Here is a 55,175-nt window from a genome sequence, read left to right on the forward strand (position 1 = left end):
TGGCCCGCGCGTCGACGGTCCCGGCGAGCACGCTCGCGCAGCCGTCCAGCAGGGCAAGGAGCAGCACCAGGCCGGCGGCGCGGGCCACCCACGCGGTTGCCGGGGCGCCCGCCAGCAGCAGGTCCAGGGCGTGGCCCAGCACCGCGGGCAGCAGCAGCCCCGCCGCCGTGGCCGCCGTACTCGCCAGGCACAGGGCGGCGCAGCGCGCCCCGGCGTGGCGCAGGGCGGTGCGCATCGGATCGCGGTGCGGGGGTCGGGTCATCGCGGCAGCCCTCGTATCGGCGAAGGCCCCGGACGGACCCCCTCCCGAAGGAGGGGGCCGCCCGGAGCCGGTGTCGTGGTGCCGGTCAGAGACAGAGCAGGACGCTCGCCGCCGAGACGCACGACAGCAGGCTCACCGTGCTGGCGCCGCCGCCGTCGTGACCTTCCTCGGACTCCATCGTCTGCAGGTCGAGCAGTGCCATAGCGTGTCCTTTCCGGGGACCGAGCGGCCCCCCGGGTGTTGTCGGGGACGGGGTTGTGTCACGACCGCGCCGAAGCGCGCGGCCGCGTTCTGGGGGCCGCCGGTGGCGGCGGGAGGAACGGCAGGTGGGCGGCGCGGTCGCCGTCGAGGGCGGCCGTGAGCGCCAGCAGGCACCCGGCGGTTCCGGTGGCGAGGTCCATGGAGAGCCGCATCATCTGGTGACCGGGGAAGGCGAGTTGGCCCTGGTAGGCCATCGCGAGCCAGCCGAGTCCTTCGACCTGCGCGGCGAGCCGGTCCGGGTCGGCGCCGGTGCGGGCGAGGTGCAGGATCATGCCCGCGCGGCCCTGGAAGAGGCCAGGCTGGGCGTAGAAGCGCGAGGTGGCGGCGGTGCGGATCGCGGCCCGGGCGCGCTCGAAGTCGCCGGTGCCGTCCGTCCCGTGGGCGAGCCAGTCGTCGAGCACCATGCCGATCCCCGCGCTGCCGTCGCCGAGATACGGCAGCGTGCGCCAGCCCTCGTCGACCTCCAGGCCGCCGCCCTGCTGCACCGCACAGCGGTCCAGGTCCCGGCGCAGCGCCCGCCCGGCCGCCGCCAGCAGGCCGGCGTCGCCGGTCCGTTCGTGGCGGCGCAAGAGGAACAGCGCGGGCCCGGTCGCACCCCGCAGCAGCCCGGCCCGCCGCCGGGGCGTGTCCGGGAGCGGTTCGGCGAGCCGTCCCAGGAGGATCTCCGCGGCCTCGGCGGCCCGCTCGCGCAGCTCGCTCTCGCCGGTCGCGTCGGCGAGGGAGTCCAGGACCAGGCCCAGACCGGCCAGCCCGCCGTGCAGGTCGGAGGAGAGGCTGCGCCAGTTCTCCCGGAGGACGCCGTCCACGAGGTCCAGGGCGCGTTGCCGGTGGCCGAGCAGGTCGAGGACGTGGGCGACGCCGGCGAGACCGTCGTACAGCCCGAGCGGGGTGCCGGGCGGCGGGGGCGCGGTGCGGTCGAGCAGCCAGCGCTCGCCCTCCTCGTACCGGCCGGCGCCCGCCCGGTCCAGGGCGTACAGCACCCCGGCCGCGCCGTGTGCGAGGCCGAGGCCGCCGCCGTCCCCGAACTGGGCGATGTCGCCGGGGAAGAGCCGGTCGTCGCGCCCGGGGGTCGCGGAGGCGAGGATCGCCTTGGCCATCGAGTCCCTGCTGTGCGGCCACTCCGCCGGTACGACCGGACGCGCGGCCGGGGCGCCCCGGGTGATCTCCGCGACCGCCTCGTCCAGGAACTCCCGCGGCACGTCCGGGAACTGACCGGCGATCACGTCCGCGAGATGGGCCGCCTTGCCGCGGTCCACGACGAACAGCGAGGTCACGGGCAGGAACAGCGCGAGCCGCAGACAGGCCAGGGCGTACCGGTCCACCTCGGCGCCCCTGCGGTCCGGCGGGGCGAAGAAGCCGGGATGGGCCACCACCTGACGGCCGTTCTCCCCGACGGGGGCGGCCGCCTCGAAGTCGATGAGGAACACGGACTCCTCGTCGGGGCCGACCATGATGTTGAAGACGTGCAGGTCGTTGAAGACGATCCCGCGCGCGTGCACCGCCGCCACGGCCTGCGTCACCTTCCGGTGGATGCGCAGCGCCCAGGCCGTGTAGTCACGCACCGCCCCGGGATCCGGGTCCGCGGTGAGCAGCGGATGCCGTTCGGCGAAGAAGGCGTTGAGCGGTCGGCCCTCCAGGAGGTCCATCACCAGGAACCGGTGCTCGCCCAGGGTGAACCAGTCCCGGACCTCGGGCACCACCCCGGTGCCGGCCACCGCCTCCAGGGCCGCCTTCTCCCGGCCCAGCCGGGTGACGGCGTCCGCGCCGTCGGCAGCGAGCCCCGCGTGCGGCCGCCCCTCCTTCAGCACCACCCGCCGCCCGTCCCGGGTGTCGGTCCCGGCGTACACCCCGCCGCCGTTGGAGAAGTGCAGCGCCTTCTCGATCCGGTACGGCAGCTCGCCCACCGTGGTGGCCTCCCGCGCCGCCAGCTGCGGCCGCAGGAACTCGGGCAGCGTCACCCACTCCGGCACGTGGAAGGCCGGCGTCCGCCGGTCCGGCACCGGCCTGCCGGCCCCGTCCCGCACCGCCGTCACCAGCGCACCGCGCTCGTCGACGACGTACGTGCGCGCGAACGCGCCGTAGCGGACGTACAGCGGCCCGTCGTTCCAGCGCAGGTCGGTCAGGATGTACGGCCCCTCGAGGCCCTCCAGGAGCGCGCCCAGTTCGCGCAGCACCTCCTGGAGCCGGTCCTCGTCGGGCGGGTACACCGTGACGAACTTCCCGCTGGTGTCGCGGGCCGCGTACTTGGCGTTGCGCAGGTGCAGCAGATGCGGCCCCGGGACGAACTTGAACGGGATGCGGCGCGGTACGCAGTAGTCCCACACGATCGCCGCGATCCGCTCCGCGTTCGCGCGGGTGGCCGAGGAGTGGATCTTCCAGCCCTGGGCCGGCGAGGGCTGCGGCGCGCCGTCCGCGCCGAGCGGGGTCATGGTCAGCCAGTCCCCGGAGCGCGCCGCGCGCCAGCCCTCGGGCACCGGGCGACGCGCTGTGTCGAACAGCCGTCCCGTCCGCGGTCCGGTGCTCCCGAGCCGGTCCGGCGTGTCATAGAAGTGCCGGTCGGCCAGCGCGTACACCTCGTACCGTCCGTCCATCCGTGTCCCCCTCCGTGGGCCGGCCCCGACACTTCCAGGCATCGCACGGTCGCGGACAGTCACGTCTGTCACGAGAACGCCGTGCGGAACGCACGGGTCAAGACATGTTCGGTGGGTTTCGAGCACGTGGGCCCCCCGTCCTCCACGGAACGGTCACAGGGGCTGCGCAGACGCCTCATAAGCGCTGTAATGGCGGCGTGGTCAGTGAGGGTGCTGCGATACGCGGAACGAGAACGGATCGCGCCGAAATCGCCCTCGAAACGCTCACTGGCGAACCCGGCGCACCCGATCGGCTCCGTCGCGTGCTCGAACAGGCGCTGGTGTTCGCGGGCGCGGCCTTCGCCGGGGTGTACACACCCGGCGACGCCGGGTCCGTGCTGCGCCTCACCGAGTCGGCGGGCCTGCCCCGCACCCTGTACGGGCTGCGCGACGCCTACCCGGCGATCGGGCGGTCCCCGGCGGCCGAGGCGTACGCCACCGGGCGGCCCGTCTGGCTCGGCCCCGACGAGCTGGCCGACTGCCCCGAGGCGCGGCGGACCCCGTCACCGGAGTTCTGGCTGGGCACCCTGCCGCTGCCCGGCGGCGCCGGGCTCCTCGTCGCCGTCAGCGAGCGCGACGACGGGTTCGGCCCCGAGGACCGCGCCTGCCTGGGCCTGGTGGCCCGGACGATCGCCCTGCCCGCCCCGCTCCCCACGGCCACCGACACCGGCGAACTGCCCGCCGGCGCCTTCAGCCTCGCCATGGACACCGGCCGGATCGCGGTCGGCGACGGCATCCTCGACCTCTTCCGGATGGGCCGCGACGAGTTCGACGGCAAGGTCGAGACGTTGCTGGGCCGCACCCTGCCCGAGGACCTGCCCGCCCTGATGTCCGTCGTCGAGGCCGACCACATGTCCATCGGCGACCGCGAGCTGGAGTTCCGCATCCTGCAGCCCTCGGGCCCGCCCAAGTGGCTGCGGCTGCGCGGGCGGCTGGTGCCCGGCGGCGAAGGGCACCCGGCCCGGCTGGCCGGCACCGTCGCCGACGCCTCCACGCTCCGCTCGGACGTCACCGACGTGACCCGCGTGCAGCAGCTCGCCGCCGCCCTGGCCACCGCCCGCACGGTCAAGGACGTCGGCCAGGCCGTCGTCCACGCGCTGCGCGGGCCGCTCAAGGCCGACCGGATCGCCCTGGCCGAACTGGAGAACGACCGCCTGGTCGTCACCGTTCTCGACCCGCCCGAGGCCGAGTCCTGGCCCGAGGTGTGGCGCAGTGAGTGGCGCAGCGAGTGGCCCGACGCCCCGGTGCGGTCCATGCCCACCCTCGCCACCGCCCTGCGCGAGGGTCGCGCGCAGATCTGGCCCGCCCGGGCCGCCCTGGAACCCGCACTCGCCGAGGTCGGTCCCGGCGGCCTCGCCGTCCTCCCGCTGCCCGCCGGCGGCCGGATGGCCGGGGCCTGCCTGATCGGCTGGGACGCCCCGCACGACTTCGGCCCCGACGAACGCGCCCTGCTCACCGCCTCCGCCGGCCTCGCGGGCGAGGCCCTGATGCGCGCCCACGCCTTCGACGCCGAGCACGAACTCGTCGGGATGCTCCAGCGCGCCCTGCTGCCGCGCCGGCTGCCCCGGCTGCCCGGCGCCGAGGCCGTCGCCCGCTACCTGCCCACCACCGAGGGCGGCCTGGAGGTCGGCGGCGACTGGTACGACGTGATCCCGCTGACCGACAACCACGTCGCCCTCGTCATCGGCGACGTCCAGGGCCACAACGCGAGCGCCGCCGCCCTCATGGGCCAGATGCGCACCGCGCTGCGTGCCTACGCCGCCGAGGGGCACACCCCCGACGTGGTCGTCTCGCACGCCAACCGGCTGCTCCTGGACATGGAGAGCGACCTCTTCGCCACCTGCTGCTACGTCGACGTCGACATGGAGGACGGCACCGCCTGGTGCGTGCGCGCCGGACACCTGCCGCCCGTGCTGCGCCAGCCGGACGGCACCACGCGGATCGCCGAGACCGAGGGCGGCCCGCCGCTCGGCGTGCTCGGCCGGGCCGAGTTCCCGATGACCCAGCTCAGCCTGCGCCCCGGCACCGTGCTCGCGCTCACCACCGACGGCCTGGTCGAGTCCCCCGACGCCGACATCGACGAGGGCATGGAGCGCTTCGCCCGCAACCTCGCCGGCGCCGACCCGGCCCACCTGGGTCTGGTCGCCGACGTGCTGCTCGGCAACGCCCACCGCGCCGACGACGTCGCCCTGCTGCTGATGCGCTACGACGGCATGGCCGTCCGCCCGCTGCGGGAGAGCTGGACGGTGTGGCGGGTCCCCGAGGCGGCCCGGCACGCCCGCCGCTTCAGCAGGCGCACCCTGCGCTCCTGGGGCGTGACCGACGAGGCCATGGACGCGGCCCTGCTGGTCGTCTCCGAACTGGTCACCAACGCCCTGATCCACACCGACGGACCCGTCCGGCTCGACCTGACCCTGGTCGACCACCGGCTGCGGATCGCCGTCGCCGACGCCTCGCCGCGCAGTCCGGTGAAACCCACCAACATCGGCTGGGAGGCCACCGGCGGGCGCGGCATCCTCCTGGTGGAGGCGGTGTCCACCGCCTGGGGGACCGTACCGGCCAGCGGCGGCAAGCAGGTGTGGGCGGATCTCGTCCTGGCGGACTGACCCCCGCGCTCTCGACAGGCGGCGCGGCCCGACTCTCCTTAGTGTCCATGACGTGGCACACACCTTCGAAGAACTCGTGGCGAAGCACCGCGCGGCCGACGCGGCCCACGAAAAGGTCCTGGAACTGCGGGACACCTACGGGCCACCGGCCAGTCAGCAGCCGGGCGGCGCCCAGTCGCAGACCTATGAGACCGCCCTGCGCGCCTGGCGCGACCTCGCCCGGGACGAACTGACCGCGGTGAACGAGTACGCCCGCGACGAGGGCCGGTCCCGGGCCGAGATCGAGGCCGAGGTGGAACGCGCGGCGGCCTGGCCGGAAGGCTCCTGACCAGCAGAAAAAACGGACGAGACGCAGTTCCGGGGCACCTCGTGGTCACATGACGTCCGCGCCAAGGCCATACTGTCGTAACCAGTCAGGAAAACAGAAGAACGTCTCAACCAGATGTTCACCTATAAGGTGTAGCGAATGAAGGCTTTGGTGCTCTCCGGCGGTGCCGGCACACGGCTGCGGCCGATCACCCACACATCGGCGAAACAGCTCGTACCGGTGGCGAACAAACCCGTGCTCTTCTACGGGCTCGAATCCCTGGCCGCCGCGGGCGTCACCGAGGTCGGGATGATCGTCGGCGACACCGCCGCCGAGATCGAGGAGGCGGTCGGTGACGGGTCGAAGTTCGGCCTGGACGTCACCTACATCCCCCAGGACCAGCCGCTGGGCCTGGCCCACGCGGTCCTGATCGCCCGTGACTTCCTCGCTGACGACGACTTCGTCATGTACCTCGGCGACAACTTCATCGTCGGCGGCATCAGCGGACTGGTCGACGAGTTCCGCGAGACCCGCCCCGACGCCCAGATCCTCCTCACCCACGTGCCCAACCCGCGCGCCTTCGGCGTCGCCGAGCTGGACGCCGACGGCCAGGTCATCGGCCTGGAGGAGAAGCCGCAGGAGCCCAAGAGCGACCTCGCCCTGGTCGGCGTCTACCTCTTCACGCCCGCCATCCACGACGCCGTGCGCGCCATCAAGCCGTCCTGGCGCGGCGAGCTGGAGATCACCCACGCCATCCAGCACCTCATCGACCAGCGCGCCGACGTGCGCTCCACGGTGATCAAGGGCTACTGGAAGGACACCGGCAACGTCGTCGACATGCTGGAGGTCAACCGGACCGTCCTGGAGTCCCAGGAGCCGCGCATCGACGGCGAGGTCGACGAGGCCAGCCAGATCGTCGGCCGCGTGGTCGTCGAGGCCGGCGCGCGCGTCACCAACTCCCGGATCGTCGGCCCCGTCGTGATCGGCGCCGGGACCGTCGTCGGCGACTCCTACGTGGGCCCCTTCACGTCGGTCGCCGAGAACTGCCGGATCACCCAGAGTGAGCTGGAGTTCTCCATAGTGCTGCGGGACTCCTCCATCGACGGGGTGGGCAGGATCGAGTCCTCGCTGATCGGCCGGCATGTCGAGGTCACCCCGGCACCCGGCACCCCCAGCGCCCACCGCCTCGTTCTCGGAGACCACAGCAAGGTGCAGATCCGTTCATGAATCTCCTCGTCACCGGCGCCGCCGGCTTCATCGGCTCCACGTACGTCCGCGGCCTGCTCGCCGACACCGCCCCTGACGCGCCGCACATCACCGTGCTGGACAAGCTCACCTACGCGGGCACCCTGACGAACCTGCCCGAGTCGCACCCCCGGCTGACCTTCGTCCAGGGCGACATCTGCGACGCCGAGCTGGTCGACAGGCTCATGGCCGACGCCGACCAGGTGGTGCACTTCGCCGCCGAGTCGCACGTCGACCGCTCGATCGACGGGGCCGGCGCGTTCGTCCGCACCAACGTCGTCGGCACCCAGACCCTGCTCGACGCGGCGCTGCGCCACGGCGTCGGCCCGTTCGTGCACGTCTCCACCGACGAGGTCTACGGCTCCATCGAGACCGGCTCCTGGCCCGAGACCCACCCGCTGCAGCCGAACTCGCCGTACTCCGCCTCCAAGGCCTCCTCGGACCTGCTTGCGCTGGCCTTCCACCGCACCCACGGCCTGGACGTCCGCGTCACCCGCTGCTCCAACAACTACGGGCCGCACCAGTTCCCCGAGAAGGTCATCCCGCTCTTCGTGAGCAACCTCCTCGACGGCAAGAACGTGCCCCTGTACGGCGACGGCAGCAACGTCCGCGACTGGCTGCACGTCGAGGACCACTGCCAGGGCATCGACCTGGTCCGCACCGGCGGCCGGGCCGGTGAGGTCTACAACATCGGCGGCGGCACCGAGCTCAGCAACAAGGAACTCACCGGACTGCTGCTCGAGGCCTGCGGCGCCGACTGGGACCGCGTGGACCGGGTCGCCGACCGCAAGGGTCACGACCAGCGCTACTCCGTCGACTGGAGCAAGATCCGCGACGAGCTGGGCTACACCCCCAAGCACGACTTCACCTCCGGCCTCGCCGACACCGTCGCCTGGTACCGCGACAACCGGGACTGGTGGGAGCCGCTCAAGGAGCGCGCCGCCCTGGAGTCCCGCAAGGAGCAGGAGAAGCACTGATGAAGTGGCTCGTCGCCGGAGCGGGCGGCATGCTCGGCCACGACGTGGCCGAGGAACTCGCCCGCCGGGGTGAGGAGGTCGTGGCCCTCGGCCGCGCCGACCTCGACATCACCAGCGCCGACTCGGTGGCCTCGGCGCTCGCCGCGCACCGGCCTGACCTGGTGGTGAACTGCGCCGCGTACACCGCCGTCGACGACGCCGAGACCGACGAGGAGCGGGCCCTGCTGATCAACGGTGAGGGCCCGCGCCTGCTGGCCCGCGCCGCTGCCCGGCACGCCGCCCGCCTCGTCCACGTCTCGACGGACTACGTCTTCGACGGCGAGGCCCGCACCAGCCCGTATCCCGAGGACCACCCGACCGCCCCGCGCACCGCCTACGGGCGCACCAAGCTCGCGGGCGAGCGGGCCGTCCTGGCGGAGCTCCCGGGCGCGAGCGCGGTCGTCCGCACCGCCTGGCTGTACGGCACGCACGGGAAGAATTTCGTGCGCACGATGATCGAGCTGGAGTCCCGTCGGGACACCCTCGACGTCGTCGACGACCAGCGCGGCCAGCCCACCTGGAGCGCCGACCTGGCCGCCCGGATCGCCGACCTCGGCCCCCGCCTCGGCAGGGACGAGGGCGCGCACGGCGTCTTCCACGGCACCAACTCCGGCGCGGCCACCTGGTGCGAGCTGGCCCGTGAGGTGTTCCGCCTGCTCGGCGCCGACCCCGAGCGGGTCCGCCCCACCACCAGCGAGGCGTTCGTCCGCCCGGCACCCCGCCCCGCCTACAGCGCCCTCGGGCACGACCGGTGGGCCGAGGCCGGGCTGGAACCGCTGCGGGACTGGCGGCAGGCCCTGGCGGAGGGGCTGCCGCTCATCCGCAAGGAGATGTCCGCCTAGGCGACGCTCAGGACACCTCCGCAACGCGCCGCAGGGCGGCCGACGGCTCATCGAGCACGTCGGCCGCCCTGCGGCGTATCGGGCGGCGTCGGCGGGGCAGTGGGAACCCGCCCCGGCGGCCGGCCGGGCTCAGCCGTGGGTCTTGGCGAGCAGTTCCAGGACCTCGGCCGTGCTGCCGGACTCGCCGAGCCGGGGGAAGATCCGCTCGACGCTGCCCGTGTGCGCCTCGCCGTCGGCGTCGGCCATGGCGTCCGTGGCGAGCGTCACGTGGTAGCCGTGCGCGTAGGCGTCGCGGGCGGTGGACTCCACGCCGATGCTGGTGGCGATGCCGGTCAGCACGATCTGGGTGACGCCCCGGCGGCGCAGCTGGACGTCGAGGTCGGTGCCGTGGAAGGCGCTCCAGTTGTGCTTGGTGACAAGGATGTCGCCGTCGTGGCCGGACAGTTCGTCGACGACGACGTCCCAGCCCGCCGGGAAGGCGAGGCCGCGGGCCTGGCGCTCGGTGCGGCCCGGGACGGCGTCGGCGAAGTCGGCGGCGAAGGAGACCCGGACCAGGACGACGGGCAGGCCCTGGGCGCGGAAGGCGTCGGCGAGCTCCGCCGTGCGGGCGACCACCTCGGCGCCGGTGTGCGGCTGCGTGGGCATGCCCACGATGCCCTGCTGGAGGTCGATCACGACGAGGGCGGTGCGCGGGTCGAGGGTGCTCAGAGACATGGGGTGGATCAGGCCTTTCGGGGGGCTTGACGGGGTTCGGGGGTGAGCCGGGCCAGGGAGCGGTCCGGCAGGGTGATCGCCAGCAGCAGTGCCGAGCCGGCGAGCATGAACAGGGCCAGGCCGTGCAGGCCGCCCGTGTCGGCGCGGTGCGGGTAGAACGCCGCGGTGGCGGCGGAGGCACCCAGCGCGCCGAGGTACATGAAGGTGCGCAGCAGTCCGGCCGCCGAACCGATCCGCTCCGGGTCGGCCTGCCGGTACAGGGCGGTCTGCGCGGCGAGTCCGAGCAGGCCCTGCGGGACGCCGAGCAGCGCGCCGACCGCGAGCAGCAGCCAGACCGGGCTGCCGGCGCCGACGAGCAGCAGGGCCGCGCAGCCCGCGATCTGCAGCAGGGAGCCGATGAGCAGCTTGGCGCGGACGGCCTCCCGGCGCCCGGTGACTGTGGCGGTGACGAGTGCGGCGGCCGAGAGCGGGAGCAGCGCGAGCCCGGCCGCGGAGGCGCTGAGCCCGCGGCCCTGCTCCAGCCACTGCGTGTAGCCGTACAGGAAGGCGTACGAGGTGGTGTACGCGAGCAGCTGGCGCACGTAGGTGACGATGAGCGGGACGTTGCCGCCGAGGACCCGCAGGTCGACGAACGGGTCGGGCACCCGCAGCTCCCGGGCCGCGAAGACGGCGGCCGCTGCCACGGTCAGCGCCGGCAGGTACCAGCGGCCGGGGCCGGGGCTCATCAGGAACAGCATCAGCGAGACCAGCAGGACGGCGAACAGTGCCATCCCGGGCAGGTCCATGCGCTGCCGCTGCCGCTGCCGCTGCCCGGCCGCCGGGGCCCTCGGCAGCCACTTCACGCCGAGCACCAGGCAGGCCGCGGAGAGCGGCACGTTGACGGTGAACACCAGATGCCAGCCACCGGCGCCGATCAGGATCCCGCCCAGCGTCGGACCGATCACGGCCACGGTCTGGGCGGACACGGCGAGCGCGGTCAGCACTCCGGCAGGGCTGTCCTGCCCGGTGCGCTCGGCCTCGCTCCGGGTCAGCCGCATGGCCGCCGGGTACGCCGCCGAGGTACCGAAGCCGAGCAGCACCCGCGCCGCGACCAGCACGCCCAGCGTGGGGGCGAGGGCGCCCATCAGCCCGGCGACGCCCACCAGGCCGGTGCCGGCCAGGTAGAGCCGCCGCGGCCCGTACATGTCCACGAGCCGGCCGATCACCGGCTGACCCACGGCGGTCGCGAGGTAGAGCGCGGTGACCAGCCAGGCCGTCTCGGCGGGCGGGGCCCCGAAGGCGATGCCGATCGGCACCAGGGCCACCGCGATCATCGAGGAGTTGATCGGGTTCAGAACCGACCCGAGGACCATCGGCGCGATCAGCCGCCGGTCGAATCCTGCGGGGGCCGGGCGGGTGTCCTTGCGGGTTCCTGCGGTGAGCCTCGGTATCACGGGCGGGACAGCCGTTCGAGCAGCTCGATCGCGGTGAGCAGGGTCCGGCGCTCGTCCTCGGTGTACCGGTCCTGGAAGGCGCGGGCCAGCCATTCGTCACGCGCCTGCCGGTTGCCCTCGACACGGGCCTGGCCGGCCTCGGTCAGGGTGACCAGCTGGCGGCGGCCGTCGGTCGGGTCGGGGCTGCGGCGGATCAGCCCCTGCTGGTCGAGCGCGGCCAGGGTGGCCGCCATCGACTGCGGCCGCACTCCTTCGGCGGAGGCCAGCGCGCTGGCCGTGGCCGCGCCGTGCTTCGACACCAGGGTGAGGGCCGATTCCTGCGAGGGGGTGAGGTCGGCGTCCTGGGCGACCTCGCGGATACGGCGGCGCATCCTGCTGAACATCACGCGCAGGTCGCGTGCCGCGCGGGTCGCGGAGCCGGAGATCTCTGCCATGCGCCCACCGTAGAACCGTCAGCCGGAACTGTCCAGCCAAAACTGCCCAGCTGGAACTGTTAAGTTTGAGCTGAAGATCTCTGCGAGGTCCCTTGGCCTACCCTGGCCGGGTGCGCCTGCTCATCACCTCCGACACCCACCTCCCGCTGCGCGCCAAGCGGCTCCCGGACCGGCTCCTCGCCGAACTCCCGCGCGCCGACGTCGTCCTGCACGCCGGTGACTGGGTCGACGAGGCCACCCTCGACCTGCTGGAGAGCCGCAGCCGCCGGCTCGTCGGGGTGTACGGCAACAACGACGGCCCGGGCCTGCGCGCCCGGCTCCCCGAGGTGGCCCGCGCCGACCTGGGCGGCCTGCGCTTCGGGGTGGTCCACGAGACCGGCCCCGCCCAGGGCCGCGAGGCCCGCTGTGCCGCCCGCTTCCCGGACCTGGACGTCCTGGTCTTCGGGCACAGCCACATCCCCTGGGACACCACGGCCCCCGGCGGCCTGCGCCTGCTCAACCCCGGCTCCCCGACCGACCGCCGCCGCCAGCCGCACCGCACCTACCTCACCGCGACCGTCGGCGACGGCGCCCTCACCGAGGTGACCCTGCACCGGCTGCCGCCGCGCTGAGCGGGGCCGCCAGGGCGCGGTCCGTCAGGGGGGCGGTTCGTCAGGGGGCGATCCCGACCCCGGCGATCCTGCTCCACCGCTTCTCCTGCGCGGACGTCATGGCGGGCCAGCTCAGCCCGCCCGGCCGCGGCCGGGCGCGGGAGGCGTAGGAGGCGGGACGGAGGTCCGGGTCGTAGAAGCAGCCCGTGGCGTAGATCCGGTCGAACGCGGCGCACGAGCCCGCGATCGTCCCCGGCGTCGGCTTGCGGCCCGTGCGCACCCAACGGTCCAGCGCGGCGATCGAGTCGGCGTACTCCGCGTCGCTCAGCGAACTGTGCTCGGACTCGTGGGTGAACGTCTGCACGAGGTTCGGCGGACGGAACACGTCACCGGTGCCGGGCGCGGTGCCCGGCGGGCCGCCGCCGGCGCCGGCACAGGCGGGCGGCCGCCGCCGCGAGCACGGCGAGCACGGCGGCCACCGCGGCGGCCCGCTTGGCCACCGGTACCCCGGCGGTGCGCAGCAGGTCGAGCGGCTCCGCCGGTTCGGCCTTTTCGACGTCCTCGCCCAGCGGTTCCGGTTCGCCGCCGGGGCCGGGCGGCCGTTCGGCCAGCCGGGTCGCGAGGCAGTCCGCGAACTGTCCCACCAGCCGGTCGCCGACCTCCGACAGCACCCCGCGGCCGAACTGCGCGGGGCGGCCGGTCACCGTGAGGTCGGTGCGCACCGACACCGCGGTACCGCCGTCGCGTTCGGTGAGCGTGCCGGTGACCGTGGCCCTGGCCGTGCCCTGCCCGCGGGTCTCCCGGCCGCTCGCCGTCAGCACCATCCGGTGGGTCGTCCCGTCCTGCTCCTCGAAGACCGCGGTGCCCCGGTAGGTCACGGTGACCGGGCCCACCTTGACCTTCACCGAGCCGGTCACCGTCCGGCCGTCGTAGTCCTCCACGACCGCGCCCGGCAGGCAGGGCGCGACCCGTTCGATGTCCAGGAGCGCGCGCCAGGCGTCGTCGACCGGGACGGGGACGCTGAACTCGTGGTGCAGTTCCATGACTCGCTCCTTCTGCTCCTCCTGGCGGCCGCCGCTCAGTGCACGGCGGACGCGTGGATGGCGCCGGTGGTCGTGGCCAGCGGCGCGCCGCTGCCGCCCCAGCGCAGGGCGACGATCTCGGCGGCGACGGACACCGCGACCTCCTCCGGGGTACGCGCGCCGAGGTCGAGGCCGAGCGGTGAGCGCAGCCGGGACAGTTCGGCCTCGGTGAGACCGGACTCGGCCAGCCGGGCGCACCGTTCGTCGTGGGTCCGGCGGCTGCCCATCGCCCCGATGTAGGCGGCCGGCCGGCGCAGCGCCTCCTCGAGGAGCGGCACGTCGAACTTCGGGTCGTGGGTGAGGACGCAGATCACCGTGCGGTCGTCGGTGGCGGTGCCGCTCAGGTAGCGGTGCGGCCAGTCGACGACGACCTCGACGGCGGCCGGGAAACGCTTCGGGGTGGCGAAGACCGGGCGGGCGTCGCAGACGGTGACCCGGTAGCCGAGGAAGTCGCCGATCCGGGCCACCGCGGCCGCGTAGTCGATCGCACCGAAGACCAGCATCCGGGGCGGCGGCGCGAACGACTGGAGGAACACGGTGACCGCGTCCTCGCGGCGTTCGCCGTGCGGGCCGTAGTGCCGCAGGACGGAGGCGCCGAGGGCGAGTTCGCCGCGTGCGTCGGCGGTGACGGCGACGTCGAGGCCGGTCGTGCCGAGGGCACCGGCCGTCCGGTCCGGCCAGACGGCGAGCGTGGCGCCCTGCGGTGCGGGCCCGTCCACCACCGTCGCCACGGTCACCGGCTCGCCCGCGGCCACCGACGCGGCCACCGCGCCGAACGCCGGGTCGGAGCCGGCGGTCACCGGCCGGACCAGCAGGGTGATCTCGCCGCCGCAGGTCAGCCCGACCGCGAACGCGTCCTCGTCGCTGTAGCCGAAGGTCCGCAGCGACGGCTCGCCGCTCGCGACGACCTCCTGGGCCAGTTCGAAGACGGCGCCTTCGACACAGCCGCCCGACACACTGCCCACCACCTCGTCGTCAGGACCCACGGCCATGGCCGCACCGGGCCCGCGCGGCGCGCTGCGGCTGACCGCGACCACCGTGGCGAGACCGAACGGGATCCCGGCCGCATGCCAGCCGGCCAGCGTCGGCAGAATCTCACGCACCATCCGCTCCCTTCGCCGGTCCACTCCCCGGTCCACTCCTCGGCGCGCCACCGGCCCGCGCCCCGCGCACCACGGCGGCGAGCCGCTCCAGCGCCGCCAGGCTGTGCCCGGCCACGAAGGCGTCCACGCTGGGCAGCGCCGCCGCCATCCCGGCCGCCAGCGGCGCGTAACCGGGCCGTGCCTTGCGCGGGTTCGCCCAGACCACCTGGTGGGCCAGGGCGTGCAGCCGGCGCATCTGCTGCCCGAGCAGCTCCGGGTCGCCGCGTTCCCAGCCGTCCGAGAGCAGGACGACGATCGCGCCCCGTGCCATGCCACGCTGCCCCCACCGGTTGAGGAACTCGCGCAGCAGCTCGCCGAGCCGGGTGCCCCCGCGCCAGTCGGGGACCGCGGCTGCGACCTCCGCCATCGCCAGGTCGGGGTCCCGGTGGGACAGTTCGCGGGTGACGCGGGTCAGCCGGGTGCCGACGGTGAACACCTCGGTGCGGCCCGCGCGCACCGCCGCGTGCGCGAACCGCAGCAGCGCGTCGGCGTACGGCCCCATCGAACCGCTCACGTCGACGAGCAGCACCACCCGGCGCGGCCGCGCCACCCGTGCGTGCCGCCGCAGCAGGGCCGGTTCCCCGCCGCGCCGCAGCAACTCCCGCACCGTACGGCGCGGATCGACCTCCCCGCGCCGGGCCGGCCGGCGCCGCGCCGAGCGCCGGGTCTGCCCCTCCAGGGTGAACGCGGCCAGCAGACGCCGTAGTTGGTCCCGTTCCGCGGGATCCAGCTCGGTGACGTCGCGGTGCCGGAGCACTTCCGCGGAGCTGGCGAGGACGGCGGTGGGCGGGCCCGACGGCTCGCTGTCACCGCGGGTCAGGGGTGCCGTGGCCGTCTCGCGGGCGACCAGCCGCAGCCGGGGCGGGGGAGCGGCGCGCACCGGCTGCCGGGCGGGGGCGGCGGACGGGCCGAAGTACGCGGCGAACACTCTGTCGTACCGCTCCAGGTCGTCATGGCCGCCGCAGAGCGTCGCCCGTCCCGCCCAGTACACGTCCGGGCGCATTCCCGGCCGCAGGGCGGCCACGGCGCGCAGGAACGCGTACCCGCGCTCCGCGCTCGCGTCCACCCCCGCCGCCCGCAACGTCCGTACGAAGCCGAGCAGTACGGCATCCGCCGGCACCACCCCGGCCGTCCTCGACAGCGCCGCGCCCATGCCCGGTCACCCGCCCCTGGCCGCGAGGACCGCCGAGAGATCGAGCCCGCGCGCCCGCTCCGTGTCCTCCCGGTACTTCAGCACCGAACCCAGTGTCGCCACGGCCAGTTCGGCGTCCACCTCGCTCGCCCCCAGAGCGTCCAGCGCCTCCGCCCAGTCCAGTGTCTCCGCCACTCCCGGCGGTTTGACCAGGTCCGCGCCGCGCAGCGCCTGCACCAGGGCCGTGACCTGCTCGGCCAGCCGGGCCGACACCTGGGGCAACCGGCTGCGCACGATGGCCAGTTCGCGGGCGAAGGAGGGATGGTCGAACCAGTGGTAGAGGCACCGCCGCTTCAGCGCGTCGTGCACCTCGCGGGTCCGGTTCGAGGTCAGGACCACCACCGGCGGCACCTCGGCCCGAAGCGTGCCCAGTTCGGGGATCGTGACCGAGTACTCGGACAGCAGCTCGAGGAGGAACGCCTCGAACTCGTCGTCGGCACGGTCGATCTCGTCGACCAGCAGCACCGAGGGATGCTGCTGGAGGGCGAGCAGCAGGGGCCGGGCGATCAGGAAGCGCCGGTCGTAGAGCTCGCTCTCCAGCCGGTCCGCGTCCTGGACGCCCGCCGCCTCGGCGGCCCGCAAATGCAGCAGCTGGCGCGGGAAGTCCCAGTCGTACAGGGCCTGGGAGGCGTCGATGCCCTCGTGGCACTGCAGCCGGATCAGCGGTGCGCCCAGCGCCTCCGCGAGGGCGGCGGCGAGCGCGGTCTTCCCCACGCCGGCGTCACCCTCGCAGAACAGCGGCCGGTGCAGTCTGAGGGCCAGGAAGCAGGTGACGGCCAGCCCCTCGTCGGCGAGGTACCCCGTCTCCGCCAGGCGGCCCCCCACCTGCTCCGGGTCGTCCATCGGGGGAATCGGCGCTCACCCCATTCCGGCGGCGGTCAGCACGGCCCGCCTGGTCAGCACCCGTGCGAGGTGCTGCCGGTACTCGGGCGAGGCCGACAGGTCCTGGGCGGGCCGGGTCCCCTCGGCGGCGGCCTCGGCGGCCTGGGCCACGGCCTGCGGGCCGTCGGCACCGGACAGCGCCCGCTCGGCCGCGCCGGCCCGCAGCGGGGTGGAGCCCATGTTGGTGAGCCCGATGCGCGCCTCGGCGATGTGCCCGTCGTCGCGCCGCACCAGCGCGGCGACCGCGACGATGGCCCAGGACTGGGCGACCGCGTGGAACTTCTCGTAGTGGAAGCCCCACCCGTCCGTCTTCGGGATCCGTACCTCCAGCAGGAGTTCGTCGGGCGCGAGCGCCGACTGGAGGTAGTCGACGAAGAACTCCCGGGCCGCGACGGTGCGTCGGCCGCCCGGCCCGGCGACGACCAGTTCGGCGTCCAGGGCGAGCGCCACGGCGGGCAGGTCCCCGGCCGGGTCGGCGTGCGCGAGGGAGCCGCCGAGGGTGCCGCGGTGCCGTACGGCGGGATCGGCGACGGTGGCCGTGGCCGCCGCCAGCAGCCCGGCGTGCCGCCGCACCAACGGGTCGTGGACGACGTCGTGGTGGGTGGTCAGCGCGCCGATGGCCAGCGTGTCGCCGTCCTCGCGGACCCCGCGCAGCTCCGGGATCCGGCCGACGTCCACCACCAGCTCCGGGAAGGCGAGCCGCAGGCGCAGCAGCGGCAGCAGGCTCTGCCCGCCGGCCAGCACCTTCGCCTCCTCGCCGGCGTCGGCGAGGGCGCCCACCGCCTCGTCGACGGTGGCCGGGCGGGTGTAGTCGAACGTGGGGGGAATCATGCGGAACCCTCCTCACCGTACTGGCCCAGGTCGCCCGAGCGGGCGGCCTGCCCGGACTGGCCCGACTGCGCCGGACCGGTCCCGCCTGCCTCCTCACCGGCACCGCCCCGGCCGGCGCGGGCGGCCCGCACGGCCTGCCACACCCGGTGCGGCGAGCACGGCATCCGTACGTCGGTGACGCCCAGCGGACGCAGCGCGTCCACCACGGCGTTGACCACCGCGGGCGTCGACGCGATCGCCCCTGCCTCGCCGACTCCCTTGACCCCCATGGCGTTCGAGGCCGCCGGGGTCTCCGTCCGGTCGGTGACGAAGTCCGGCAGGTCCGCCGCCGACGGCACCAGATAGTCGGCCATGGTCCCGGAGACGAGGTTGCCCTCGTCGTCGTAGACGGCCTCCTCGTACAGCGCCTGCGCGATGCCCTGCGCCAGACCGCCGTGCACCTGGCCCTCGACGATCATCGGGTTGACGACATGGCCGACGTCGTCCACGCAGACGTACGACCTGATCGTCGTCTTCCCGGTCTCCGTGTCGACCTCGACCGCGCACAGGTGGGTGCCGTGCGGGTAGGAGAAGTTCTCCGGGTCGACCACCGTCTCGGCGTTGATGGACGGTTCGACGCCGTCGGGCAGGTCGTGGCTGGTGAACGCCTCGAAGGCGATCTCCTGGATGGTCCTGCGCGCCTCCGGCGAACCCTTCACGGCGAACACGCCGTCCGTGAACTCCAGGTCCTGCTCGCTGGCCTCCAGCAGGTGCGCGGCCACCTTCCGCGCCTTCTCGACCACCTTCGTCGCCGCCCGGTGCACGGCCTCGCCGCCGACGGCGAGCGACCGTGAGCCGTAGGTGTCCATGCCCTGCGGGGAGGACTGGGTGTCGCCGTGCACCACCTCGACGTCCTCGAACGGCACGCCCAGCACGTCGGCCGCGATCTGGCTCCAGCAGGTCTCGTGCCCCTGCCCGTGCGGACTGGTGCCGGTCACCACCTCGACCTTGCCGGTGGGCAGCATGCGGATGCTCGCCGCCTCCCAGCCGCCGGCCGCGTACCGGAGATCGCGCAGCACCCGGCTCGGTGCCAGCCCGCACATCTCGGTGTACGTCGACACACCGATGCCGAGGCGTACCGGGTCGCCGCGTTCGTTGCGTTTGCGCTGCTCGGCACGGAGGTCGTCGTACCCGAACAGCGCGAGGGCCTTCTCGGTGGCGGCCTCGTAGTTGCCGCTGTCGTAGGTCAGCCCGGCGATCGAGGTGTACGGGAACTCCTCGTGCCGGATCCAGTTCCGGCGCCGCAACTCCACGGGATCCAGGCCGAGTTCGGCGGCCAGCTCGTCCATGATCCGCTCGATGGCGAAGGTCGCCTCCGGGCGTCCGGCGCCCCGGTAGGCGTCGGTGGGCGTGCGGGTGGTGAAGACGCCGGTGCAGGTGAACTCGTAGGCGTCCATCTTGTAGATCGCCGGGTACATGAAGGCGCCGAGGATCGGGATGCCCGGGGTGACCAGCATCAGGTAGGCGCCCATGTCGGCGGTCAGGTCCACCTTCAGGCCGAGCAGCCGGCCCTCGCGGGTGGCGGCGACCTCGATGTCCTGGATCATGCCGCGGCCGTGGTGGGTGGCGAGGTAGCCCTCGGAGCGGGACTCCGTCCACTTCACGGGCCGGCCCAGCCTGCGGGCGACGGCCAGCGCGACGGCCTCCTCGCCGTACACCTGGAGCTTGGAGCCGAAGCCGCCGCCGACGTCCGGGGCGATCACCCGGAGCTTGTGCTCGGGGACGCCGGTGACGGTGGCCAGCATGATCCGCAGGATGTGCGGGATCTGGGTCGCCGAGTACACCGTGTACTCGCCGGAGGCGGCGATCGGGGTGACCACGACCGCGCGCGGCTCCATCGCGTTCGGGATCAGCCGTTGCTGGTGGTAGCGGCGCTTGAGGGTGACCTCGGCGCGCTGCCGCACGGAGTCGAAGCTCTCGCCGGTGGCGAGCGGCCAGGTGTAGCAGCGGTTGGTGCCCTTGTCGGCGTGGACCAGCGGGGCGTCGTCGGCGAGGGCGGCCTCCAGGTCGAGGACCGGGGGCAGCGGGTCGTAGTCGACCTCGACGGCCTCCAGGGCGTCCGCCGCGGCGTACCGGTCGCGGGCCACCACGACGGCCACCGGGTCGCCGGCGTGCCGGACCTCGTCGACGGCGATCGGCGGGTGGTCGGGCAGCACGATGTCCTCGGTCACCGGCCAGGCGCAGGGCAGTGAACCCAGGCCCTCGGCGAGGTCGGCGCCGGTGAACGCGGCGACGACACCGGGGCGTTCGAGGGCGGGGGAGACGTCCACGCGGGTGATGCGGGCGTGCGCCATCGGGCTGCGCAGGACGGCCAGGTGGAGCAGTCCGGCGACCTGGATGTTGTCGGTCCAGTTGGTCTGGCCGGTGATCAGCCGGGCGTCCTCCTTGCGCAGCCGGGCACGGCCGATCTCGTGTGCTGCGGCTTTCACGGCCTGGTCGGTCATGCCGTGGCCTCCTCCGGTACCTGTTCCCCGGAGGCGGCGAGCACCGCGCGGACGATGTTCTGGTAGCCGGTGCACCGGCACAGGTTGCCCTCCAGGGCCTGCCTGACCTCGTCGGAGGTGGGATGCGGGTTCTCGTTCAGCAGATCGCGGGCCGCCATGATCATTCCGGGCGTGCAGTAGCCGCACTGCAGGCCGTGCCGCTCGTGGAACGCCCGCTGCAGCGCCGTCCACTCCCCGTCCGCGGCCAGCCCCTGGACGGTGGTCACCGTGCAGCCGTCCGCCTGGACGGCCAGCACCGAGCAGCTCTTGGCGGTCGCCCCGTCCAGGTCGACCGTGCACGCGCCGCAGTTCGAGGTGTCGCAGCCGATCGGGGTGCCGGTCAGGCCGAGACGGTCGCGCAGGTAGTGGACCAGCAGCAGACGGGGTTCCACCTCGTCCTCGTAGCGCGTGCCGTCCACCGTCACCTTGATGTGGGTCATGTGGCCTCCAGACCGTGCGCGGGACCGAGGGATTTCAGCCAGGCGGCGTGATGTAGGTCACTCTAGAGCCGTGTCAAGGGGGCGGCGAGTGCTGCGACGGGGCTTTTGTTGAGCGTTAATCCATTGCCGCCACCGGGGCCGCCCTGCTGCACTGCTCCTCACCCGACGTCACAGAGAGAGGGCCACCGATGCGCGCTGCGTGCATGTCCACCGAGGAAGGAATCCCACCCATGGCGAAGGACATCACGCTCAGTGCATCTGCTCAATCTCGGCATTCTCGCCCACGTCGACGCAGGTAAGACCAGTCTGACCGAACGGCTGCTGCACACCGCAGGCGTCACCGACGAGCTCGGCAGCGTCGACGACGGCAGCACCCGTACCGACACCCTCGCCCTGGAGCGCCGGCGCGGGATCACCATCAAGTCGGCGGTCGTGTCGTTCCCGCTCGACGGTGTCACCGTCAACCTCATCGACACCCCGGGCCACCCGGACTTCATCGCCGAGGTGGAGCGGGTCCTCGGTGTCCTCGACGGCGCGGTCCTGGTCGTCTCGGCCGTGGAGGGCGTGCAGGCGCAGACCCGCGTCCTGATGCGGACCCTGCGGCGGCTGCGCATCCCCACCCTGGTCTTCGTCAACAAGATCGACCGGCGGGGTGCCCGTGACGACGCCGTGCTCGCCCAGCTGGCCCGCAGGCTCGCCGTCCCGCTCGTCCCGATGGGCCGCGCCACCGCGCTCGGCACCCGCGCCGCCCGCTTCCTGCCCGGCCTCGGCCCGGCCGTACTGGACACGCTCGCCGACCACGACGACGCGCTGCTCGCCGCCTACCTCGACGGCGGGGTCCCCGAGCCGCGGCTGCGCGCCGCCCTCGCCGAGCAGACCCGGCGGGCCGTGGTCCATCCGGTGTACTTCGGCTCCGCCGCCACCGGCGCCGGGGTGCCCGACCTGATCGCCGGCATCGAGCGGCTGCTCCCGGCCGCCGACGGCGACCCGGCCGGCCCGTTCTCCGGCACCGTCTTCAAGGTGGAGCGGGGCCCGGCGGGGGAGAAGGTCGCCTACGCGCGCCTCTTCTCCGGAACCCTCGGGGTCCGCGACCGGGTCCCGTTCGGAAACCGCGCCGCGACCGGCGGCCGGCCGGAGGGCCGGGTCACCGGGCTCAGCGTCTTCGAGGACGGCACCGACCTCCGGCGGGACAGCGCCGGTGCCGGGCGGATCGTCAAGCTGTGGGGGCTCGCCGGCATCCGCGTCGGCGACACGCTCGGGCAGCCGGGACGGGCGTACGGACACCACTTCGCGCCCCCGACCCTGGAGACCGTCGTGGTCCCAGGACCGGACACCGACCGCCGCGCCCTGCATGTCGCCCTCACCCAGCTCGGCGAGCAGGACCCGCTGATCGACGTCCGGCACGACGAGGTACGGCAGGAGACCTCCGTCTCCCTCTACGGCGAGGTGCAGAAGGAGGTGATCCAGGCGACCCTCGCCGACGAGTACGGCCTCGACGTCACGTTCCGGGAGACCACCACCATCTGCGTGGAACGGCTCACCGGCACCGGATCCGCCGTCGAGTTCAACAAGAAGGACGGCAACCCCTTCCTGGCCACGGTCGGCCTGCGGGTGGAGCCGGCCCCGCCGGGCGCGGGCGTCGGCTTCCGCCTGGAGGTGGAGCTCGGCGCGATGCCGTACGCCTTCTTCAAGGCGGTCGAGGACACCGTGCGCGAGTCCCTCGGCCAGGGGCTGCACGGCTGGCGGATCCCGGACTGCACGGTGACCATGACCCACTGCGGCTACTCGCCCCGGCAGAGCCACGCCCACCAGGGCTTCGACAAGAGCATGTCGAGCACCGGGTACGACTTCCGCGGTCTTGCCCCGCTGGTGCTCACCGAGGCGCTGCGACGGGCCGGCACCCTGGTGCACGAGCCGATGCACCGCTTCCGCCTGGAGACTCCGGTGGACACGCTGGGCGCGCTGCTGCCGGTGCTCGCCGGGCTCGGCGCGGTGCCGCAGCGGACCGGGACCGAGGGCACGCTCGCGGTCCTGGAGGGCGCGGTGCCCGCGGCCCGGGTGCACGCCCTCGAGCAGCGGCTGCCGGGGCTGACCCGCGGCGAGGGCGAGCTGGAGACCGCCTTCGACCACTACGCGCCGGTGGTGCGGGGGCCGGTCCCGGAGCGGCCGCGGACCGACCACAACCCGCTGAGCCGCAAGGAGTACCTGCTGAACGTGACCGGTCGAGTGGCCGGGTGAGCGAACCGGCACTCAACTTACTCGTGAGTCAGAAGTATTGACTGTGTCCGGAAATCACCCGACTGTAATGGACATGACGAATATCCGGGCACGACTGATCGTTGTCCTGGTTGTCCTCTGCGGATTCCTCGCGGTGGCGGGCGCCCCGTCCGCCACCGCGGCCACCCCGTCCGACTCCCTCTGGTTCGACGGCACCGCGCTCACCGTGCAGAACGGCCGTTTCGTCGACGGCCAGGGCCGCGAGGTCGTGCTGCGCGGCTACAACGTCTCCGGCGAGACCAAGCTGGAGGAGAACAGCGGCCTGCCCTTCGCCTCGGTCGCCGACGCGAAGAAGTCCGCCACCGCGCTGCGCGCCCTCGGCGGCGGCAACGCCGTGCGCCTCCTGCTCTCCTGGGCGCACGCCGAACCCGTCCAGGGGCAGGTCGACACCGCCTACCTGGCCGCCGCGACCGCGCAGATGCAGGCGTTCCTCGACGCCGGCATCCGCGTCTTCCCCGACTTCCACCAGGACCTGTACTCCCGCTACCTGTTCAACTCGGGCAGCTGGTACACCGGCGACGGTGCGCCGAAGTGGGCGGTGGAGCTGGGGGACTACCCGACCGAGTACTGCGGCATCTGCTTCACCTGGGGCCAGAACATCACCCAGAACGCGGCCGTCCAGGACGGCCAGTACGACTTCTGGCACAACAACCACGGCCTCCAGGACGCCTTCCTGGCAACCGCCCAGACCACCATGACCTACCTGGCCCAGCACCTGACGTCCGACGAGTTCGCGGGCGTGGCCGGCTTCGACCCGTACAACGAGCCGTACGCCGGCTCCTACGACTCCGGTGAGACCTCCCGCACCTGGGAGCAGAACCGGCTGTGGCCCTTCTACCAGAAGTTCCGCGCCCGGATGGACGCGGCCGGCTGGAGCGGCAAGCCCGCCCTCGTCGAGCCGAACCTCTTCTGGAACGGCAACGTCTCCAAGGAGGAGGGCGGCCTGCTGGACGCGGGCACGCTCGGCTCGCGGTACGTCTTCAACACCCACTTCTACGACCAGAAGGCCATCTCCGGCATCCTGATGTGGGGCAACGCCTCCGACGGCCAGTACTCCACCGACTTCGGCACCGTCCGCGACCGCGCCTCGGCGGCCGGAACGGCGGCGATCGTCAGCGAGTTCGGGCATCCACTGTCCGGCACCACCTCCGGCAAGGCGCCGACCGTCGACAAGGCGATGTACCAGGCCCTCGACTCCCGTCTCTCCGGGGCGAACTGGTGGTCCACCCCGGCCTCTTCCGGACCGGTCCTGTCCGGCACCCAGTGGCAGTGGGACATCTACAGCGGCCGCCACCACGAACTGATGAACGACAACCCGGACAAGGTCCTCACCTCGGGCGACGCCTGGAACGACGAGGACATGTCGGCCGTGAACATGACCGGCTCGGGCACCGTGACGCTCCGTCAGGACGCCCGGCTGCTCGACCGGATCTACCCGTCCGCCACCTCGGGCGCCACCCTCGCCTTCACCTACGAGGACCGCTCCCGGGACGGCTCCACGACCCTGACCTGGAACCCGGTGCCCAGCTCGCTGCCGAACGTGGCCGCGCTGGTCGGCTCCGGCCAGTACGCGGTCCAGGTCTGGCGTTCCGGCAGCGCCACGGCACCGACCGAGCTCCACCTCCCGGCCTCCTTCGCGACCGCGTCCACCACCGTCGTCTCCGACCTGGGCACGGCCTACGCGCCCCCGTCGTACACGTCCTCGACCCCGGTCGGCGTGGCGGCGGAACCGGGTGGGACGGGCAGCCGCCGACTGCTGCTCACCGACTCGGACTCCGGCGTGCTGCACTTCGCGCTGGTGACCAACGGGGCGACCTCGCCCAGCTCCACCGTGCTCAACGCGGCCAAGGCGGAGCTGGCCGCCTGGGTGGCGGCGAAGTTCTGAGCGGTGCTTCGGTCTCCGGGGTGCCGCGCATCCCGGAGACCGAAGGTTCTGGTGGGCCGTCAACCAGTCGCTGCACCAGCCCAGTCGGCCTGTACATGGCCGAGCCGGACGCGCTGCGGGTGGTCGCCGACCGGGACCGAGACCACCTTCTGGCCGGTGCCGAAGTCGATGGCCGTCACCTGGTCGGCGCCGCTCTCCGAGATGATGCAGTCCTTGCCGTCTCCGCTGACCGTGGCCCAGTACGGGGTGGACGCCGTGACGAGCGGCCCTTCCTGGAGGGTGGCGCGGTCGACGATCGTGGCGTAGTTGTCCATCGTCCCGGCGACGCACAGCTTGGTGCCGTCCGGCTTCATCGAGATGCCGTGGTGACGCGAGTCCAGCAGCCAGGTGGTGCGGTCGGTGCTGGTCGCCGGGTTCGCCGGCAGGGTCTTCACCCGGGTGATCTTGTCGGTGGCGATGTCGTACTCCAGGAAGCCGTTGAAGAACGACACCTGGAAGTACATCTTCGACCAGTCGGGCGTGAAGGCCGCGGGCCGGACCGCGTCCGAGAAGTCCGTGAGACCGATCGCGTTCAGCCGGTCCCGCATGTCGATGGTCTTGACCTGCTTGTAGGTGGTGGCGTCGGCGACGGTGATGTGCCGGTCGCCCTTGGTCCAGTCCCAGATCGGGTCGTCGAGCGAGGTGGTGACCTCGCCGATCGACATGTTCCAGATGTACTTGCCGTCGGGGCTGAAGACGTTCTCGTGCGGCTTGTCGCCGGTGGCGAACTCGCCCAGCTCCTTACCGGTGTTGATGTCCAGCACCTGCACCTTGTTCGCGGTGGACGCCGACACCGCGACCTTCGTGCCGTCGGGGGAGACGGCCATGTGGTCGGCGCGGTAACCGGCGACCGGGAAACGCCAGTTGATGGTATCGGTGGCGAGGTCGATGGAGACGACGTCGGCGAAGCTCGGGCGGGAGACGACCACGGACTTCCCGTCCGGCGTGGAGTACATGTCGTCCACGTACTGGTCGTGGCCCTGGCCGACCTCGTTGCGGATCGACGTGTAGTAGATCCACTTGATCGGGTCGGCGTTGATCTCGGCGATCCGTGCGTCCTTGTCGGGGACGACGTTGATCTGGCCGACCTTGGCGAAGTCGCCGGTCGAGTTCAGGACGGTCGCGGTGCCGTCCCAGTTGTTGCCGACGAACAGCACCTCACGCAGCGACGCGTCGGCCGCGGCGGTGGCGGCGGTCGCGGGCGCGGCGACGGTCAGGACGAGGGCGGCGGCTACGGAGCAAAGGTGCCTGGGTCTGAAAGCAGGCATGACTGCTCTCTCCTCTGAGGGGGGTGGGGACGCGCGCGTGCCGTCGCAGGGTCACGGAATCTGAACACGGGCGCGTTCAAAAGGAACTTACTGAAAAGTAAGGAGGGGGAGGATGACTCCACAAGAGGCGTACGCGAGAAAATTGGCCATCGCGTGGTCGACGGAGGGGGCAATCTTGGCGGGCAGGCTCAAGGCACCGACGGGTCGCTACGGCGGGCGGTCCGCCGAAGAACGCAAGGCCGACCGGCGTCGGCGCTTCCTGGAGGCGGCACTCCAACTCTTCGGCGAGGCACCGGGGTTCCGCGCCACGACCGTCGCCGCGCTCAGCCAGGCGGCCGGCCTGTCGACCCGTCAGTTCTACGAGGAGTTCCAGACCCTGGAGGACGTGCTCGCCGCGTTGCACCTGGAGGTCAACGGGTGGGCGGAGCGGGCGGTGGCCGACGCGTTCGCCGAGGCGGAAGCGTTGCCGCTGGTCGAGCGGGTGACGGTGCTGTTCCGGGCGTACGCCCGTGACGTCACGTCGGATCCGCGGCGCATCCGCATCGCCTTCGTGGAGATCATCGGGGTCAGTCCGCGACTGGAGGAGCAGCGGCTGGCGCGGCGGGCACGGTGGGTGGAGCTGATATGTACCGAGGCGGACGCGGCGGTCGCCCGCGGGGACGCGGCGCCGCGGGACTACCGGCTGGCCGCGACGGCGTTCATCGGCAGCGTGAACGGGTTGCTGCACGACTGGAGTGCGGGATGGTTGGAGGCGACGCTGGACGACGTCGTGGAGGAGCTGGTGCGGTTGCTGGTGGGGATCTTGCGGCCGGAAGGGTGGAGGCCGGGGGGTTCGCGGTAGTTGTGTGTCCGCGGGTGCGTGGTGGCTGGTCGCGCCCACGCCGCGGAGCCGCGTGGTGATACAGCCCCGCGCCCCTGAAGGGGCTCCAGTGCCGCCGCCACAGCTCGGTCCCGGGGTCGATTCGGCAGGGGGTGGAAACCGACTCCGGGACCCTCGACCAGCCCCGCGAAGCGCCCCTGGGTGACCAGGTTGACCTCGTGTCCGGCACGGCTCAGGCCGTACCCGAGCCCGGTGTAGGGGGCCACATCGCCCCGCGAGCCCGCCGTCATGATCGCTACGCGCACGACCAGCAGTATGGCGGCGCGTCCGCCCTCGTGGGGTGAACGACGCGGAGGGAAGGGCGACTTCACGCCTGTCGCAGCCGTTGACTTCATCCTCGGGCGGCCCTACGGTCGGCGCGCTGACATGTTCGGGTCACCGATCTGTGTTCGATATTTCGAACATGTGTGGGCCGTACCCCCTCGTGCACCCCCGTGGAGGAGCCGCATGTACCCCCCGTCCAGACCGACCGGCAGCGGTCTCGTACGACACCTGTGGGCCGTTGCCGTACGCACCGTCGCCCTGACCCTGACGGCCGCGGCCGCGCTCCTCTTCGCCACGCCGGGACCGGCCCGGGCGGCGATGGTTCCGCAGGTGTCGGTGCCCACCGCCCCGATGGGCTGGGCCTCCTGGAACAGCTTCGCGGCGAAGATCGACTACGACGTCATCAAGGCGCAGGTCGACGCGTTCGTCGCGGCCGGTCTCCCGGCCGCAGGCTACAAGTACGTCAACATCGACGAGGGCTGGTGGCAGGGCACCCGGGACAGCGCCGGCGACATCACCGTCGACACCGGTGAGTGGCCCGGCGGCATGAGCGCCATCGCCGACTACATCCACAGCAAGGGCCTGAAGGCCGGCATCTACACCGACGCGGGCGCCAACGGCTGCGGCTACTACTACCCGACCGGCCGCCCCGCCGCCGCCAACACCGGCAGCGAGGGGCACTACGCCCAGGACATGCTCCAGTTCTCGGAATGGGGCTTCGACTTCGTGAAGGTCGACTGGTGCGGCGGCAACGCCGAGGGCCTGGACGCGGCCACCACGTACAAGTCGATCAGTTCGGCCGTCGCCGCGGCCGCGGCCGCCAGCGGCCGCCCGTTGACCCTGTCCGTCTGCAACTGGGGCTACCAGAACACCTGGAACTGGGCGACGGGCCTCGCCCCCATGTGGCGGACCAGCACCGACATCTACTACTACGGCGGCACGGCGTCGCAGTCGGCCATGCTGTCCAACTTCGACCAGACCCTGCACCCGGCCGCCCAGCACACCGGTTACTACAACGACCCCGACATGCTCACCGTCGGCATGTCCGGTCTCACGGCGGCCCAGAACCGCACCCACATGGCCCTGTGGGCGATCTCCGGCGCCCCGCTGCTCGCCGGTAACGACCTCACCACGATGACCAGTGAGACGGCCGCCATCCTCAAGAACTCCGACGTCGTCGCCGTCGACCAGGACGCGCGCGGACTCCAGGGCGTCAAGGTCGCCGAGGACACCGCCGGTCTGCAGGTCTACAGCAAGGTCCTGGCCGGCACCGGTAACCGCGCGGTCGTGCTGCTCAACCGCACCTCCGCCGCCGCGAACATCACCGCCCGCTGGTCCGACCTCGGCCTGACCGGCGCCTCCGCGACCGTCCGCGACCTGTGGGCGCAGTCGAACCTCGGCTCGTACGCGACGAGTTACACCGCGAGCGTCCCGGCCGGCGGCTCGGTCATGCTGAGGGTGAGCGGCGGTACGGAGGCGGCGAGTGCGAGTTTCGGCGCGTCCTCCGCCGGCAAGTACACCGGCGTCAGCGCCGCGAGCACGGGACTGGACGTCGTCGACGTCGCCTACACCAACACCGGCTTCACCGCCGTCACCGGCACCCTCCAGGTCAACGGCCAGACGGCCACGACGGTGTCCTTCCCGCCGACGGGATCCTCGCAGGGGACCGTGTCCGTGCAGGTCGACCTGAGCAAGGGGTCGAACAACTCGCTCACGTTCAGCGGAAGTTCGCTGCCCGCGCTCGGATCGGTCACCGTCAGCCCGATCCCCGGCGCCAACGGCGGCCTGCTCGTCGGCAAGCAGTCCGGCCGCTGTGCCGACGTCTACGACAACACGATCACCAACGGCACCCAGGCCGAGATCTGGGACTGCAACGGCGGCCAGAACCAGGCCTGGACGTACACCTCCCGCAAGGAGTTCGTGGCGTACGGCAACAAGTGCCTGGACGCCTACAACCAGGGCACGGCCAACGGCACCAAGGTCGTCATCTGGGACTGCAACGGGCAGAACAACCAGAAGTGGAACGTGAACTCGGACGGGACGATCACGAACGTGAACGCCGGGCTGTGCCTGGATGTGTACGGGGCGGCCACCGGCAACGGGTCGTCGCTGGTGCTGTGGGCCTGCAATGGCGGGAGCAATCAGCAGTGGAGCAGGAGTTGACGCCGTAGTTCTTCGGGCGCGGGTGGACTGTGGCTGGTCGCGCAGTTCCCCGCGCCCCTTCGGGGCGCGTCGGCGCTCAGGCCGACAGTGAGAGCAGGGCAGTTGACGCCAACAGGGCGCAGGCGAGGACGAAGCCGGCGACGAGTCGCAGTCGTAGAGCCCGGTATCTGTGCTCGTACTCCTGCCTCAGCGTCTCTGCGCGTAGCGCCGTACGCTGCCACGCTGTGCGAGCCAATGTCACGTACTCGGTCTCGAAATGCTGCTCAAGATCCCTCCGTTGGCTGTCCGTGAGCCATTCGAAGTGGTCCACGAGCCGAGCCGCCGCCCTCCGGCCCTCCTCTCTGGTCGCCGCCAGCAGCAGATGGCCCTCGACCTGGGCGACCAGCGCCCGTTCCTCCCCTCGTGCCGTCATCGTGCGGTCAACTCCTCGTCCACGGTGGCATGGTGCAGGTCGAACGCGGGTGACTCGCTGCGGATCTGCGGCAGGGTGACGAAGTTGTGGCGCGGGGGCGGGCACGACGTCGCCCACTCCAGGGAGGCGAAGCCGGAGAGCGCCAGGCCCGTGATCCACATGTCGGCCCCGATCCCCGGAGTGCGCACCGCGTCCGAGAGCGGGGCGTAGGCGAACCAGCCGAAGTCCGCCGCGCCCTGGGGGGTGAGGAAGCCGCCGACCGCGATGGTCGAGCCGAGCAGGTAGAGCCAGTAGGCCAGCATGTTCAGGCGCGGGAAGGCCACGTCCGGGGCGCCGATCTGGAGCGGCATGATCCAGTTCGCGAAGCCGGCGAACAGCGGCGTCGCGAACATCAGCAGCATGATCGTGCCGCCTTCACCACGCCCGAACTCCTGGACGCCACAGCGGAGTTGCTGGACAACTGGACGCTCGGGGCGCGCGAGTCGGCGGCCCTGGCCGAGCTGCTCGCCGACGCGAAGGGGCTACGGGCCGCCGGCCAGGTCACCGACCGGCTGGGCCGCACCGGTCAGGCGTACGTCCTCGACGAGGGCGCCGGCGGACGGCGGATGCTGATCCTGGACCCCGCCACCGGTGCCGTACTCGGCCTGGAGACCACGTTCACCCGGGACGACCCCGAATACGGGGTGCACGCCGGGGACGTCATGGAGTACCGCGCCTGGCTGCGCTGACCCTCACGCCCCGAGCTGCCGGGCGGCCGCCGCCACCGTCTGCTCCAGCAGCACGGCGATCGTCATCGGGCCGACCCCGCCCGGCACCGGCGTGATCAGCGAGGCCTGCTCGACGGCGGTGTCGAAGTCGACGTCACCGACGTTGCCCTCGTTGTAGCCGGCGTCGAGCACGACCGCGCCCGGCTTGAGGTCCCGGCCCCCGATCAGCCGGGGCCGGCCGACGGCCGCGACCACGATGTCCGCCTCACGGACGACCGCCGACAGGTCCCGGGTGCGGGAGTGGCAGTAGGTGACGGTGGCGTCGCGCGCGAGCAGCAGCATGCCGGCCGGCTTGCCCAGGATCGCGCTGCGGCCCACGACCACCGCCCGCTTCCCGGCCGGGTTCACGTCGTACGCGTCGAGCAGGCGCAGCATGCCGCCGGGGGTGCAGGAGACGAAGCCCGGCAGGCCGAAGCTCATCGTCGCGAACGACGCGAAGGTCACGCCGTCCACGTCCTTCTCCGGCGCGATCGCCTCGAACGCGGCCCGCTCGTCGATGTGTTCGCCGACCGGGTGCTGGAGCAGGATGCCGTGCACCGCCGGGTCGGCCGACAACTCCCGGAGCTTGCCGACGAGTTCGGCGGTGGTCGTGGTGGCGGGCAGGGCCACGTGACGGGAGGCGATGCCCGCCTTGCGGCTGCGGTTCTGCTTCATCCGGACGTAGGTGACGGAGGCGGGGTCCTCGCCGACCAGCACGGTCGCCAGACACGGCGTGACACCGGTCCGTGCGGTGAGGTCGGCGGCCTGCTGCGCGGTCTCCTCGACGATCCGGCGGGCGACGGCGGTTCCGTCCATGAGGCGGGCCTGGGTCATGCGGCACTCCTGAGCTGGTTCGACCTTGATCGCCCAGGCGCACGGCAACGACAGTGCGGGCCGCTCCCCGGTGGTGCTCCACCTCAGCGCCAGTCACGGCCCGCCCTCAGGGTAACCGAGACGCTCGGCGTCTCCGGCGGCGGGCGTGGCCCAGCGCCGCCCGCGCCGAGAAGGTCCAGGTCAGCCGCGAGCCGACCTGGACCCTCTCAGTCCTGGTGACTACTCGTCCCATGCCTGGATCATGATCTGTTCGGCGATCTTGCCGTCGCGCAGCGTGATCATCGACTCGGCGAGCACCCGGACCCCGTCCTCGTACTCGCAGGACTCGCTGAAGGCGGCCTTGTCGCCCTGGACGATGCACTGGTCCAGCGTGTGCGTCATGTCGCGGCTGTAGACGTCGTCCAGCATCGCGGCGATGTCCTGGCGGCCGTGCAGGACCTTGGGGTGGCTGGGCTGGGTGTTGCGGTCGATGATGCGGATCTCCGCGTCGTCCGCGTAGAGCGCCAGAAGGGTGTTCCCGGTGTTCCCCTCTATGCCCCGGCGCAGCGTCTCGGCGTCGAACGTGGAACCGGTCGCGGTGCCCATGGTGACCTCCTGCGGGAGCCCGCGGCCCGATGCGGAGCGGGCCGCGCGAGCCCCTCACATCGAGCGTCCCCCGCGCCGCCGGGCTCGGCAAGCGCAGGCCGCGCGCTCCGCCTTGCGGGTGAGGCGGACCGGCTGCCCGTGTCCGGCCCGGTGCCGGGGCCGTTGCTGAGGACATGATCTCAACACGACGTATCGTCGCCGCCGTCGGCCTTGCCGTCGGGGTCACCGGCCTCGCCGCGCCGCTGGCGAACGCGGCCGACGCGGGCGCGCAGCACCCCGGGAAGCTCACCGCGCTCGGCGTGCTCGACTCGGTCTCCCGCAGCGACATCCCTGCGGAGTACCGGGGCAGGATGCCGAAGGTCTCGGAGCAGGTGCAGGGGCTGAACGGACTCCACAAACTCGGCGAACTGCACCAGGTCACCGACCTGGCCGCGCCCGCCACGGGGCTGCTGCCGGGCATCGAAGCCTGACCGCGCCGCACACCGAGGGGCCGTCCCGGCAGGGGCGGCCCTTCTCGTTGCCCCCGTCGTTGCCGGCGCTCAGTGCTCCGAGGCCAGGAACTGGGTCGCCGCCAGCTCCGCGTACAGCGGGTCCGCGGCCACCAGCTCCCGGTGCGTGCCCACCGCACGGACCCGGCCCGCGTCCATGACGACGATCCGGTCCGCCATGGTCACCGTCGACAGCCGGTGCGCGACCACCAAAACCGTGGTCGACCGTGCCACGTCGGCGACGGTGTCCCGGAGCGCCGCCTCGTTCACCGCGTCCAGCTGCGAGGTGGCCTCGTCCAGGAGGAGCAGCCGCGGCCGGCGCAGCAACGCCCTTGCGATCGCCACCCGTTGGCGCTCGCCGCCGGACAGCTTGGTCCCGCGATGGCCGACCAGCGTCTCAAGACCCTGCGGCAGCCGGGCGACCAGACCGTCGAGCCTGGTCGTCTTCACCACCCGCGTGACCGCGTCCTCGTCCGCCTCCGGGTTGCCGAGCAGCAGGTTGTCCTTCAGCGACCCCGACAGCACCGGTGCGTCCTGCTCGACGTACCCGATGGCCGAACGCAGCAGCGGCAGCTCCCAGTCGGCGACCGGACGGCCGTCCACGGCGATCGTGCCGGACTCCGGGTCGTAGAACCGCTCGATCAGCGAGAACACGGTGGTCTTGCCCGCGCCGGACGGCCCGACGAACGCCGTCATGCCCCGCGCGGGGACGTCGAAGCTGACCCCGTGGTGGACGTACGGCAGGTCGTCGGCGTAGCGGAACCGTACGTCGGTGAAGGCGACCGAGGCGGGTTCGGCGCCGGCGGACGGCAACTCGGCGGGCCGGGACGGGAGTTCGGCGGGCAGCCGCAGCGCCTCCTGGATCCGGGCGAGCGCGCCGGCGCCGGTCTGGTACTGGGTGATCGCCCCGACGACCTGCTGGATGGGCTGCAGCAGATAGAAGACGTAGAGCAGGAACGCCACCAGCGTGCCCACCCCGATCGCACCGGTCGCCACCCGGGCACCGCCCACCGCGAGCACGGTGATGAACGCCAGCTGCATCGCGAGCCCCGCCGTGTTGCCCGCCGCGGCCGACCACTTGGCGGCCCGCACGCTCTGCCGCCAGGACTCCTCGGCGGCCTCGTGCAGGACGAGTTCCTCCCGGTGCTCGGCGCCGGACGCCTTCACCGTGCGCAGCGCGCCCAGGACCCGTTCCAGCGAGGCTCCCATCACCCCGACCGCGTCCTGTGCCCGGCGGCTCGCCCGGTTGATGCGCGGCACGATCGTGCCCACCACCGTGCCCGCCGCGGCGATCACGACGAGGGTGACGCCGAGCAGCACGGGATCGACCACCCCCATCATCACCACGGTGGCGACCAGGGTGAGCCCGCCGGTGCCGAGCGCGACCAGCGAGTCCGTCGTGACCTCGCGCAGCAGGGTGGTGTCCGAGGTGATCCGCGCCATCAGGTCACCGGGTTCGGTCCGGTCCACCGCGGTGATCCGCAGCCTGAGCAGGTAGGACGAGAGGGTGCGCCGTGCCCCGAGCACCACCGACTCGGCGGTGCGCCGCAGCACGTACGAACCCAGCGCGCCCAGCGCGGCGTTGGCGACCACCAGCGCCGCCATCGCGAGCAACTTGCCCGTGATGGAACGGTCGTGGGACAGGTCGTCGATCAACCCCCGCGCCACCAGCGGCAGCAGCAGCCCGGTCGCGCCCGTCACCAGCGAGAGCGCGGCACCGGTCAACAGGGCCCGGCGGTGCGGCCGCACGTAGGAGAGGAGCAGCCGGAACACGGGCTCTTTCGGCGGGCTCGTCGGAACTGCGTCTGCGGCGGTCACGGTGCTCCTCGTCCGGGCGGCGGGCGGCGCCCTCCGACGCCCCCAGGCTACGACGGCCGTTCCCGGCCCCGGTGCCCGGTCAGCCACGGGCGGAACCGAGCCTCGCCAGGGTCGCGTCGAGGTCGGCCGGACGCGGCCGGTTGTGGGGCAGCTTCGACAGGACCGCGGCCATCCCGCAGGTGTCGGTGAGCGCCGAGAACACCAGGCCGCCCGCGACCCCGGCCGACAGCACCAGCCAGGCGGGGTGCAGCAGCCCGAGGCCGAGACCCACGAGGACGGCCGACCCGGCGGTGAACCTCACCTGGCGCTCCATGGCCCACGTCGCACGGGACGCACCCCGCGGCCGGTGCAGTTCGTGACCGCGCCCGGCCCAGCCGCGGGTGCCGCCGGTGAGGGTGGCCGCCGGGATGCCGTGCTCGGCGAGGACCGCCCGGGCGCGCTCGGCCCGCGCGCCGGAGGCACACACCAGGAGGAGCTCGCCGTCCGCGGCGCGGAGCGCGGCCGGCGCCCGGTGCAGGGCGTCCAGCGGGATGTTGTGGGCGCCGGGCACATGGCCGGCGGCGTACTCGCCGGGCGTGCGGACGTCGACGACGGTCAGCTCCGCCAGGCGGGCGAGGGCCTGGTCGGGCGTGAGATCCGGGCTCGGGGGAGTGGTGGCCATGGTGGGTGCGATCCTTCCGTGCAGGGATGAGTGAGGGGTTTCGCCCGGCGGGCGGGTAAAATACCCCTACGGGTATGTGAGGAGTGGTGGTCGTGGAGCTGCAGTTCGAGGGCGACGAGCTCAAGTCGGTGCTGAACCGGCTGCGCCGGGCGCAGGGGCAGATCTCCGGCGTGATCAAGATGATCGAGGAGGGCCGCGACTGCGAGGACGTGGTCACCCAGCTCGCCGCCGCCTCACGCGCCCTGGACCGGGCGGGCTTCGCGATCATCGCGACCGGGCTCCAGCAGTGCATCATCGACCCCGCCCGGAGCGGGGCGGACGGTGAGACGACCGCGCAGATGAAGGCGCGGCTGGAGAAGCTGTTCCTGTCGCTGGCCTGAGCCGTTCGGGCAAGTGCCGCGACGTGCCGTCTGCCGGCTGCGGCGCCGTCGTGGCTGGTCGCGCAGTTCCCCGCGCCCCTTCAGGGCGCTGTCGCTGGGCGCGTCAACAGACGGCGTCGGCCAGCATGAACGCGGCCACCGCGAGCAGCGCGTAGGCGAAGAGCCGCTGGAGAGTGCCCGCGGAGAGCCGGGACGCGAGCCGCCTGCCGTCCCAGGCGCCGAGGATCGCGGCCCCGGCGAAGGGGCCCACGGCCGACCAGTCGACGTCCGCCGCCGAACCGGCGCGCGCCGCCAGCGCGGTGAGCGAGTTGATCGTGATGACCAGCAGGCTGGTGCCGACCGCCGCGCGCATCCGCAGCCCCACGACGTTCACCAGCGACGGGACGGCGAGGAAGCCGCCGCCCACCCCGAGCACCCCGGTCACCGCGCCGAGACCGGCGCCCGCCCCGGCCACCCGGGACGCCCGCGCCGGTATCGGCGGCGCCTTGGACGGGGCGGTCGCCGGCCGCAGCATGCGCAGTGCCGCCACGCCGGCGAGCACCGCGAACGCCCCGGTCAGCAGCGCCGCCGGCAGTTGCCGGGAGACCGCTCCGCCAACCGCCGCCGGCACGACCCCGGCCGCCGCGAACACGGCACCGGCCCGCCACCGCACCGCACCCTCGCGGGCGTGCGCGCCGAGTGCGGTGGCCGAGGTGACCGTGACGACGACCAGGCTCGCGGTGGTGGCCGCGGCCGGGGTGAAGCCGAGCAGATAGTCCAGCGCCGGTACGGCCAGCACGCTGCCGCCGCCGCCCAGGGCGCCGAGTGCCAGCCCGGTGACGGCCCCGGCGCCGAGGGCGAGCAGGAGCGCGCTCACCCGGCGGTGCCCTCGGCGGTCACCGCGAGCCCGGCCGCGCGCCAGGCGGTCATCCCGCCCACGACGTCCACCGCGTCCAGCCCCCGGGCGGTCAGCAGTGCGGCCGCCTCCCGCGAGCGCCGCCCCGAGCGGCAGATCACGACGAGCGGGCGGTCCACGGCGGCCGGCGGCAGCGGAGCTCCGGCCGTCAGCCCGGACAGCGGGGCGTGCACGGCCCCCGGCGCGTGTCCGGCCGCCCATGCGTCGGCCTCGCGGACGTCCAGCAGGACGGCGTCCGTGTCCGTGCGCTCCCGTGCCTCGGCCGGGGTGAGCCGGGCCATCGGCAGCCCGGCCGCACGCGCCGCCGCGAACCCGTCGTCCACGGCCACCACGTCGCGCCCGGCCGCGTCGAGGAGGGAGGCGGCGACGGCGGCTCGCATCCCGCCCGCGCAGTGCACCCACACCGTGCCGCCGGGTATCTCGCCGAGGCGCTCGCGGACGTGGTGCAGGGGTATGTGGAGCGAGCCCCGTATGTGGTCGCCTGCGCGCTCCGCGTCCCGGCGCACGTCCAGGACGACGACGTCCTCGGTGCCGCGTGCGGCCAGATCCGCGAAGGTGGCGCGGGGGAAGGAGCGGGGCCGCTCGCCCGCGCGCAGCCAGGCTTCGGGTGCGCCGGTGGCGGCCGCGGCCGGGCGGTCGATGCCCACACGGCTCAGCTCGCGCTGGGCGGCGGCGAGCTGGGCCGCCGACTCGGCGAGCAGCGTGACCGGCCGGCCCCAGGGCAGCAGCCAGGCCAGGTAGGCGGCGAGCTGTCCGTCGGCCTCGAAGTTCAGGGTGCCCGGGACATGCCCCGCGGCGAAGGCCACCCGGGTGCGCAGGTCCACCACCCACTCACCCACGGCCAGCCGCGCCGCGATCTCCGCCGCGTCCGCCCGGCGCGGCGGCGTGAGGTCGACGGGGGCCGGTCCCCCGCAGTTCAGCGGGCCCATGTGGGCGTAGTACGCCGGTACGTCGTCGAGCCCCGCCAGCAGCTCCGCGACGAAGGCGTCGACGTCCTTGACCAGCGCGTCGTTCACCGCGCGCTCCCGGCCGACGGTGGTGGCCGGCCCGGCGGCGTCCCCGGCCGAGCAGAAGCTGCCGAAGCCGTGCGTCGGCAGCACCGGGGTCGCGTCCGGCAGCTCGGCGGCCAGCCGGTGCGCCGAGGCGTGCTGGGCCCGCGCCAGCTCCCTCGTGAGCCGGGGCTCCACCAGGTCGGGCCTGCCGACCGTGCCGACGAGCAGCGAGCCGCCGGTGAAGACGGCCACCGCACGGCCGGTCTCCTCCAGGACGTACGACGTGTGGTGCGGGGTGTGCCCGGGGGTGGCCAGCGCGCGCAGCGCAAGGCCCGCCTGGATCTCCAGCACGTCCCCGTCGGCCACCGGCACCCGCTCGTAAGCCACCCGCGCCCCGGCCGGCACCGCGTACGCGGCTCCGGTCAGCCGCGCGAGTTCCAGGCCGCCGGAGACGTAGTCGTTGTGCACGTGCGTCTCCACGACGTGCGTGAGCCCGACCCCGCGCCGGGCGACGGCCGCCAGCACCCGGTCGACGTCCCGGGGCGGATCGACCGCGACGGCGCCCCGCGCCCCGCCCGCCAGGTAACTGCGGTTGCCCAGTCCGGGCACCTCGATGGTGTCGACGAAGGACACGGCAGCACACTCCTCTCCTCGATCCCCCTGGTGAATTACCCCCGGGGGTATATGTGCCACCGTAGCAGAGGTACCCCCGGGGGTATTTTGGGGAGAGGGTGACCACACGAGACGGCGGCGGTACGGGACGATCCGCGTCGATCGATGCGTGCCGCCGCTGATCGTTCCCGCGTAGGGTCGGAAGACAGCACGTCAGCAGAGCGACGAAAGGGCAGGCCCATGGCGCAGGAAGTACGCGGCGTGATCGCACCGGGCAAGGACGAGCCCGTGCGGGTCGAGACGATCGTGGTGCCCGACCCGGGGCCGGGCGAAGCCGTCGTACAGGTGCAGGCCTGCGGGGTCTGTCACACCGACCTGCACTACAAACAGGGCGGCATCACCGACGAGTTCCCCTTCCTGCTCGGCCACGAGGCCGCCGGGGTGGTGGAGTCGGTCGGCGCGGGCGTCACGGACGTCGCGCCCGGTGACTTCGTGATCCTCAACTGGCGTGCCGTGTGCGGCCAGTGCCGGGCCTGTCTGCGTGGGCGGCCCTGGTACTGCTTCAACACCCACAACGCCAAGCAGAAGATGACCCTCGCCGCGACCGGCCAGGAGCTCGCCCCGGCCCTCGGTATCGGCGCCTTCGCCGAGAAGACGCTGGTCGCCGCCGGGCAGTGCACCAAGGTCGACCCGGCCGTCTCCCCGGCGGTCGCCGGCCTGCTCGGCTGCGGGGTGATGGCGGGCATCGGCGCCGCGATCAACACGGGCAACGTCGGCCGGGGCGACTCGGTCGCCGTGATCGGCTGCGGCGGGGTCGGCGACGCGGCGGTCGCCGGGTCCCGCCTCGCGGGCGCCGCGAAGATCATCGCCGTCGACATCGACGACCGGAAGCTGGAGACGGCCCGCTCCCTGGGCGCCACCCACACGGTCAACTCGCGCGAGACCGACCCCGTCGAGGCGATCCGCGGCCTGACCGGCGGCTTCGGCGCCGACGTCGTCATCGAGGCGGTCGGCCGCCCGGAGACGTACGAGCAGGCCTTCTACGCCCGCGACCTCGCCGGCACCGTCGTCCTGGTCGGCGTGCCCACCCCCGCGATGAAGCTGGAGCTGCCGCTCCTGGACGTCTTCGGCCGCGGTGGCGCCCTGAAGTCCAGCTGGTACGGCGACTGCCTGCCCTCCCGGGACTTCCCCATGCTGATCGACCTGCACCTGCAGGGGCGGCTGCCGCTGGACGCCTTCGTCACCGAGACCATCCAGCTCGACGAGGTGGAGAAGGCGTTCGAGCGGATGCACGGCGGCGACGTGCTGCGTTCGGTGGTGGTGCTGTGATGACCACCCGCATCGAACGCCTCGTCACCTCCGGCCAGTTCACCCTCGACGGCGGCACCTGGGACGTCGACAACAACGTCTGGATCGTCGGCGACGAACGCGAAGTGATCGTCATCGACGCCGCCCACGACGCCCGCGCCATCGCCGAGGCCGTCGACGACCGCGTCCTGAAGGCGATCGTCTGCACCCACGCCCACAACGACCACATCGACGCCGCGCCCGCCCTCGCGGACCTCACCGGCGCCAAGATCTGGCTGCACCCCGACGACCTGCCGCTGTGGAAGCTCACCCACCCCGACCGCGACCCCGACAACCACCTGTCCGACGGGCTGGTCATCGAGGCCGCGGGCGCCGACCTGACCGTCCTGCACACGCCGGGCCACGCGCCCGGCGCGGTCTGTCTCCACGACCCCGGCCTGGGCGTCGTCTTCACCGGGGACACCCTCTTCCAGGGCGGCCCCGGCGCGACCGGGCGGTCGTACTCGCACTTCCCGACGATCATCGACTCCATCCGGGACAAGCTCCTCACCCTCCCGCCGGAGACGAAGGTCCTGACCGGACACGGCGACCCGACCACCATCGGCGCCGAGGCACCGCAGCTGGCGGAGTGGATCGCCCGGGGGCACTGACCCGCACGTGACGTCGGCTTCCGCGGGAGGCCCGCCACCGGCCACCGCGGAACCGCCGCCGCGAACCGGCACGCCCCTCAGCCGTCGGACGCCGGCCGGGTGGGCCAGAGCGCCGGGTGCCCCGGAGGCAGCGCGAGGTCCTCGCGTACGGCGGTGTAGTAGCGCTCCCGGCAGGCCCGCTGCCGCGCCAGCAGGTCCTGCCAGGCGTCCGGGTCGACCGTCCCGGAGCGCATGAACCGTTCCATCGCCATCACCGCGGTCACCCACTCCCGTGCCTGCTCCACCACCTCCCGGCTGCCCAGCATGATCAGCGCCTCCCCGGCCGGATCACGGCCGTCGGTGGCCGCCGCCAGCTGCGGCTCGGCCTCGGCCGGGGAGATCGGGTGCGGATGCGGGTCGTTGCCGAGATGGGCGGCTACCCGGTAGGTGAGGTTCACCGTCTTCTTCAGCGCCCGCGCGTACTCGCTGTACACCGCAAGCCGCCGCTCCTCCCAGCGCGCCTCCTGCTCCCGCCGGAACCGTGCCCGGTCGCCCCGCACCACCGCGAGATACGAACCGAGGGCGCCGATCACGACGCCTATCAGAGCAGGGAGTTGCTGCAAGAACGCGGTCATGTGCGCACGGTATCTGTCCTGTTGATCGTCCGCCCCGTACGGTCGTCGTCATGACCGGACTGACTCGCTTTGCCGGATACGGAGTTCTCGTCACGGGCGCCGCCCGCGGCATCGGCGCGGCCGTCGCCCGCCGGCTGGCCGAGGAGGGCGCACGGGTGCTGGCGACCGACCGGGACCTGCCCGAGGCGGAGCGGACGGCGGCCGCGCTGCGCGAACAGGGCCTGGCGGTCGAGGCGTCCGCCTGTGACGTCGCCGACCGGGACTCGGTGGAGGCGGCGGTCGAGCGCGCCGTCGGCGTCTTCGGATCGCTCGACGTCCTGGTGAACTGCGCCGCGCACTGCACCCCGGACCTCCCCCTCTTCGAGGACCAGCCGGACGACGCGTGGGCCCTCGACCTCGACATCACACTCACCGGCGTGCACCGCTGCTGCCGCGCCGCCCTCCCGCATCTCGCCGCCTCCGGCCGGGGCGCGATCGTCAGCATCGGCTCCGTCAACGCCCGCGCCGACTTCGGCAACCACGCCTACAGCGCCGCCAAGGCCGGCCTCGGCTCGCTGACCCGCACCCTCGCCGGGCACGCGGCCGCGCGCGGGGTCCGGGTCAACCTGGTGGAGCCGGGCACGGTCCGCACCTCGGCCTGGGCGGGCCGGGACGGCGAACTCGACGCCGTCCGCTCGCTGTACCCGCTCGGCCGGGTGGGCGAGCCCGAGGACGTCGCCGCGGCCGTCGCCTTCCTCGCCTCCCGCGACGCCGCCTGGATCACCGGCACCACCCTGAGCGTCGACGGCGGACTCACCGCCGTGCACGGCGGCTTCCACGCGGCGCTGCGGCCGCACCGGGAGGCCCGGCTCGGCTCAGAGCGCGGCTGAGGCGGCCGCGAGGGCGGCCAGCACCCGCCGGGTGTCGCCCTCGGCGGTCCGCCAGTTGCTGAACGCCGCCCGCAGTGCCGGGACGCCGCGGCACACCGTCGGCGTCAGGAACGCCTCCCCGGACGCGGCGACCGCCCGGGCCGGCGCGGCCACCCTTGCCTGCGTGGGCTGTTCGGCCAGGGTGAAGCAGACGACGTTGAGCCGGACCGGGGCGAGCAGGCGCAGGCCGGACGACTCCTCGACGCCGGCGCCGAGGCGGACGGCCTCGGCGTGCGGCGAGTGCGGGGTGCATCAACCGCACACCAGGTCGGCCACGACGCTGTGGCGCGGGCCACTTCCGGGTAAGTGGACCGATGCCGGCAGCGGCGGCCGCGGCGGTTAAGTTAACCGTTTCGTCACAGCCCGCCCCGGGCTACAACCAATGCCGCGCATCGCGCGGTCAAGTACGACGAGACCACAGCACAGGAGAAGGAGACAGGCATCACATGGGGGACATACGCAGACGAAGTGCCGTAGTTCTCGGCGTCACCGGGCTGGTGGCGCCGCTCACACTCGCCCTCACCTCCGCTCCGGCGCTGGCGGCGAGCTGCACCACGCAGGCCGGGCCGTACCAGAAGCAGGTGGAGAAGTTCCTCGGGCGGCCGGTCGACGGCAAGCAGTCCACCGCGGACTGCAAGGCGATCCAGGCCTTCCAGAACAAGCACGGCATCACGCCCGCCGTCGGGTACGCGGGTCCCGTCACCTGGGGCGTGATGGACCTGATGAACAAGCAGAAGGCCGTCGGGGACAAGCCCAACAAGGACGGCAAGTGCCCGACCGACAAGGGACGCATCGCCTGCGTCAACCTCACGCTCCAGCTGAGCTGGATCCAGGACGGCAACAAGCTGGTCTACGGCCCGGTCCCGGTCCGTACCGGCCGCAAGGGGTTCGTCACCCGCACCGGTCTGAAGAAGATCTACTGGCGTGACATCGACCACGTCTCGTCGGTCTACAACGTGCCGATGCCCTACAGCCAGTTCTTCGACGGCGGGCAGGCCTTCCACTCGGTGAATCTCAGCATGTGGAACCCGCCGGGCTCGCACGGCTGCGTCAACATGACCCCCACCACCGCCAAGAAGTACTGGTCGCTGCTGAAGACCGGCGACGACGTCTACGTCTACGGCCGCAAGCCGGGCACCTGACGGCACCCGGCCCGCCGCCGGCCCCGGCCGGCGGCCGCGGCTCAGCTCTCCGGGGCGTCCCCGAAGTCCGGGATCTCCAGCCTGGCCCCGCCCTGCCGCGCGGACTCGTGCGCGATGATGCCCGGCAGGGTGTAGCGGGCCGCGACCCACGCGTTGACCGTCGGTAGGCCGCGCGTGTTGACGGCGGTCACGAAGTCGTCCACCAGGAAGTGGTGGCTCCCCTCGTGCCCGTTGTGCAGCGTGTCGAACTCCCGCGGCAGCCGCGCCCGGTCGTGCACCGGCGCCGACCCCGAGGTGAAGGCGGCCCGCAGCTCCGGCGCGATGTGCTGGAGGGACGGGTCGTCGGGAGACATGGTCGGCTTGGGCTCCAGCAGGTCGCTGATGTCCTGCACGCCCTTCTTGTCCTGCCACAGGGCCACCGTCGCCAGTTGCTCCATGCTCGCTTCCGTGCCGAAGAACCGGAAGCGGGACTCACGGATGTGGGACGGGTAGCCCACCCGCCGGAACTCGTTGGTGCGGAACGAACCGCCGCCCGCCACCTCGAACAGCGCGGTCGCGTTGGACACGTCGTTGCCGAACTGGCTGACCTCCTTGTCGAAGACGCCGTCCCCGCGGTCGTCCACGACCCCGATCGCCGACACGCTCACCGCGTGCGTCTGCCAGGCGCCGAGCACCCCGCCGACCGCGTGCGTCGGGTAGAGCAGCGGGGGATAGCTGGCGGTCGCCTTCCAGTTCTCGCCGCCGCTGTAGCGGTAGGCGTCGTAGAAACCGAGGTCCATGTCGTGGACGTAGTCGCCCTCGGCGTAGAAGAGACGCCCGAAGGCACCCTCGGCGATCTGGTTGCGGGCGTGCACGGTGGCCGGGTTGTACTGGCTGGTCTCGCCCATCATGTACGTCAGCCCGGTCGCCTTGACCGTGTCGATGATCGCGGCGATCTCCTCGGTCGTGATCGCCATGGGGACCGCGGAGTACACGTGCTTGCCGGCGTTCAGGCCCTGGAGGACCAGCGGGCCGTGCGTCCAGCGCTGGGTGAAGATCGCGACCGCGTCGACGCCGGACTCCAGCATCGCCTCGTACGACGGGAAGGTGCCCGCCAGACCCTGGGCGGCGGCGAGCTTCTCCGCCCGCTCGGGCAGCAGGTCGGTGACGTACACGTCGCCGACGCCGGGATGGGCCTGGAACAGCGTGGCGAACTGGCCGGAGAACTGTCCGGCGCCGACGATGCCGAGTGAGAAAGTCATGGAGGTTACTTTCGTCGCGGAAGAATCTTGGCGTCAAGGGGCGGAAGGAAGTCAGGAAGGTGCGGGCAGGGCGCTTATGCGGCGCACGCGGCGCACAGTAGGGTGGCTTGGTTGCTTCAGCTCCGGAAGAAAAGGAATGCCGTGACCGACTGGCTGCCGCTGAGCTCCGCGGAGCGCTCCGTGGCGATCGAGGTGCTCGTCAACGGCCCGCTGTCGCGCACCGAGCTGGCCCGTCGGCTGAACCTCTCCCAGGGCAGCCTCACCCGCCTCACCAAGCCGCTCATCGAGTCCGGCCTGCTCGTCGAGGCCCCTTGGGCGGGCGCCCCGGAGACGCGTCAGGGCCGGCCCTCGCAGCCGCTCGCCGTGGTCGCCGAGTCCCGGTCCTTCCTGGGCTTCAAGATCACCGACGAGATGGTCTACGCCGTCGTCACCAGCCTCCGGAGCGACATCGTCGCCCGCCTCGACCGGCCCCTCACCGGCCACGACCCCAAGTACGTCGCCGACCTGCTGGCCGACATGACCGCCGAACTCGCCGCCCACCACCCCGCGATCGCGGGCATCGGCATCGGCGTCGGCGGGTTCGTGCGCGAGAACGCGGTGGTCGGCGAGTCGCCCTACCTGTCCTGGCGCGACGTCCCGCTGGCCGGGCTGGTCCAGGAGCGCACCGGGCTGCCGGTCGTCGTGGAGAACGACGTGGCCGCCCTGGTCGAGGCCGAGACCTGGTTCGGCGCCGGCCGCGGACTCGACCGCTTCGTCGTCCTGACCATCGGTGCCGGCATCGGCTACGGCCTGGTGCTCGGCGGCAGGCGGGTCCCCTGCGCCGAGGAGGACCGCGGCTTCGGACGGCACTGGATCATCGACCCCCTGGGCCCGCTCACCCCGCAGGGCGAGCGCGGCAGCGCCGCGTCGCTGCTCACCATCCCCAGCATCCGCTACCAGGTCCGGGCCGCCACCGGCCGCGACGCGTCGTACGAGGAGATCCTCGCCGGTGCCGCCGCGGGCGAGCCGATGGCCGCGCGGGTGGTCGGCGAGGCCGGCCGGGCGCTGGGCACGCTGCTCGCGCAGATCGCCAACTTCGTCATGCCGCAGAAGATCCTGCTGGCCGGGGAGGGGGTCGGCCTGATGGAGGTGGCCGGCGACACGGTACGGGAGGCGGTCCGAGCCCACCGGCATCCGCTCGCCGCCCCGATCGGTCTGGAGACCAAGGTCTCCGACTTCCATGACTGGGCGCGGGGCGCGGCCGTCCTGGCGATCCAGGTCCTGGTGCTCGGCCGGGCCGGCGGCTGAACTGCCGTTTCCGCAGGTGCGGGCCTTGCTGGACCGCATCGAACTCCCGCCCGTGACGGACCCATTGACGTGATGATGAACACGGTCCGATATGTCCGTATCGGTCGTACTTACTCACGGCGCCTTCACGTCGAGCGGCATATGCTTCACACCATGTCCACCACTGTTGAAACCGTCACCGAGCGATCGGCCGACGAGGTCAACGAGGAGATCCGGGCCCTGTGGCTCCGGTCGGGCGGGACACTGAGCACCGAGCAGCGCGAGGAGTACCAGCGGCTCGTCCTCGAATGGGCGGCGGCGACCCCGTAGCAGCCGGGCCAGACGGCCTGACCGGCCCGTCCCGGGCACCCGCAGCGGCCGGGTGCCCCTTCTCGCGAGACCTCGCGCGGCAGACCTCGCGCCGCCCCGTCAGCCCCACGTGGCCGAGTAGTAGCGCTGGTACGCCTTGCGGTCCTGTTCCGCGCGGATGTAGCGCGTACCCACCAGCGCGATCAGACTGCCCCCGATCACCAGCAGGCCCGGACCGACGTTGCGGGTGTCGGTGAGCCGGGCGATCAGGCTGGTGTCGTCCCCGGTGACCGGTGCCGACGAACCCGGCGAGGCCGCGCTCGGCGCGATGGCGCTGTGGTTGGCCGACGCGGACGGCGCGGGCGTGGCGGCCTGCCCCCCGGCGGCCTGCTTCGTCACGATCAGCTGCACGTTCAGCGCCGCCATCGCACGCGTCACCGGCTGGAAGAACGTCACCCCGCCCGTGGTGCAGTCGCCGCTGCCGCCCGAGGTCATCCCCAGCGCGATGCCGTTGGAGAACAACGGGCCCCCGCTGTCGCCCGGTTCGGCGCACACGTTGGTCTGGATGAGCCCGGTGACCGTGCCCTCCGGGTAGTTGACGGTCGCGTTGAGCGCGGTCACCGTGCCGTCGTGCAGCCCGCTGGTGGAGCCGCTGCGGAACACCTTCTCGCCGACTGTCGGATCGGCCGCCCCCGTGATCCGCACGCCCTGGCCGTTGCCGATGGCGACCACGTCCGCGTTGTCACCGGCCTTCCCGTTCGCGTACTGGATCAGCGAGAAGTCGTTGCCCGGGAACTGCGTGTCGATCGTGGTGCCCACCTGCTGGTTGTTGCCCTGGCCCTCGTCGAACCAGATGGTGTTGGCGGGACCGCAGTGACCGGCGGTGAGGATGAAGTCGGTGGTGCCGTTGGTGACGTTGAACCCCGCCGAACAGCGGCCGCCCGTCGACAGGATGGGCTGCGCCCCGTTCAGCCGGGTGGTGAACTTCCCCTCGGAGCGCTGCATCTGCACGAAGCTCCCGATGCCCGTGGCGACCCGGCTCAGGTCCGACCAGTCGGAGGCGGAGACCGTGCTGTCGGCCTCCACCATCACGCGGTTGGTCTTGTAGTCCACCGCCCACGCGGTACCGGCCACCCGGGGCGCCGCCTTCAGCGTGGCGGTGGCCGCCTTCAGCTCGTTCATGCTGTGCGACACCATCTTGGGCTCGGCGCCCGCCTGCTTCACCGCCGCCGCGGCCTCGGCGTCGGTGACCGCGACCACCGGCCTGCCGTCGGCGCCGATCCAGCTGCCCGCCGTGCGGGCGGTGCCGAGCTTCGCCACCAGCGCGGCACCGGTGTTGCCGGCCTCGGTCGCGGAGCCCGAACTGAACGGGACGGCGGACGTGCCGGGTGTCTCGCTCGCCATGGCCGTGGTGACCATCGCGCCCCCCAGAAGGAGTCCGCCGACCGCCGCCAGCTGTGTCCCCCGCCGGACGACCCGTCGTCGTGCGTGCCTCATCCATGGCTCCCGAAACCCCGAACGCGCGGTGCCTGCACCGCGGGGCCCTCCGGTCGTCGAGCGCCCTGCTCTCCATACGCGGGTGGCCCCCAGGGTGTTCACAGCGCCAGTGATCTTTACGATCCCGTGGCAGTGCGGCGCGGCCGTACGCCTCGTTCCCGGTCCGGCCCCGGCCGCCTATCTTGAGCCCATGACCAGCATCCCGCAGGAGAATCCGGGCGAACCGAACCCGCTGCGCGCCCTCACCCTCGACCGGCTGCGATGTCGTACCAGCATGAAATGGCGCACCTACCCGGCGGACGTGCTCCCGGTGTGGGTGGCCGAGATGGACGTGCCGCTCGCCCCGGCGGTCGTCCGTGCGGTCACGGACGCGATGGAACTCGGCGACACCGGCTACCCGGCGGGCACCGGCTACGCCGAGGCGCTCGCCGCGTTCGCCGCGAAACGCTGGGGCTGGGACGGGCTGGACGTGGCCCGCACCGCGATCGTCCCCGACGTGATGCTCGGCGTGGTCGAGATGCTGAGACTCGTCACCGGGCCCGGTGACCCGGTGGTCGTCAACTCCCCGGTGTACCCGCCGTTCTACCAGTTCGTCGGCAACATGGACCGGCGGGTGGTGGAGGCCCCGCTCGGCGCCGACGGGCGGATCGACCTCGACGTCCTCGGGGGCGCCTTCCGCGGGCTCGGCGGCGGCCGGGCCGGCTATCTGCTGTGCAGCCCCCACAACCCGACCGGCACCGTCCACACCGCCGACGAGCTCACCGCCGTCACCGCCCTCGCCGAGCGGTACGGCGTCCGGGTCGTCGCCGACGAGATCCACGCCCCGCTCACCGCGCAGGGCGTCGGCTTCGTGCCGTACCTGAGCGTGCCGGGCGCCGAGCGCGGGCTGTCCCTGATGTCGGCGTCCAAGGCCTGGAACCTCGCGGGCCTCAAGGCCGCGCTCGCCCTCGCCGGGCCGGGCGCCGCAGCCGACCTCGCCCGGCTGCCGGAGGAGGTCAGCCACGGCCCGAGCCATGTCGGCGTCATCGCCCACACGGCCGCGCTGGCCGACGGCACCGCCTGGCTGGACGCCCTGCTCGCGGGCCTCGACGAGAACCGGCGCCTGCTCGCCGGGCTGCTCGACCGCCACCTGCCCGGCATCCGGTACCGGCCCGCCGAGGCGACCTACCTCGCGTGGCTCGACTGCCGCGCCCTCGGCCTCGGCGACGACCCGGCCGAGGTCTTCCTGGACCGCGGCCGGGTGGCCGTGAACTCCGGCCTCCCCTTCGGGACCGGCGGCGCCGGGCACGTCCGGTTCAACCTCGCCACCTCGCCCGAGGTGATCACGGAGGCGGTACGGCGGATGGCGGCGGCGATCGCGTGAGGCGCGACCGCGCGGCTGACATCATGGCCGCATGCGTGTGCTGATGCCGCTTCCCGACCGGGACTTCGACGTGACCGAGGTGGCCGTGCCCTGGCGGGAGCTGACCCGGGCCGGCCACCAGGTCGTGTTCGCCACCGAACGCGCCGGTACCCGGCCGGCGGCCGACCCCCGGCTGCTCACCGGTGTCCTCTTCGGCCAGCTCGGTGCCGAGGACGAACCCAAGCGGTTCTACGAACAGCTCACCTCCGCACCGGAGTTCACCGACACGGTCGGCTGGGCCGACCTTGACGTCACCGGGTTCGACGGGCTGCTGCTGCCCGGCGGCCACGCGCCCGGCATGCGCCAGTACCTCGGCTCGCCGGAACTACGCGACCAGGTGGGGAAGTTCTGGGGGCTCGGCCGGCCGGTCGGCGCGATCTGCCACGGCGTGCTCGTGCTCGCCCGCACCCTGGATCCGGCGACCGGGCACAGCGTGCTGGCCGGCCGCCGTACCACGTGCCTGCCCAAGTACATGGAGCGCACCGCGTACTTGACCACCGCGTGGCGCCTGGGCCGCTACTACCGGACCTACCCCGCCTACGTCGAGGACGAGGTGCGTGCCGCCCTCGCCGACCCGGCCGCCCAGTTCGAGCGCGGCCCCCGCGAGCTCACCCGGCGTGGCACCTCGACCGACGACACGCACGCCTTCGTCGTCGAGGACGGCGCCTATCTGTCGGCCCGGTGGCCCGGTGACGCTTATCTGTTCGCCCGGAGGTATCTGGATCTGCTCGACCGGGCGCTCCGCTGAGGGCGCCGCGAGATGCCGTCTTGCGTCTGCGGCGCCGTCGTCGCCGGTCGCGCAGTTCCTCCCCCAGCCTTCGGCCGGGGCGCCCCCAGCGCCCTTTCGGGGCACGGACTCGCCTAGACTCCGGACATGGACGACAACACCGGGACGGCCCTCGACCGGCTCGGCGCCGGTAAGTACCTGCTGGTCACCAGTTACCGCAAGGACGGCACCCCCGTGCCCACCCCGGTGTGGGTGGTGCGGGACGGCGACGCGCTCGGCGTGTGGACGACCGCCGACTCCTTCAAGGTCAAGCGCATCCGTCGCCGTGCCGACGTCCAGGTCGGCCCCTGCGACCTGCGGGGGCGTCCGACCGGCGACCCGGTCCCGGCCACCGCGGAGATCGCCGACGCGGCCACCACGGCCCACTACCGCGACCTCATCGCCCGCAAGTACGGCATCACCGGCCGCCTCACCCTCCTCGGCAGCAGGCTGCGCCGGGGCGTCGACGGCACGGTCGGCATCCGGGTGACCCTGGCGCCCTGAGGAGGCCGGGACCTCCTCAGGGCGCGCGGAGCCCTACGAGGCGTCCAGCACCGTGCCGGTGAGCACCGGCCCGCCGGGCAGCGGGTGGCCGCTGTCGTCGGTCTGCCGGAAGGTCACCGACTCGGCCGGCTCCGTGACCTGGTCCCGCACGGTCGGCACGGTCACGTCGAGGCTCGTCTGCCCCGCGGGCATGTCCAGCCACAGATACAGGCCGTCCACCTGGGACAGCGGCCGCTCCGGGTCCGGATCCGCACCGGAGACGCCGGCCAGCCAGCCGGGGTCGACGTCCTTGGTGGACAGCTCCGTGCCGCCGCTGCCGACCGGCACCGGCACGAACAGCGCGCCGATGTCCGTGTCCGCGGCCTCCGACAGCGAGATCCGCCACTTAAGGGCCGAGCCCTCGGTCACCCTGTCCGCGAGCGGAGTCACGGTGACGGTGGGTGCCGGGTCGTCGTTGCGTACGGTCACCCCGCCCCGGTAGGAGCCGACGACCGCCCCGTGGACGGCCTTGACCAGCACGTCGTACGGCATGTCGGCGCCGTAGCGGGTGTTGCCCCGCACCTCGACCGGCACGTCGATGCCGTGGCCGCCGGGGACCACGGTGACCAGGCGGTCCTTCGCGGTACCGGTCGCCGGGTCGACGACGTACACCCGGACCTGGCCGCTGCCACGCCCGGACACCCGCACCGGCACGTGGTAGGTGCGCACGCCCGAGTCGCCCTCGTCGACGGTGAGCCGGCCGACGTCGACGCGCGGCAGCCCGGCCGCGCGGACCGCAGGGGTGCCCGGACGCCAGGCCCAGGCGTCCATCAGCCAGGCCCGTCCGGACCCCGAACGCGGCGTCAGGCCGAGGGACGTGACGGACCGCAGGTCGAGCCCGCCCCGGCGGGCGGCGGTGAGCGGTACCCGCAGTTCGCGTGCCCAGTAGGAGGCGGTGCGGTCGCTGCCCGGCAGGCCGTCGACGCGGACCCGGCCCAGCGTGGCCCGCCGGCCGTGGCTGTCGGTGACGGACACGTCGAGGGCGGTGCCCCGGGAGTTCGGCGGCACGAAGACCCGCAGCGCGAGTGCGTCGGCACCGGAGAGCGAGACCGGCCGCGCCGTCCGGATCCCGGCCGGGGACCCGGCGGACGTCCAGTGCAGCGCGATCGCGTGCCGGCCGGCCTCCCGTCCCGTCTCCCACTGCGCGAAGTGCGGCGAGACACCCGTGGTGCCCTCACCGAGGCAGGCCACCGCCGGGTCGGGATCGACCGCCGAGCACAGCCGGCCACCGGTCACCGTCACCCTGCCGTCCGGCAGGAACCCGGCACCGCGGTTGGCGCCGACCGCGTGCGCGAGTACCCGCGCCGGGTCCGCCGACGGCGCCCGCCGCCCCGAACCGTCCAGCAGCGGACGGACCTTGTCGTCGCCCGCGACGAACAGCCGGGCCGCCGCCGCGATGTACGTCGAGCCCGCCCGGTGCTGCTGGTCGGCGGTCAGCCGGGTCGCGGCCCGCGGGGAGCAGACCGGGTCCGGGTGGTCCGGGTCGTCGGAGAAGTCGTCCTCCGCGGGGGCCTGCGCCTGCCCGGGCGTCCACTCGGTGTTGAAGAAGTTGTGGTCGGCGCCGGTCACGTACACCGCGCTGTGCAGGGCCCGGCCCGTGCTGACCGCGCGGGTGCCGTCGACGTACACCTCGCCCTGGAGGTCGGAGACGTCGCCGTCGCAGCCGGGCAGGACCGTGAGTGACGGCACGTCCGGCACCGGGTTCTGGCCGAAGACGGTCGGGCCGATCAGGACGGTCCCGCTGATGTGCCAGCGCACCCTGCCGTGGTAGCCGTCCTGGCCGGCCGGCGGTGGGTAAAGGCTGTCCAGCGCCGCCCGGTTCACGCCCTCACCGCCCCGCGAGTGGCCGATCAGCAGCACCCGGGAGAGGTCGGCGCGGGGTGCCTCGCGCACGACCGGGGGCGCGTGGCGCGGGTCGCGTGCCCAGTCGGCCCAGTGCGCGAGGTGCAGCCGGATCAGGGACGAACGGGCCTGCGCGCCGCCGTCCTCGGCCTGCCAGTCCTGGCCGTTGATCCCGTTGGCCGAGATCGACACCGTCACATAACCCTGGGAGGCCAGCAGTCGCTGGTCACGCAGATAGCCCCGGTGGCTCGGTACGGGGAGCGTCCCGGCCGGGCAGGGCCAGGCGCCGGAGGCGTCGTCGGAGCCGCCGTGCGGGGCGTAGCAGGTGGCGTGGCGGCCGTGCAGGAACAGGGCGAACGGGCGGGCCCCGGAGATCCCGGTGGGCGCGACCACCACGGCCTGCATCTCGACCGGGACGGAGAACCCGGGCAGCCGCACCGACGCGAGCCGGTACGAGCCCGTTCTCGTGCGGTACGGGCCGGGCTTTCCCGGGTCCACCGGGTTCGCGGGCAGCGGCGCCGGGGGCCGGACCGCCGCCGCGGGCCCGGCCACGGCAGCGCCCGGCCGGGCGTCCAACCGGCGTCCGCCGGACCAGACCTGAAGGTCCTTCAGCGCTCCCGCCCGCGCCCCGTCCAGGCCGAGCCGGAAGGTGTGCCCGTCCCGTTCCGGTTTCGGCGCCCCCAACAGCCGTCCGTCCGCGCGGAATTCGACCCGCGCGTCCCCCATCGGCACCCGTCTGCCGGACCGCCACACCAACTGGGGCGCCTGCCGTCCCCGGTCGATGTGCCAGCCCGGCGGCAGCTTCCCGTCGGACACGGCTGCGGCCGGGGCCTGTTGAGCCTGCGCCGTGGTACCGGACACTCCTCCCGCGAGCGCGAGCACCGCCGCCGCGGTGACCCATATGCGCCGGGTACGGACCAATGTTCTCCTCCTCGCAACGCGAGCACGGACCGCCCCGGCCGTCCCGGGGAGCCCCTCGCGTTCCGGAGGACGGGGAGCCGAGTCTGTGGGTTGCCTGTGAGGTGGGAGTGAACGGGCCGAGTACGGGGGAGCCGGCTATTCGACGCCGGGCGGTACGACCGTGGCGTGGTGGTAGTACATCCGCCAGCCGCTCCGCTCGTCGCGTCGGCGCCACAGTGAGCTGTGCCGGGAGCGGCGGTCGCCGAGGCGGGCCTCGAAGGTCACGAGGACCAGCCCGGGAGCGAGGGCGACGCCGGTCATGCCGGACGGCTCGTAGCGGGGGCCGTCCGCCGACGCGCCCGCCTTGTCCGGCAGTTCGGCGATCAGCTGCTCGTACCCGTACCTGCGGCCGGACGCGCCCACCTCCACGAACTCCGGGTCCAGCAGCTCCGCCGCCAGCTCCCGGGAGGCGCGTACCTCGGGATCCATGAGCCGCAGCTCGCCTGCGATGGCGGCCGCGACCTGGGCCGATGCGTCGTTCTGGGCCGATGCGTCGTTCATGGACACATCCTCGCCCAGCACCCCGGCCGCCGGGCAACCGGGTTCTGGACCGTCAGCTCCACGCCCGGTACGGCTCGTCCAGCAACTGGAAGACCGGCTCGCCCCGCACCGGGTCCTTGGCCGTGGAGAGCTTGACGCGGTCACCACTGTGGATGCCGATCGGCGGGCCCATGACCCGGCCCCGGACCACGAACCCCTCGGCCATCTCGATCAGGGACACGTTGCGCGCGGCGGGCGTGTTGCGGTGCACCACCGTCGAGTGCCGGACCGTCCCCGTGCCCTCGCTGCGCTCCGTCCGCAGTTCGCTGCCCTGGCACACCGGACACAGCAGCCGGTGGTACATCGCGGTGCCGCACCAGGTGCAGCGCTGGTAGACGATGGCGTCCTTGACGCGGTCCGCGGGCGCGGGGTCGAGAACGCCCGTCGCGAATCCGACCGCCGACTGCGCGGCGCTCGTCGAGTGGTGGTACACGCTGGTCAACTCCCTGCGCTCGCCCGGAATCCCACGTGTCCGGACCCGGCCGGGCACGCCTGTGCCCGGTTGGCGGTGCCACCGTGCACGCCGCCAGAGTATGGCACTCAGTGCCAACCGTAAAGGCACTGCGTACCCCCAATATGAGTTCTTCCGGATCTCAGGCGCGGCCGAACGCGGTCTCGATCTCCTGGACCACCCGCCACAGCGGGGCGTCCCGCCGGGAGACGAGGACGACCACGTCGTCCGGGTGTTCCACCGGGCCGCCGAACAGCGCGGCCGACGCCGGGCCCGCGGCCGGACCGGCGGCCGTGGTGCCGAACGCGGCCTGCACGTACCCGAGGGCGTGGCCGACCGTCTCGTCCGCGTCGATCCGGCCGTCCGAACGCAGCCAGGAGCGCAGCGCGTTGTTGTGCGCCGCGACCACGGCCGCCGCCACGACGTCCGCCCGCAGCGTCCCGTCGGGGCGGCCGGCGTACCGGCCGCGCAGGTACTCGGCGAGCGCGCGCTCGTAGCGCCACACCACCGACAGCTCGTACGCCCGCAGCCCCGGCACCTGTTTGGTGAGCCGGTAGCGCTGCACCGAGAAGGTCGGGTTCTCCGCGTACATCCGCAGCACCAGACGCGCCGCGTCGCACACCCGCCGCACCGGCTCGCACTCCGGGTCGCCGGCCGCGAGGAAGGCGGTCATGTCGGCCAGGCACCCCTCGTGGTCGGGGAAGACCACGTCCTCCTTGGACGGGAAGTAGCGGAAGAACGACCGGCGCCCGACCCCGGCGAGGGCGACGATGTCGTCGACGGTCGTCTGCTCGTACCCGCGCTCCAGGAAGAGCCGGAAGGCCGCCGCGACCAGGGCGTCCCGCATGGGCGGCTTGGCGGGCGGTGCCACGCTGCTGGAGCTCATGGACGCGAACGTAGCATTCCGCCGACCCGCATGGCACTCAGTGCACCAGGTGGGGGGACTGAGTGCTCCGTCGGCCGGCCCGGGCCCGCTCGCGCGCCCGGGCTGAACCGGTGGGGCGGTCCTGACGTATGTGTTCTCGGGGATCGCGGACTCCCCGCGCGCACGGGGAGTGGAAGGAGAGCAGTGTGTCGACACCGCCCGACCCTGAACAGCCGCACCGCGGGCCGGTCCTGGAACCGGTCCGGGTCCTGCGCCCCCGCCGGCTCGACACCCTCGCGGAGCTGATGCGCGAGTTCCACGCGGACGCGGAGGCCGCCGAGCGGACGCGGGAGACGAGAGGCGCGAGAGACGCGAAGGAAGCAAAGGCGTCGGGGCACGGCGGCCCCGCGGAGTTCGAGGCCTTCGAACCGGCCGCCGGTTCCGGCACTGGAGCCGGCGTCGGTTCCTTCGGCTCTGGCGTCGGTTCCTTCGGCTCCGGCACCGAGGACGAGACCCAGGAACTGCCGCCCGTCACCGACGGCCCGCGCACCGCGCCCGGCAGCCGCGGACACGACGCCGCCCCGTTGCGTTCCTTCGGCTTCGGGCCGGGACTGCGCCGGGCCGCCGTCGTGGTGGCCGTCGGCGCGGCCGCACTGGTCGGCTTCGGCTGCGCCCTCCTGCTGCCCGGCCGGGAGGGCACCGCCGAGGCCGCCCAGCCGTCCGGGTCGGCCACCACGGCACCGGCCTCCACTCCGCCGGCCTCGGACACCTCCACCGACCCCGACGGCGCAGGCACCCTCCGCCAGGGCGACACCGGCCCCGAGGTGGTCGAGCTGGAGCAACGCCTGCTGCGCATCCCGGACGTCTACCGCGACGGTTCCACCGGCGGCACCTACGACGCCGCCCTGACCGCCGCCGTGGAGCGGTTCCAGGTCTGGTACGGCATCAGCGGCGACGAACGCGGTGTCTACGGCGACGACACCCGCCGCGCGCTGGAGTCCCGCACCGGCCTCACCGGTGGCTGACCGCCCGGAGCGGCGACTGCTCCGCGCCCTCCGCCGGCACCCGGATGTCCAGCACGCACACGTCGTCGCGCCGTTCGCCCGTCAGCATCGCGGCGAGGAGGTCGTCCAGGGAGGCGGGTCCGGCGGCGAGCGCGGCGGCGGCCAGACGGTCCAGGCCCGCGTCGATGTCCTCGCCCGGCCGCTCGACCAGCCCGTCGGTGTACAGCAGCAGCCGGT

At 73.1% G+C, this 55,175-nt stretch carries 51 protein-coding genes, 5 pseudogenes and 1 riboswitch (2 of these 57 only partly in view); of the genes and pseudogenes, 23 read left to right on the plus strand and 33 right to left on the minus strand.

Annotated elements, in window-relative coordinates:
* From ACFY0K_RS02780 to lanKC, 3 genes are all read right to left on the minus strand, one after another.
* On the minus strand, nt 1-262 hold the beginning of the coding sequence (locus tag ACFY0K_RS02780; RefSeq protein ID WP_390638269.1) for an ABC transporter ATP-binding protein. 1,445 nt of this gene lie to the left of the window's left edge; 262 of the gene's 1,707 nt are visible here — the first part of the coding sequence; the start codon lies at nt 260-262; its stop codon lies beyond the left edge, outside the window.
* Between the two features lie 85 nt (nt 263-347).
* Nucleotides 348-464, minus strand: a complete 117-nt coding sequence (locus tag ACFY0K_RS02785) for a SapB/AmfS family lanthipeptide (protein WP_093506696.1) — start codon at nt 462-464, stop codon at nt 348-350.
* A 58-nt stretch (nt 465-522) separates the two neighbouring features.
* Nucleotides 523-3,114, minus strand: coding sequence for a class III lanthionine synthetase LanKC (gene lanKC / locus ACFY0K_RS02790; protein ID WP_390638270.1), 2,592 nt, complete (start codon nt 3,112-3,114; stop codon nt 523-525).
* 197 nt (nt 3,115-3,311) lie between these two features.
* Between lanKC and ACFY0K_RS02795 the strand changes: the two genes are divergently transcribed.
* The 5 genes from ACFY0K_RS02795 (at nt 3,312) to rfbD (ending at nt 9,169) form a co-directional block, all read left to right on the plus strand.
* Nucleotides 3,312-5,759, plus strand: a complete 2,448-nt coding sequence (locus ACFY0K_RS02795) for a SpoIIE family protein phosphatase (protein ID WP_390638271.1) — start codon at nt 3,312-3,314, stop codon at nt 5,757-5,759.
* Between the two features lie 52 nt (nt 5,760-5,811).
* Nucleotides 5,812-6,087, plus strand: a complete 276-nt coding sequence (locus ACFY0K_RS02800; RefSeq protein WP_390638272.1) for a hypothetical protein — start codon at nt 5,812-5,814, stop codon at nt 6,085-6,087.
* Nucleotides 6,088-6,225: 138 nt separating this feature from the next.
* Nucleotides 6,226-7,293 (plus strand): glucose-1-phosphate thymidylyltransferase, encoded by a 1,068-nt coding sequence (locus ACFY0K_RS02805; protein ID WP_390638273.1) that lies wholly within the window; start codon nt 6,226-6,228, stop codon nt 7,291-7,293.
* Entirely contained in the window at nt 7,290-8,288 is a 999-nt protein-coding gene (gene rfbB, locus ACFY0K_RS02810) for a dTDP-glucose 4,6-dehydratase (protein WP_351955126.1), read from the plus strand. The genes ACFY0K_RS02805 and rfbB overlap by 4 nt, the downstream gene beginning before the upstream one ends.
* Nucleotides 8,288-9,169, plus strand: coding sequence for a dTDP-4-dehydrorhamnose reductase (rfbD, locus tag ACFY0K_RS02815; protein WP_352362841.1), 882 nt, complete (start codon nt 8,288-8,290; stop codon nt 9,167-9,169). Before rfbB ends, rfbD begins: the two co-directional genes overlap by 1 nt.
* Before the next feature lie 129 nt (nt 9,170-9,298).
* On the opposite strand, the gene ACFY0K_RS02820 is transcribed toward rfbD, so the two are convergent.
* Genes ACFY0K_RS02820 through ACFY0K_RS02830 form a run of 3 tightly spaced genes read right to left on the minus strand, consistent with a single transcriptional unit; the run spans nt 9,299 to nt 11,750 of the window.
* Nucleotides 9,299-9,883 (minus strand): hydrolase, encoded by a 585-nt coding sequence (locus tag ACFY0K_RS02820; protein ID WP_390638274.1) that lies wholly within the window; start codon nt 9,881-9,883, stop codon nt 9,299-9,301.
* An 8-nt stretch (nt 9,884-9,891) separates the two neighbouring features.
* Entirely contained in the window at nt 9,892-11,316 is a 1,425-nt protein-coding gene (locus tag ACFY0K_RS02825) for an MFS transporter (RefSeq protein WP_390638275.1), read from the minus strand.
* A complete protein-coding gene (locus tag ACFY0K_RS02830) occupies nt 11,313-11,750 on the minus strand; it encodes a MarR family winged helix-turn-helix transcriptional regulator (RefSeq protein WP_390638276.1) in 438 nt (145 codons plus the stop codon). The genes ACFY0K_RS02825 and ACFY0K_RS02830 overlap by 4 nt, the downstream gene beginning before the upstream one ends.
* Nucleotides 11,751-11,860: 110 nt before the next feature.
* On the opposite strand from ACFY0K_RS02830, the gene ACFY0K_RS02835 reads away from it, so the two are divergent.
* Nucleotides 11,861-12,361 carry a metallophosphoesterase family protein gene (locus ACFY0K_RS02835; RefSeq protein WP_390638277.1) on the plus strand — a complete coding sequence of 167 codons (501 nt, stop codon included), beginning with the start codon at nt 11,861-11,863 and terminating at the stop codon, nt 12,359-12,361.
* A 40-nt stretch (nt 12,362-12,401) separates the two neighbouring features.
* Here ACFY0K_RS02835 and ACFY0K_RS02840 read toward each other — a convergent pair.
* The 8 genes and pseudogenes from ACFY0K_RS02840 to ACFY0K_RS02875 form a co-directional block, all read right to left on the minus strand.
* Nucleotides 12,402-12,719, minus strand: a pseudogene (locus tag ACFY0K_RS02840) (hypothetical protein); the annotation flags it as partial.
* Nucleotides 12,720-12,726: 7 nt separating this feature from the next.
* Nucleotides 12,727-13,383, minus strand: a complete 657-nt coding sequence (locus ACFY0K_RS02845) for an SRPBCC family protein (RefSeq protein ID WP_390638278.1) — start codon at nt 13,381-13,383, stop codon at nt 12,727-12,729.
* Nucleotides 13,384-13,418: 35 nt separating this feature from the next.
* Nucleotides 13,419-14,525, minus strand: coding sequence for an XdhC family protein (locus ACFY0K_RS02850; RefSeq protein ID WP_390638843.1), 1,107 nt, complete (start codon nt 14,523-14,525; stop codon nt 13,419-13,421).
* The gene (locus tag ACFY0K_RS02855) at nt 14,518-15,717 is read right to left on the minus strand and encodes a VWA domain-containing protein (protein WP_390638279.1); all 1,200 of its coding nucleotides are present in this window, start codon (nt 15,715-15,717) and stop codon (nt 14,518-14,520) included. Before ACFY0K_RS02855 ends, ACFY0K_RS02850 begins: the two co-directional genes overlap by 8 nt.
* A 6-nt stretch (nt 15,718-15,723) precedes the next feature.
* Nucleotides 15,724-16,599, minus strand: coding sequence for an AAA family ATPase (locus ACFY0K_RS02860; protein WP_390036087.1), 876 nt, complete (start codon nt 16,597-16,599; stop codon nt 15,724-15,726).
* Nucleotides 16,600-16,614: 15 nt separating this feature from the next.
* The gene (locus ACFY0K_RS02865; RefSeq protein WP_390638280.1) at nt 16,615-17,469 is read right to left on the minus strand and encodes an FAD binding domain-containing protein; all 855 of its coding nucleotides are present in this window, start codon (nt 17,467-17,469) and stop codon (nt 16,615-16,617) included.
* Nucleotides 17,466-19,952, minus strand: a complete 2,487-nt coding sequence (locus tag ACFY0K_RS02870; protein WP_390638281.1) for a xanthine dehydrogenase family protein molybdopterin-binding subunit — start codon at nt 19,950-19,952, stop codon at nt 17,466-17,468. The genes ACFY0K_RS02865 and ACFY0K_RS02870 overlap by 4 nt, the downstream gene beginning before the upstream one ends.
* Nucleotides 19,949-20,431: a (2Fe-2S)-binding protein gene (locus ACFY0K_RS02875; protein WP_390638282.1), complete on the minus strand. Its 483-nt coding sequence runs from the start codon at nt 20,429-20,431 to the stop codon at nt 19,949-19,951. Before ACFY0K_RS02875 ends, ACFY0K_RS02870 begins: the two co-directional genes overlap by 4 nt.
* A 252-nt stretch (nt 20,432-20,683) precedes the next feature.
* On the opposite strand from ACFY0K_RS02875, the gene ACFY0K_RS02880 reads away from it, so the two are divergent.
* Both ACFY0K_RS02880 and ACFY0K_RS02885 read left to right on the plus strand, forming a co-directional pair.
* The gene (locus tag ACFY0K_RS02880) at nt 20,684-22,669 is read left to right on the plus strand and encodes a GTP-binding protein (protein WP_390638283.1); all 1,986 of its coding nucleotides are present in this window, start codon (nt 20,684-20,686) and stop codon (nt 22,667-22,669) included.
* Between the two features lie 67 nt (nt 22,670-22,736).
* Complete coding sequence (locus ACFY0K_RS02885) at nt 22,737-24,593, plus strand: cellulase family glycosylhydrolase (RefSeq protein ID WP_390638284.1); 1,857 nt, start codon at nt 22,737-22,739, stop codon at nt 24,591-24,593.
* A gap of 59 nt (nt 24,594-24,652) precedes the next feature.
* On the opposite strand, the gene ACFY0K_RS02890 is transcribed toward ACFY0K_RS02885, so the two are convergent.
* Nucleotides 24,653-25,900, minus strand: coding sequence for a YncE family protein (locus ACFY0K_RS02890; RefSeq protein ID WP_390638285.1), 1,248 nt, complete (start codon nt 25,898-25,900; stop codon nt 24,653-24,655).
* Between the two features lie 175 nt (nt 25,901-26,075).
* Here ACFY0K_RS02890 and ACFY0K_RS02895 point away from each other — a divergent pair, with 175 nt between their 5' ends.
* Nucleotides 26,076-26,741: a TetR/AcrR family transcriptional regulator gene (locus ACFY0K_RS02895; RefSeq protein WP_390638844.1), complete on the plus strand. Its 666-nt coding sequence runs from the start codon at nt 26,076-26,078 to the stop codon at nt 26,739-26,741.
* A gap of 65 nt (nt 26,742-26,806) precedes the next feature.
* Here ACFY0K_RS02895 and ACFY0K_RS02900 read toward each other — a convergent pair.
* A pseudogene (locus ACFY0K_RS02900) lies at nt 26,807-27,010 on the minus strand (glycosyltransferase); the annotation flags it as partial.
* 217 nt (nt 27,011-27,227) lie between these two features.
* Between ACFY0K_RS02900 and ACFY0K_RS02905 the strand changes: the two are divergent.
* A complete protein-coding gene (locus tag ACFY0K_RS02905) occupies nt 27,228-29,207 on the plus strand; it encodes a ricin-type beta-trefoil lectin domain protein (protein ID WP_390638286.1) in 1,980 nt (659 codons plus the stop codon).
* A gap of 76 nt (nt 29,208-29,283) precedes the next feature.
* Here ACFY0K_RS02905 and ACFY0K_RS02910 read toward each other — a convergent pair whose 3' ends face one another.
* Together ACFY0K_RS02910 and ACFY0K_RS02915 are read right to left on the minus strand one after the other, a co-directional pair.
* The gene (locus ACFY0K_RS02910; protein ID WP_390638287.1) at nt 29,284-29,619 is read right to left on the minus strand and encodes a hypothetical protein; all 336 of its coding nucleotides are present in this window, start codon (nt 29,617-29,619) and stop codon (nt 29,284-29,286) included.
* 119 nt (nt 29,620-29,738) lie between these two features.
* A pseudogene (locus ACFY0K_RS02915) lies at nt 29,739-30,029 on the minus strand (cbb3-type cytochrome c oxidase subunit I); the annotation flags it as partial.
* Between the two features lie 3 nt (nt 30,030-30,032).
* Between ACFY0K_RS02915 and ACFY0K_RS02920 the strand changes: the two are divergent.
* A pseudogene (locus tag ACFY0K_RS02920) lies at nt 30,033-30,347 on the plus strand (hypothetical protein); the annotation flags it as partial.
* 3 nt (nt 30,348-30,350) lie between these two features.
* On the opposite strand, the gene ACFY0K_RS02925 reads toward ACFY0K_RS02920, so the two are convergent.
* Nucleotides 30,351-31,199, minus strand: coding sequence for a bifunctional 5,10-methylenetetrahydrofolate dehydrogenase/5,10-methenyltetrahydrofolate cyclohydrolase (locus ACFY0K_RS02925; protein WP_390638288.1), 849 nt, complete (start codon nt 31,197-31,199; stop codon nt 30,351-30,353).
* Between the two features lie 24 nt (nt 31,200-31,223).
* Nucleotides 31,224-31,306, minus strand: a riboswitch (ZMP/ZTP riboswitch).
* A gap of 112 nt (nt 31,307-31,418) precedes the next feature.
* Entirely contained in the window at nt 31,419-31,784 is a 366-nt protein-coding gene (locus ACFY0K_RS02930) for a nuclear transport factor 2 family protein (RefSeq protein ID WP_390638289.1), read from the minus strand.
* A 173-nt stretch (nt 31,785-31,957) separates the two neighbouring features.
* Between ACFY0K_RS02930 and ACFY0K_RS02935 the strand changes: the two genes are divergently transcribed.
* On the plus strand, nt 31,958-32,254 hold the full coding sequence (locus ACFY0K_RS02935) for a hypothetical protein (protein ID WP_351955103.1): 297 nt from the start codon (nt 31,958-31,960) through the stop codon (nt 32,252-32,254).
* Between the two features lie 69 nt (nt 32,255-32,323).
* Here the strand turns inward: ACFY0K_RS02935 and ACFY0K_RS02940 are convergent, their stop codons facing one another.
* Complete coding sequence (locus ACFY0K_RS02940; RefSeq protein WP_390638290.1) at nt 32,324-34,090, minus strand: ABC transporter ATP-binding protein; 1,767 nt, start codon at nt 34,088-34,090, stop codon at nt 32,324-32,326.
* 79 nt (nt 34,091-34,169) lie between these two features.
* Entirely contained in the window at nt 34,170-34,751 is a 582-nt protein-coding gene (locus tag ACFY0K_RS02945) for a rhodanese-like domain-containing protein (protein WP_390638291.1), read from the minus strand.
* Between the two features lie 92 nt (nt 34,752-34,843).
* Here ACFY0K_RS02945 and ACFY0K_RS02950 point away from each other — a divergent pair, with 92 nt between their 5' ends.
* On the plus strand, nt 34,844-35,131 hold the full coding sequence (locus ACFY0K_RS02950; protein ID WP_388599102.1) for a metal-sensitive transcriptional regulator: 288 nt from the start codon (nt 34,844-34,846) through the stop codon (nt 35,129-35,131).
* A 103-nt stretch (nt 35,132-35,234) separates the two neighbouring features.
* Here ACFY0K_RS02950 and ACFY0K_RS02955 read toward each other — a convergent pair whose 3' ends face one another.
* Complete coding sequence (locus tag ACFY0K_RS02955; RefSeq protein WP_390638292.1) at nt 35,235-35,987, minus strand: sulfite exporter TauE/SafE family protein; 753 nt, start codon at nt 35,985-35,987, stop codon at nt 35,235-35,237.
* Nucleotides 35,984-37,651, minus strand: a complete 1,668-nt coding sequence (locus ACFY0K_RS02960; protein WP_390638293.1) for a rhodanese-like domain-containing protein — start codon at nt 37,649-37,651, stop codon at nt 35,984-35,986. Before ACFY0K_RS02960 ends, ACFY0K_RS02955 begins: the two co-directional genes overlap by 4 nt.
* Before the next feature lie 219 nt (nt 37,652-37,870).
* On the opposite strand from ACFY0K_RS02960, the gene ACFY0K_RS02965 reads away from it, so the two are divergent.
* Both ACFY0K_RS02965 and ACFY0K_RS02970 read left to right on the plus strand, forming a co-directional pair.
* Nucleotides 37,871-38,959: an S-(hydroxymethyl)mycothiol dehydrogenase gene (locus ACFY0K_RS02965; protein WP_390638294.1), complete on the plus strand. Its 1,089-nt coding sequence runs from the start codon at nt 37,871-37,873 to the stop codon at nt 38,957-38,959.
* Nucleotides 38,959-39,588, plus strand: coding sequence for an MBL fold metallo-hydrolase (locus tag ACFY0K_RS02970; RefSeq protein ID WP_351955097.1), 630 nt, complete (start codon nt 38,959-38,961; stop codon nt 39,586-39,588). Before ACFY0K_RS02965 ends, ACFY0K_RS02970 begins: the two co-directional genes overlap by 1 nt.
* Nucleotides 39,589-39,665: 77 nt before the next feature.
* Here ACFY0K_RS02970 and ACFY0K_RS02975 read toward each other — a convergent pair whose 3' ends face one another.
* The gene (locus ACFY0K_RS02975) at nt 39,666-40,202 is read right to left on the minus strand and encodes a hypothetical protein (RefSeq protein ID WP_382721372.1); all 537 of its coding nucleotides are present in this window, start codon (nt 40,200-40,202) and stop codon (nt 39,666-39,668) included.
* A 50-nt stretch (nt 40,203-40,252) separates the two neighbouring features.
* Here ACFY0K_RS02975 and ACFY0K_RS02980 point away from each other — a divergent pair, with 50 nt between their 5' ends.
* The gene (locus ACFY0K_RS02980; RefSeq protein WP_390638295.1) at nt 40,253-41,071 is read left to right on the plus strand and encodes an SDR family NAD(P)-dependent oxidoreductase; all 819 of its coding nucleotides are present in this window, start codon (nt 40,253-40,255) and stop codon (nt 41,069-41,071) included.
* Here the strand turns inward: ACFY0K_RS02980 and ACFY0K_RS02985 are convergent.
* Nucleotides 41,057-41,341, minus strand: a pseudogene (locus ACFY0K_RS02985) (aspartate aminotransferase family protein); the annotation flags it as partial. The gene ACFY0K_RS02980 and the pseudogene ACFY0K_RS02985 overlap by 15 nt on opposite strands.
* Nucleotides 41,342-41,556: 215 nt before the next feature.
* Between ACFY0K_RS02985 and ACFY0K_RS02990 the strand changes: the two are divergent.
* Nucleotides 41,557-42,252, plus strand: coding sequence for a L,D-transpeptidase family protein (locus tag ACFY0K_RS02990; protein WP_390638296.1), 696 nt, complete (start codon nt 41,557-41,559; stop codon nt 42,250-42,252).
* A 41-nt stretch (nt 42,253-42,293) separates the two neighbouring features.
* Here the strand turns inward: ACFY0K_RS02990 and ACFY0K_RS02995 are convergent, their stop codons facing one another.
* A complete protein-coding gene (locus ACFY0K_RS02995) occupies nt 42,294-43,493 on the minus strand; it encodes a Gfo/Idh/MocA family protein (RefSeq protein ID WP_390638297.1) in 1,200 nt (399 codons plus the stop codon).
* Nucleotides 43,494-43,634: 141 nt separating this feature from the next.
* On the opposite strand from ACFY0K_RS02995, the gene ACFY0K_RS03000 reads away from it, so the two are divergent.
* A complete protein-coding gene (locus ACFY0K_RS03000) occupies nt 43,635-44,780 on the plus strand; it encodes an ROK family protein (protein WP_390638298.1) in 1,146 nt (381 codons plus the stop codon).
* A 153-nt stretch (nt 44,781-44,933) separates the two neighbouring features.
* Nucleotides 44,934-45,089: a hypothetical protein gene (locus ACFY0K_RS03005; RefSeq protein ID WP_351500593.1), complete on the plus strand. Its 156-nt coding sequence runs from the start codon at nt 44,934-44,936 to the stop codon at nt 45,087-45,089.
* A gap of 99 nt (nt 45,090-45,188) precedes the next feature.
* On the opposite strand, the gene ACFY0K_RS03010 is transcribed toward ACFY0K_RS03005, so the two are convergent.
* Nucleotides 45,189-46,565: a S1 family peptidase gene (locus ACFY0K_RS03010; RefSeq protein WP_390638299.1), complete on the minus strand. Its 1,377-nt coding sequence runs from the start codon at nt 46,563-46,565 to the stop codon at nt 45,189-45,191.
* A gap of 190 nt (nt 46,566-46,755) precedes the next feature.
* On the opposite strand from ACFY0K_RS03010, the gene ACFY0K_RS03015 reads away from it, so the two are divergent.
* The 3 genes from ACFY0K_RS03015 to ACFY0K_RS03025 all read left to right on the plus strand — a co-directional run bounded on the left by ACFY0K_RS03015 (nt 46,756) and on the right by ACFY0K_RS03025 (nt 49,237).
* The gene (locus ACFY0K_RS03015) at nt 46,756-47,928 is read left to right on the plus strand and encodes a MalY/PatB family protein (protein ID WP_390638300.1); all 1,173 of its coding nucleotides are present in this window, start codon (nt 46,756-46,758) and stop codon (nt 47,926-47,928) included.
* Nucleotides 47,929-47,959: 31 nt separating this feature from the next.
* Nucleotides 47,960-48,715: a type 1 glutamine amidotransferase domain-containing protein gene (locus ACFY0K_RS03020; RefSeq protein ID WP_390638301.1), complete on the plus strand. Its 756-nt coding sequence runs from the start codon at nt 47,960-47,962 to the stop codon at nt 48,713-48,715.
* Between the two features lie 126 nt (nt 48,716-48,841).
* Entirely contained in the window at nt 48,842-49,237 is a 396-nt protein-coding gene (locus ACFY0K_RS03025; protein ID WP_390638302.1) for a PPOX class F420-dependent oxidoreductase, read from the plus strand.
* A 33-nt stretch (nt 49,238-49,270) separates the two neighbouring features.
* Here the strand turns inward: ACFY0K_RS03025 and ACFY0K_RS03030 are convergent, their stop codons facing one another.
* From ACFY0K_RS03030 to ACFY0K_RS03045, 4 genes are all read right to left on the minus strand, one after another.
* Nucleotides 49,271-52,039 (minus strand): hypothetical protein, encoded by a 2,769-nt coding sequence (locus ACFY0K_RS03030; protein ID WP_390638303.1) that lies wholly within the window; start codon nt 52,037-52,039, stop codon nt 49,271-49,273.
* Between the two features lie 135 nt (nt 52,040-52,174).
* A complete protein-coding gene (locus ACFY0K_RS03035) occupies nt 52,175-52,579 on the minus strand; it encodes a DUF4440 domain-containing protein (RefSeq protein WP_390638304.1) in 405 nt (134 codons plus the stop codon).
* A 52-nt stretch (nt 52,580-52,631) separates the two neighbouring features.
* Nucleotides 52,632-53,051, minus strand: a complete 420-nt coding sequence (locus ACFY0K_RS03040; RefSeq protein WP_388599116.1) for a Zn-ribbon domain-containing OB-fold protein — start codon at nt 53,049-53,051, stop codon at nt 52,632-52,634.
* A gap of 160 nt (nt 53,052-53,211) precedes the next feature.
* On the minus strand, nt 53,212-53,955 hold the full coding sequence (locus tag ACFY0K_RS03045; protein ID WP_351955084.1) for a TetR family transcriptional regulator: 744 nt from the start codon (nt 53,953-53,955) through the stop codon (nt 53,212-53,214).
* A 185-nt stretch (nt 53,956-54,140) separates the two neighbouring features.
* On the opposite strand from ACFY0K_RS03045, the gene ACFY0K_RS03050 reads away from it, so the two are divergent.
* Nucleotides 54,141-54,959: a peptidoglycan-binding protein gene (locus tag ACFY0K_RS03050; RefSeq protein ID WP_390638305.1), complete on the plus strand. Its 819-nt coding sequence runs from the start codon at nt 54,141-54,143 to the stop codon at nt 54,957-54,959.
* On the opposite strand, the gene ACFY0K_RS03055 is transcribed toward ACFY0K_RS03050, so the two are convergent.
* Nucleotides 54,946-55,175, minus strand: partial view of a SpoIIE family protein phosphatase gene (locus tag ACFY0K_RS03055; RefSeq protein WP_388712924.1) — the 3' end only. It continues 2,158 nt past the right edge of the window; the window shows 230 of its 2,388 coding nt (coding positions 2,159-2,388); its start codon lies beyond the right edge, outside the window; its stop codon occupies nt 54,946-54,948. The genes ACFY0K_RS03050 and ACFY0K_RS03055 overlap by 14 nt on opposite strands.

It is taken from the genome of Streptomyces sp. NPDC001507 (genome assembly GCF_042894765.1).
GTDB lineage: Bacteria > Actinomycetota > Actinomycetes > Streptomycetales > Streptomycetaceae > Streptomyces.

What these genes read in the sequence shown, in the direction of transcription:
- ACFY0K_RS02945 (WP_390638291.1), bottom strand. Translation starts at nt 34,751, where the DNA reads ATGGCCACCACTCCCCCGAGCCCGGATCTCACGCCCGACCAGGCCCTC.
- lanKC (WP_390638270.1), bottom strand. Translation starts at nt 3,114, where the DNA reads ATGGACGGACGGTACGAGGTGTACGCGCTGGCCGACCGGCACTTCTAT.
- ACFY0K_RS02820 (WP_390638274.1), bottom strand. Translation starts at nt 9,883, where the DNA reads ATGTCTCTGAGCACCCTCGACCCGCGCACCGCCCTCGTCGTGATCGAC.
- ACFY0K_RS03025 (WP_390638302.1), top strand. Translation starts at nt 48,842, where the DNA reads ATGGACGACAACACCGGGACGGCCCTCGACCGGCTCGGCGCCGGTAAG.
- ACFY0K_RS02830 (WP_390638276.1), bottom strand. Translation starts at nt 11,750, where the DNA reads ATGGCAGAGATCTCCGGCTCCGCGACCCGCGCGGCACGCGACCTGCGC.
- ACFY0K_RS02885 (WP_390638284.1), top strand. Translation starts at nt 22,737, where the DNA reads ATGGACATGACGAATATCCGGGCACGACTGATCGTTGTCCTGGTTGTC.
- rfbD (WP_352362841.1), top strand. Translation starts at nt 8,288, where the DNA reads ATGAAGTGGCTCGTCGCCGGAGCGGGCGGCATGCTCGGCCACGACGTG.
- ACFY0K_RS02890 (WP_390638285.1), bottom strand. Translation starts at nt 25,900, where the DNA reads ATGCCTGCTTTCAGACCCAGGCACCTTTGCTCCGTAGCCGCCGCCCTC.
- ACFY0K_RS03010 (WP_390638299.1), bottom strand. Translation starts at nt 46,565, where the DNA reads ATGAGGCACGCACGACGACGGGTCGTCCGGCGGGGGACACAGCTGGCG.
- ACFY0K_RS02970 (WP_351955097.1), top strand. Translation starts at nt 38,959, where the DNA reads ATGACCACCCGCATCGAACGCCTCGTCACCTCCGGCCAGTTCACCCTC.
- ACFY0K_RS02870 (WP_390638281.1), bottom strand. Translation starts at nt 19,952, where the DNA reads ATGACCGACCAGGCCGTGAAAGCCGCAGCACACGAGATCGGCCGTGCC.
- ACFY0K_RS02980 (WP_390638295.1), top strand. Translation starts at nt 40,253, where the DNA reads ATGACCGGACTGACTCGCTTTGCCGGATACGGAGTTCTCGTCACGGGC.
- ACFY0K_RS03005 (WP_351500593.1), top strand. Translation starts at nt 44,934, where the DNA reads ATGTCCACCACTGTTGAAACCGTCACCGAGCGATCGGCCGACGAGGTC.
- ACFY0K_RS02975 (WP_382721372.1), bottom strand. Translation starts at nt 40,202, where the DNA reads ATGACCGCGTTCTTGCAGCAACTCCCTGCTCTGATAGGCGTCGTGATC.
- ACFY0K_RS02965 (WP_390638294.1), top strand. Translation starts at nt 37,871, where the DNA reads ATGGCGCAGGAAGTACGCGGCGTGATCGCACCGGGCAAGGACGAGCCC.
- ACFY0K_RS02865 (WP_390638280.1), bottom strand. Translation starts at nt 17,469, where the DNA reads ATGATTCCCCCCACGTTCGACTACACCCGCCCGGCCACCGTCGACGAG.
- ACFY0K_RS03020 (WP_390638301.1), top strand. Translation starts at nt 47,960, where the DNA reads ATGCGTGTGCTGATGCCGCTTCCCGACCGGGACTTCGACGTGACCGAG.
- ACFY0K_RS02935 (WP_351955103.1), top strand. Translation starts at nt 31,958, where the DNA reads ATGATCTCAACACGACGTATCGTCGCCGCCGTCGGCCTTGCCGTCGGG.
- ACFY0K_RS02905 (WP_390638286.1), top strand. Translation starts at nt 27,228, where the DNA reads ATGTACCCCCCGTCCAGACCGACCGGCAGCGGTCTCGTACGACACCTG.
- ACFY0K_RS02855 (WP_390638279.1), bottom strand. Translation starts at nt 15,717, where the DNA reads ATGGGCGCGGCGCTGTCGAGGACGGCCGGGGTGGTGCCGGCGGATGCC.
- ACFY0K_RS02875 (WP_390638282.1), bottom strand. Translation starts at nt 20,431, where the DNA reads ATGACCCACATCAAGGTGACGGTGGACGGCACGCGCTACGAGGACGAG.
- ACFY0K_RS02910 (WP_390638287.1), bottom strand. Translation starts at nt 29,619, where the DNA reads ATGACGGCACGAGGGGAGGAACGGGCGCTGGTCGCCCAGGTCGAGGGC.
- ACFY0K_RS02995 (WP_390638297.1), bottom strand. Translation starts at nt 43,493, where the DNA reads ATGACTTTCTCACTCGGCATCGTCGGCGCCGGACAGTTCTCCGGCCAG.
- ACFY0K_RS02845 (WP_390638278.1), bottom strand. Translation starts at nt 13,383, where the DNA reads ATGGAACTGCACCACGAGTTCAGCGTCCCCGTCCCGGTCGACGACGCC.
- rfbB (WP_351955126.1), top strand. Translation starts at nt 7,290, where the DNA reads ATGAATCTCCTCGTCACCGGCGCCGCCGGCTTCATCGGCTCCACGTAC.
- ACFY0K_RS03035 (WP_390638304.1), bottom strand. Translation starts at nt 52,579, where the DNA reads ATGAACGACGCATCGGCCCAGAACGACGCATCGGCCCAGGTCGCGGCC.
- ACFY0K_RS02805 (WP_390638273.1), top strand. Translation starts at nt 6,226, where the DNA reads ATGAAGGCTTTGGTGCTCTCCGGCGGTGCCGGCACACGGCTGCGGCCG.
- ACFY0K_RS02930 (WP_390638289.1), bottom strand. Translation starts at nt 31,784, where the DNA reads ATGGGCACCGCGACCGGTTCCACGTTCGACGCCGAGACGCTGCGCCGG.
- ACFY0K_RS02990 (WP_390638296.1), top strand. Translation starts at nt 41,557, where the DNA reads ATGGGGGACATACGCAGACGAAGTGCCGTAGTTCTCGGCGTCACCGGG.
- ACFY0K_RS03015 (WP_390638300.1), top strand. Translation starts at nt 46,756, where the DNA reads ATGACCAGCATCCCGCAGGAGAATCCGGGCGAACCGAACCCGCTGCGC.
- ACFY0K_RS02785 (WP_093506696.1), bottom strand. Translation starts at nt 464, where the DNA reads ATGGCACTGCTCGACCTGCAGACGATGGAGTCCGAGGAAGGTCACGAC.
- ACFY0K_RS03045 (WP_351955084.1), bottom strand. Translation starts at nt 53,955, where the DNA reads ATGAGCTCCAGCAGCGTGGCACCGCCCGCCAAGCCGCCCATGCGGGAC.
- ACFY0K_RS02860 (WP_390036087.1), bottom strand. Translation starts at nt 16,599, where the DNA reads ATGGACGACCCGGAGCAGGTGGGGGGCCGCCTGGCGGAGACGGGGTAC.
- ACFY0K_RS02925 (WP_390638288.1), bottom strand. Translation starts at nt 31,199, where the DNA reads ATGACCCAGGCCCGCCTCATGGACGGAACCGCCGTCGCCCGCCGGATC.